This is a genomic window from Halorubrum sp. AD140, assembly GCF_034497445.1.
Classification (GTDB): Archaea; Halobacteriota; Halobacteria; order Halobacteriales; family Haloferacaceae; genus Halorubrum.
The window spans coordinates 1-54,604 of the sequence record NZ_JAXRUU010000002.1 but is presented as its reverse complement, the minus strand read 5'-3'; the positions used below and the strand labels follow the sequence as shown (position 1 = coordinate 54,604).

The 54,604-nt window shown below is 70.9% G+C and carries 59 protein-coding genes (1 of these 59 cut by a window edge); 26 read left to right on the top strand and 33 right to left on the bottom strand.

Annotation, left to right across the window (positions count from 1 at the left end):
* The 4 genes from U4E84_RS01015 to U4E84_RS01000 all read right to left on the bottom strand — a co-directional run.
* A protein-coding gene (locus U4E84_RS01015; protein WP_322530230.1) for a DUF2270 domain-containing protein crosses the window boundary here: on the bottom strand, positions 1-377 show its 5' portion. The gene continues 307 nt to the left of window position 1, outside the view; only the first 377 of its 684 coding nucleotides appear in the window; it begins with the start codon at positions 375-377; its stop codon lies off the left edge, out of view.
* Positions 378-451: 74 nt separating this feature from the next.
* On the bottom strand, positions 452-1,441 hold the full coding sequence (locus tag U4E84_RS01010) for a hypothetical protein (RefSeq protein ID WP_322530229.1): 990 nt from the start codon (positions 1,439-1,441) through the stop codon (positions 452-454).
* A gap of 205 nt (positions 1,442-1,646) precedes the next feature.
* A complete protein-coding gene (locus U4E84_RS01005; protein WP_322530228.1) occupies positions 1,647-1,859 on the bottom strand; it encodes a dodecin family protein in 213 nt (70 codons plus the stop codon).
* A gap of 239 nt (positions 1,860-2,098) precedes the next feature.
* Positions 2,099-2,398 carry a rubredoxin-like domain-containing protein gene (locus U4E84_RS01000; RefSeq protein ID WP_322530227.1) on the bottom strand — a complete coding sequence of 100 codons (300 nt, stop codon included), beginning with the start codon at positions 2,396-2,398 and terminating at the stop codon, positions 2,099-2,101.
* Positions 2,399-2,560: 162 nt separating this feature from the next.
* Between U4E84_RS01000 and U4E84_RS00995 the strand changes: the two genes are divergently transcribed.
* From U4E84_RS00995 to tgtA, 5 genes are all read left to right on the top strand, one after another.
* Positions 2,561-2,803: a PRC-barrel domain containing protein gene (locus U4E84_RS00995; RefSeq protein ID WP_322530226.1), complete on the top strand. Its 243-nt coding sequence runs from the start codon at positions 2,561-2,563 to the stop codon at positions 2,801-2,803.
* A 247-nt stretch (positions 2,804-3,050) separates the two neighbouring features.
* Positions 3,051-4,049: a hypothetical protein gene (locus tag U4E84_RS00990; RefSeq protein WP_322530225.1), complete on the top strand. Its 999-nt coding sequence runs from the start codon at positions 3,051-3,053 to the stop codon at positions 4,047-4,049.
* 73 nt (positions 4,050-4,122) lie between these two features.
* Positions 4,123-4,476 carry a hypothetical protein gene (locus U4E84_RS00985; protein ID WP_322530224.1) on the top strand — a complete coding sequence of 118 codons (354 nt, stop codon included), beginning with the start codon at positions 4,123-4,125 and terminating at the stop codon, positions 4,474-4,476.
* 1,015 nt (positions 4,477-5,491) lie between these two features.
* On the top strand, positions 5,492-6,268 hold the full coding sequence (locus U4E84_RS00980) for a Nif3-like dinuclear metal center hexameric protein (protein ID WP_322530223.1): 777 nt from the start codon (positions 5,492-5,494) through the stop codon (positions 6,266-6,268).
* An 87-nt stretch (positions 6,269-6,355) separates the two neighbouring features.
* Complete coding sequence (tgtA, locus tag U4E84_RS00975; protein WP_322530222.1) at positions 6,356-7,846, top strand: tRNA guanosine(15) transglycosylase TgtA; 1,491 nt, start codon at positions 6,356-6,358, stop codon at positions 7,844-7,846.
* Positions 7,847-7,868: 22 nt separating this feature from the next.
* On the opposite strand, the gene U4E84_RS00970 is transcribed toward tgtA, so the two are convergent.
* Positions 7,869-8,315 carry a pyridoxamine 5'-phosphate oxidase family protein gene (locus U4E84_RS00970; RefSeq protein WP_322530221.1) on the bottom strand — a complete coding sequence of 149 codons (447 nt, stop codon included), beginning with the start codon at positions 8,313-8,315 and terminating at the stop codon, positions 7,869-7,871.
* 117 nt (positions 8,316-8,432) lie between these two features.
* A complete protein-coding gene (locus tag U4E84_RS00965) occupies positions 8,433-9,956 on the bottom strand; it encodes a PQQ-binding-like beta-propeller repeat protein (protein ID WP_322530220.1) in 1,524 nt (507 codons plus the stop codon).
* A gap of 104 nt (positions 9,957-10,060) precedes the next feature.
* Here U4E84_RS00965 and arcS point away from each other — a divergent pair, with 104 nt between their 5' ends.
* From arcS to U4E84_RS00950, 3 genes are all read left to right on the top strand, one after another.
* Positions 10,061-11,863 (top strand): archaeosine synthase subunit alpha, encoded by a 1,803-nt coding sequence (arcS, locus tag U4E84_RS00960; RefSeq protein ID WP_322530219.1) that lies wholly within the window; start codon positions 10,061-10,063, stop codon positions 11,861-11,863.
* Between the two features lie 244 nt (positions 11,864-12,107).
* Positions 12,108-12,803 (top strand): bacterio-opsin activator domain-containing protein, encoded by a 696-nt coding sequence (locus tag U4E84_RS00955; protein ID WP_322530218.1) that lies wholly within the window; start codon positions 12,108-12,110, stop codon positions 12,801-12,803.
* 73 nt (positions 12,804-12,876) lie between these two features.
* Positions 12,877-13,041 carry a hypothetical protein gene (locus U4E84_RS00950; RefSeq protein ID WP_322530217.1) on the top strand — a complete coding sequence of 55 codons (165 nt, stop codon included), beginning with the start codon at positions 12,877-12,879 and terminating at the stop codon, positions 13,039-13,041.
* Positions 13,042-13,131: 90 nt separating this feature from the next.
* On the opposite strand, the gene U4E84_RS00945 is transcribed toward U4E84_RS00950, so the two are convergent.
* The 3 genes from U4E84_RS00945 to U4E84_RS00935 all read right to left on the bottom strand — a co-directional run bounded on the left by U4E84_RS00945 (position 13,132) and on the right by U4E84_RS00935 (position 15,859).
* The gene (locus U4E84_RS00945; RefSeq protein ID WP_322530216.1) at positions 13,132-14,055 is read right to left on the bottom strand and encodes an AEC family transporter; all 924 of its coding nucleotides are present in this window, start codon (positions 14,053-14,055) and stop codon (positions 13,132-13,134) included.
* A gap of 156 nt (positions 14,056-14,211) precedes the next feature.
* Positions 14,212-15,300 carry an isocitrate lyase gene (aceA, locus tag U4E84_RS00940; protein ID WP_322530215.1) on the bottom strand — a complete coding sequence of 363 codons (1,089 nt, stop codon included), beginning with the start codon at positions 15,298-15,300 and terminating at the stop codon, positions 14,212-14,214.
* Between the two features lie 214 nt (positions 15,301-15,514).
* Positions 15,515-15,859, bottom strand: a complete 345-nt coding sequence (locus tag U4E84_RS00935; protein WP_322530276.1) for a hypothetical protein — start codon at positions 15,857-15,859, stop codon at positions 15,515-15,517.
* A gap of 254 nt (positions 15,860-16,113) precedes the next feature.
* On the opposite strand from U4E84_RS00935, the gene thiL reads away from it, so the two are divergent.
* Entirely contained in the window at positions 16,114-17,031 is a 918-nt protein-coding gene (thiL, locus tag U4E84_RS00930) for a thiamine-phosphate kinase (protein ID WP_322530214.1), read from the top strand.
* Positions 17,032-17,086: 55 nt separating this feature from the next.
* On the top strand, positions 17,087-17,644 hold the full coding sequence (locus U4E84_RS00925; protein WP_322530213.1) for a sugar O-acetyltransferase: 558 nt from the start codon (positions 17,087-17,089) through the stop codon (positions 17,642-17,644).
* Positions 17,645-17,662: 18 nt separating this feature from the next.
* On the opposite strand, the gene prs is transcribed toward U4E84_RS00925, so the two are convergent.
* Positions 17,663-18,517, bottom strand: coding sequence for a ribose-phosphate diphosphokinase (gene prs, locus U4E84_RS00920; protein WP_322530212.1), 855 nt, complete (start codon positions 18,515-18,517; stop codon positions 17,663-17,665).
* Between the two features lie 149 nt (positions 18,518-18,666).
* On the opposite strand from prs, the gene U4E84_RS00915 reads away from it, so the two are divergent.
* Positions 18,667-19,317: an HVO_0476 family zinc finger protein gene (locus tag U4E84_RS00915; RefSeq protein WP_322530211.1), complete on the top strand. Its 651-nt coding sequence runs from the start codon at positions 18,667-18,669 to the stop codon at positions 19,315-19,317.
* 141 nt (positions 19,318-19,458) lie between these two features.
* Here U4E84_RS00915 and fer read toward each other — a convergent pair whose 3' ends face one another.
* Positions 19,459-19,848: a ferredoxin Fer gene (gene fer, locus U4E84_RS00910; RefSeq protein WP_322530210.1), complete on the bottom strand. Its 390-nt coding sequence runs from the start codon at positions 19,846-19,848 to the stop codon at positions 19,459-19,461.
* A 191-nt stretch (positions 19,849-20,039) separates the two neighbouring features.
* On the opposite strand from fer, the gene U4E84_RS00905 reads away from it, so the two are divergent.
* Both U4E84_RS00905 and U4E84_RS00900 read left to right on the top strand, forming a co-directional pair.
* Complete coding sequence (locus U4E84_RS00905) at positions 20,040-20,909, top strand: CheF family chemotaxis protein (protein ID WP_322530209.1); 870 nt, start codon at positions 20,040-20,042, stop codon at positions 20,907-20,909.
* A gap of 113 nt (positions 20,910-21,022) precedes the next feature.
* Complete coding sequence (locus U4E84_RS00900; protein ID WP_322530208.1) at positions 21,023-21,910, top strand: hypothetical protein; 888 nt, start codon at positions 21,023-21,025, stop codon at positions 21,908-21,910.
* Positions 21,911-21,929: 19 nt separating this feature from the next.
* On the opposite strand, the gene U4E84_RS00895 is transcribed toward U4E84_RS00900, so the two are convergent.
* The 11 genes from U4E84_RS00895 to U4E84_RS00845 all read right to left on the bottom strand — a co-directional run bounded on the left by U4E84_RS00895 (position 21,930) and on the right by U4E84_RS00845 (position 31,617).
* Positions 21,930-22,469 carry a hypothetical protein gene (locus tag U4E84_RS00895; RefSeq protein WP_322530207.1) on the bottom strand — a complete coding sequence of 180 codons (540 nt, stop codon included), beginning with the start codon at positions 22,467-22,469 and terminating at the stop codon, positions 21,930-21,932.
* Positions 22,466-23,374, bottom strand: coding sequence for an MOSC N-terminal beta barrel domain-containing protein (locus tag U4E84_RS00890; RefSeq protein ID WP_322530206.1), 909 nt, complete (start codon positions 23,372-23,374; stop codon positions 22,466-22,468). Before U4E84_RS00890 ends, U4E84_RS00895 begins: the two co-directional genes overlap by 4 nt.
* Before the next feature lie 54 nt (positions 23,375-23,428).
* Complete coding sequence (psmA, locus tag U4E84_RS00885) at positions 23,429-24,295, bottom strand: archaeal proteasome endopeptidase complex subunit alpha (RefSeq protein WP_322530205.1); 867 nt, start codon at positions 24,293-24,295, stop codon at positions 23,429-23,431.
* A 179-nt stretch (positions 24,296-24,474) separates the two neighbouring features.
* Positions 24,475-25,065, bottom strand: a complete 591-nt coding sequence (locus tag U4E84_RS00880) for a dihydrofolate reductase (protein ID WP_322530204.1) — start codon at positions 25,063-25,065, stop codon at positions 24,475-24,477.
* The gene (gene thyA / locus U4E84_RS00875) at positions 25,065-26,093 is read right to left on the bottom strand and encodes a thymidylate synthase (RefSeq protein WP_322530203.1); all 1,029 of its coding nucleotides are present in this window, start codon (positions 26,091-26,093) and stop codon (positions 25,065-25,067) included. Before thyA ends, U4E84_RS00880 begins: the two co-directional genes overlap by 1 nt.
* A gap of 518 nt (positions 26,094-26,611) precedes the next feature.
* Complete coding sequence (locus U4E84_RS00870) at positions 26,612-27,010, bottom strand: hypothetical protein (RefSeq protein ID WP_322530202.1); 399 nt, start codon at positions 27,008-27,010, stop codon at positions 26,612-26,614.
* A gap of 34 nt (positions 27,011-27,044) precedes the next feature.
* The gene (locus U4E84_RS00865; RefSeq protein ID WP_322530201.1) at positions 27,045-28,214 is read right to left on the bottom strand and encodes a hypothetical protein; all 1,170 of its coding nucleotides are present in this window, start codon (positions 28,212-28,214) and stop codon (positions 27,045-27,047) included.
* On the bottom strand, positions 28,215-28,637 hold the full coding sequence (gene hisI / locus U4E84_RS00860; RefSeq protein WP_322530200.1) for a phosphoribosyl-AMP cyclohydrolase: 423 nt from the start codon (positions 28,635-28,637) through the stop codon (positions 28,215-28,217).
* Between the two features lie 66 nt (positions 28,638-28,703).
* A complete protein-coding gene (locus U4E84_RS00855; RefSeq protein ID WP_322530199.1) occupies positions 28,704-29,153 on the bottom strand; it encodes a GNAT family N-acetyltransferase in 450 nt (149 codons plus the stop codon).
* Entirely contained in the window at positions 29,150-30,550 is a 1,401-nt protein-coding gene (locus U4E84_RS00850) for a DUF92 domain-containing protein (protein ID WP_322530198.1), read from the bottom strand. The genes U4E84_RS00855 and U4E84_RS00850 overlap by 4 nt, the downstream gene beginning before the upstream one ends.
* A 287-nt stretch (positions 30,551-30,837) precedes the next feature.
* Positions 30,838-31,617 (bottom strand): HAD-IIA family hydrolase, encoded by a 780-nt coding sequence (locus U4E84_RS00845; protein WP_322530275.1) that lies wholly within the window; start codon positions 31,615-31,617, stop codon positions 30,838-30,840.
* Between the two features lie 142 nt (positions 31,618-31,759).
* Here U4E84_RS00845 and U4E84_RS00840 point away from each other — a divergent pair, with 142 nt between their 5' ends.
* Together U4E84_RS00840 and U4E84_RS00835 are read left to right on the top strand one after the other, a co-directional pair.
* A complete protein-coding gene (locus U4E84_RS00840) occupies positions 31,760-32,533 on the top strand; it encodes a GTP cyclohydrolase IIa (protein ID WP_322530197.1) in 774 nt (257 codons plus the stop codon).
* A 77-nt stretch (positions 32,534-32,610) separates the two neighbouring features.
* Positions 32,611-32,847: a hypothetical protein gene (locus U4E84_RS00835; protein ID WP_322530196.1), complete on the top strand. Its 237-nt coding sequence runs from the start codon at positions 32,611-32,613 to the stop codon at positions 32,845-32,847.
* 132 nt (positions 32,848-32,979) lie between these two features.
* Here the strand turns inward: U4E84_RS00835 and U4E84_RS00830 are convergent, their stop codons facing one another.
* The 3 genes from U4E84_RS00830 to U4E84_RS00820 form a co-directional block, all read right to left on the bottom strand.
* Entirely contained in the window at positions 32,980-33,186 is a 207-nt protein-coding gene (locus tag U4E84_RS00830) for a hypothetical protein (protein ID WP_322530195.1), read from the bottom strand.
* Between the two features lie 65 nt (positions 33,187-33,251).
* Positions 33,252-33,830 (bottom strand): PadR family transcriptional regulator, encoded by a 579-nt coding sequence (locus U4E84_RS00825; RefSeq protein WP_322530194.1) that lies wholly within the window; start codon positions 33,828-33,830, stop codon positions 33,252-33,254.
* Between the two features lie 73 nt (positions 33,831-33,903).
* Positions 33,904-35,100 (bottom strand): lycopene cyclase domain-containing protein, encoded by a 1,197-nt coding sequence (locus U4E84_RS00820; protein WP_322530193.1) that lies wholly within the window; start codon positions 35,098-35,100, stop codon positions 33,904-33,906.
* A gap of 188 nt (positions 35,101-35,288) precedes the next feature.
* Between U4E84_RS00820 and U4E84_RS00815 the strand changes: the two genes are divergently transcribed.
* The 4 genes from U4E84_RS00815 (at position 35,289) to U4E84_RS00800 (ending at position 39,799) form a co-directional block, all read left to right on the top strand.
* A complete protein-coding gene (locus U4E84_RS00815; protein WP_322530192.1) occupies positions 35,289-36,878 on the top strand; it encodes a heme-binding protein in 1,590 nt (529 codons plus the stop codon).
* 91 nt (positions 36,879-36,969) lie between these two features.
* A complete protein-coding gene (locus U4E84_RS00810; protein WP_322530191.1) occupies positions 36,970-37,434 on the top strand; it encodes a universal stress protein in 465 nt (154 codons plus the stop codon).
* Between the two features lie 76 nt (positions 37,435-37,510).
* Positions 37,511-38,770: a phosphohydrolase gene (locus U4E84_RS00805; RefSeq protein ID WP_322530190.1), complete on the top strand. Its 1,260-nt coding sequence runs from the start codon at positions 37,511-37,513 to the stop codon at positions 38,768-38,770.
* A 66-nt stretch (positions 38,771-38,836) separates the two neighbouring features.
* Complete coding sequence (locus U4E84_RS00800; protein WP_322530189.1) at positions 38,837-39,799, top strand: PfkB family carbohydrate kinase; 963 nt, start codon at positions 38,837-38,839, stop codon at positions 39,797-39,799.
* Between the two features lie 42 nt (positions 39,800-39,841).
* Here the strand turns inward: U4E84_RS00800 and U4E84_RS00795 are convergent, their stop codons facing one another.
* Positions 39,842-40,828, bottom strand: a complete 987-nt coding sequence (locus U4E84_RS00795) for a GTPase (RefSeq protein WP_322530188.1) — start codon at positions 40,826-40,828, stop codon at positions 39,842-39,844.
* A gap of 195 nt (positions 40,829-41,023) precedes the next feature.
* Between U4E84_RS00795 and U4E84_RS00790 the strand changes: the two genes are divergently transcribed.
* The 5 genes from U4E84_RS00790 to U4E84_RS00770 all read left to right on the top strand — a co-directional run bounded on the left by U4E84_RS00790 (position 41,024) and on the right by U4E84_RS00770 (position 45,423).
* Positions 41,024-42,484, top strand: a complete 1,461-nt coding sequence (locus U4E84_RS00790) for a Na+/H+ antiporter NhaC family protein (protein WP_322530187.1) — start codon at positions 41,024-41,026, stop codon at positions 42,482-42,484.
* A gap of 90 nt (positions 42,485-42,574) precedes the next feature.
* The gene (locus U4E84_RS00785) at positions 42,575-43,057 is read left to right on the top strand and encodes a DUF2240 family protein (protein WP_322530186.1); all 483 of its coding nucleotides are present in this window, start codon (positions 42,575-42,577) and stop codon (positions 43,055-43,057) included.
* A complete protein-coding gene (locus U4E84_RS00780) occupies positions 43,057-43,521 on the top strand; it encodes a hypothetical protein (RefSeq protein ID WP_322530185.1) in 465 nt (154 codons plus the stop codon). The genes U4E84_RS00785 and U4E84_RS00780 overlap by 1 nt, the downstream gene beginning before the upstream one ends.
* 172 nt (positions 43,522-43,693) lie before the next feature.
* A complete protein-coding gene (locus U4E84_RS00775; protein ID WP_322530184.1) occupies positions 43,694-43,957 on the top strand; it encodes a hypothetical protein in 264 nt (87 codons plus the stop codon).
* A 173-nt stretch (positions 43,958-44,130) separates the two neighbouring features.
* Entirely contained in the window at positions 44,131-45,423 is a 1,293-nt protein-coding gene (locus U4E84_RS00770; protein ID WP_322530183.1) for a DNA double-strand break repair nuclease NurA, read from the top strand.
* Between the two features lie 27 nt (positions 45,424-45,450).
* On the opposite strand, the gene U4E84_RS00765 is transcribed toward U4E84_RS00770, so the two are convergent.
* The 6 genes from U4E84_RS00765 to trxA form a co-directional block, all read right to left on the bottom strand.
* Positions 45,451-46,176: a type II CAAX endopeptidase family protein gene (locus U4E84_RS00765; RefSeq protein WP_322530182.1), complete on the bottom strand. Its 726-nt coding sequence runs from the start codon at positions 46,174-46,176 to the stop codon at positions 45,451-45,453.
* Positions 46,177-46,264: 88 nt separating this feature from the next.
* The gene (locus U4E84_RS00760) at positions 46,265-47,557 is read right to left on the bottom strand and encodes a glucose-6-phosphate isomerase (protein ID WP_322530181.1); all 1,293 of its coding nucleotides are present in this window, start codon (positions 47,555-47,557) and stop codon (positions 46,265-46,267) included.
* A gap of 49 nt (positions 47,558-47,606) precedes the next feature.
* Positions 47,607-48,704 (bottom strand): DoxX family protein, encoded by a 1,098-nt coding sequence (locus tag U4E84_RS00755; protein ID WP_322530180.1) that lies wholly within the window; start codon positions 48,702-48,704, stop codon positions 47,607-47,609.
* Positions 48,705-48,893: 189 nt separating this feature from the next.
* Positions 48,894-49,454 (bottom strand): class I SAM-dependent methyltransferase, encoded by a 561-nt coding sequence (locus U4E84_RS00750; RefSeq protein WP_322530179.1) that lies wholly within the window; start codon positions 49,452-49,454, stop codon positions 48,894-48,896.
* A gap of 50 nt (positions 49,455-49,504) precedes the next feature.
* The gene (locus U4E84_RS00745) at positions 49,505-50,641 is read right to left on the bottom strand and encodes an aminotransferase class V-fold PLP-dependent enzyme (protein WP_322530178.1); all 1,137 of its coding nucleotides are present in this window, start codon (positions 50,639-50,641) and stop codon (positions 49,505-49,507) included.
* Positions 50,642-50,983 (bottom strand): thioredoxin, encoded by a 342-nt coding sequence (gene trxA, locus U4E84_RS00740; protein WP_322530177.1) that lies wholly within the window; start codon positions 50,981-50,983, stop codon positions 50,642-50,644.
* A gap of 166 nt (positions 50,984-51,149) precedes the next feature.
* Here trxA and U4E84_RS00735 point away from each other — a divergent pair, with 166 nt between their 5' ends.
* Entirely contained in the window at positions 51,150-52,442 is a 1,293-nt protein-coding gene (locus U4E84_RS00735; protein WP_322530176.1) for an AGE family epimerase/isomerase, read from the top strand.
* Positions 52,443-52,455: 13 nt separating this feature from the next.
* Here the strand turns inward: U4E84_RS00735 and U4E84_RS00730 are convergent, their stop codons facing one another.
* Complete coding sequence (locus U4E84_RS00730; RefSeq protein ID WP_322530175.1) at positions 52,456-53,094, bottom strand: metal-dependent hydrolase; 639 nt, start codon at positions 53,092-53,094, stop codon at positions 52,456-52,458.
* Positions 53,095-53,198: 104 nt separating this feature from the next.
* Between U4E84_RS00730 and U4E84_RS00725 the strand changes: the two genes are divergently transcribed.
* Positions 53,199-54,293 carry an alanine--glyoxylate aminotransferase family protein gene (locus tag U4E84_RS00725; protein WP_322530174.1) on the top strand — a complete coding sequence of 365 codons (1,095 nt, stop codon included), beginning with the start codon at positions 53,199-53,201 and terminating at the stop codon, positions 54,291-54,293.
* Positions 54,294-54,604: the final 311 nt, after the last annotated feature.

Here is a 54,604-nt window from a genome sequence, read left to right as displayed (position 1 = left end):
AACTCGAGCGCCCAGTCGTCGTGATCGGCGCGGTTCTCCGGGTCGATGGAGGCGGCGAACACGTTCCGCTCGAGCAGGCGGACGCGGGCGCGCCACACGTCGTACCGCTGGTACCGGCGCGTCTCGACGAGATGGAACGTCATCACGGTAATCATCCCGACCAACAGGAGATAGTGCGGATTGTCGGGACTGGAGAACACCCAGGTCAGGACCGCCGCGATGATCGTCACCGTCCAGTTCGTCGTCTTGTCGAGCCGGCCGCGCCAGGTGGTCACCCGGTCCATCTCCCCCCGGTACAGCGCGGTGAGGCCGGATGACACGTCACCGACCGATTCCTCACTGGGTCTATCGCCGTCGTCAACACGTTCAACCGCCATATCCGATCATCCGTGCGCGCGTAGATGAGCGTTCGGGTACGGCGAACTGCGGGCCGCTCCCGTCGACACCGACCTCAGTTACCCTCTGACGGAATGAACGGGCCGACGGAGACGGTCTGCCGAGCGACGGTCGCAGCTCGGAGGATGTACGCGACGAACAGGGCCAGCGGGGCGATGATGACTCCGATCCCGACGCTGACGACCGCGGGTAGCACCGCCGCCGGAAGCGTGACGGAGTTCGTCCGATAGACGAGCGTCAGGACTATCGCGCCCATCAAGGCGGTCATCCCCGAGTAGACCAGCAGCCGCGAGAGCGTCGCGAGATCCCGCTGGATGGCGATCGTCTTGTAGAACTGCCGGACGACGGCGAGGGAGTCGAAGAGGTCCTCCAACGCTTGGAAGTCCGCCAGCGCCTCCTCGGGGAGTGACTCCGCGTACTCGTTCCGAAGGTGTCTGACAGCGGTCATATTTTGCGCGTACTCCGTTCCCAAAATGACGCCGAGTACGTCGTTCACTCTCGCGTTCGCTTCGAGCTGCGCGTCGATGCTCTCCCCGTAGGCGGCGATGTCGCGCAGTGCGCTCGTGAGCGCTGTCGGTGGGTTCCAGTCTGTGCCGTCGCCGGCCGTCACCAGTTCGGCGGCGCGGTCGCTCAGCGTCGTTGCGAGCAGCGAGAGGAACTCCGCCGGGTCGTTGGGGGTCGAGTGGACCTCCGCGATCTCCGCGACGGTCCGCCGCAGGTCCCGCGATCCGTTGAGCCTGTCTGTCAGCACGTTGATCGACCCGAACACGCGCGAGAGGACGAGCTGATTGATCGAGAGCGCGACCGTGAGGAGCGTGATGATCCCGGAGATGAGTCCGCTGCTGAACATCCTCGCCACGAAGCCCTCCGGCCCAACCGCCATGACGCCGGCGAAGACGAGCGTCCCCACGACGGTCACGACCACGACGACGATGCCGCTCGCGACGGCCCTTCGGTCTCCGTTGACGAGCACCCACCTCGCCACGCGTTCCCGCCTTGTCTCGTCGTCGTGTACGGCACTCGCCGTTCGAGGCTCGGAGGTCATACGGTACGCACGGCCAGAACCTGCATAAATACCCGTGTGCTACCGTGGTCCGTGCGTCGGAAGCTCGCTGTCGGGGTCGCGGGTGTCCGCGCTCTGACTGGCGACGAACGGAGAGCGGAGCGCTACGCGGGGATTCGAACGGCTGCGAGGCGATGTGAGGACCGAGTCCACGAGGGCTGGCGGCCTGCGGAGTCGGCCTTCCGGACTATTGGTTTTCGCCCCGAACCGGGAACGCCACTTCGACGGTCGCCTTGTACTCGGTGATCGATCCGTCTTCGACTTTCGCCGTGTGGTCCTGAATTTCGACGCCCGTGATGTTATCGACGGTCCTGCTCGCCTCACGAACCGCCTCGTGAGCCGCGTCCTCCCACGATTCGGATGAGGTGCCCAGCACTTTGATGATCTTGACTGCGGTCATGTGTTCGTGTCCACCCACGCGACCTCCCCTATTAATTATAAATCTGTTACTGCGCATCGAGGGGGCTTACCGCGAATAAGACGCCGGTACTGTCGGTCGCGTCGGCCCGAGACGGCCGCTCGGGAAGCGAGGGGATCCGATCGACTGGCCAACCGGGCGTCTCGGTGGCCGCGGTAGCGCACAGGCAGACCGGCGCCGCGCGTCGTTCTCAGCTCCGTCCCGTCGCGGGAGGGCCCCGTTCAATCCTCTTCGACGGCGGTGAGTTCTTCCCGCGGAGCGTTACAGTTGGGACACGACTCCGGCAGTCCCTCCTCCAGTTCGCCCATCTCTCCGCATTCGCCGCACCGCCACATCAGGTATCCCTCGCCGAACTCCTTTCCCGGCAGTTCCTCGACCTCGCTCTCGCCGGGCGTCATCAACTCCGCCTCGAACCCGTCGTCGGTGAGACCGCTCACGCGCCCCACCAGTTGCCTGTCGCCGTCGTACACCAGCTCTCCCGGCTCGATCGACGTACTGTGGACTCGGTCTTGATCGTCCATACCCCCTCGTTCGTTCGCACGCGTATTCAATCTAGGGGGCGCCGCGCGTGGCGCCGCCTTCGGCGACCGTGCGGACCGGCTCTGACGGTGGTACTCCGGAATAAACACTCGGCAGGGGCAAGCAGAACTCTTAGACTTGAACGCGGTGTCGATCGGATCGCAATGCAAGACAAGTCGACGTTGACAGCGGACGACGAGGGCAAGAACGTGATAAACTCCGAGGGCGACCAGGTCGGTCGCGTCATCAAGGTGGAGCACGGTTCGGCACACGTCGACCCCGACCCGGGGCTGACCGACACGCTTCGGTCGAAACTGGGCTGGGGCAAAGACGACGAGGACAACTACCTGCTCGACTCCTCTAGCATCGAACGCATCTCCGACGACGAGATCCACCTGAGCAGGTAACGCCGCCCACTGACCATTACTCGTCCCTCTCCTGCCGTTGCGTTTTCGAGCCCGGTACGTTCCACGCGGACGCCGTGGCGGCGCTCTCCTCGCCGACGAGTGGAGCGATGCGTACCTGACGGCGATGAGGCGTGGCCGACCGATCGCGTCCACCCACAGGGTTTTGCTACCGCGGGGCGTCTGTTGAGTCCATGAGTCCCCGATTGCGAGTGCGGTCACCCAGTGCCGTCGATCACCGACCCGTGTCATGAGTATCGTCCAGAGATTGAGGCGGTGGCGAGACTGGTTCCCCGTCCCGAACCGGACCACCGGCTTCGGCCTGAAGCGGTGGATCTTGCTCGACGCGCACCGGCTGGCAGTGACCGGTGCGTTGCTCACGGTGGTGTTCGCGATGTTCATGGCTCTCGCGACGGTGTGGACCTTCGAGATGCAGGCGCTACTGACGGACACCTCAACCGTTCAGACGATCCTCAACACGCTTCTGAGCGGCATGATCCTCCTGGTCTCCATCGTCGTCTCGATCAACTCGATCGTCCTCTCACACGACATCACGTCCATCGAAAATCAGGAGAACCGGATCCAGGCCGCGATAAATTTCCGTCGGGACCTCGGCGCACTGACCGACGTCGAGGAGAACCCGTCCGACCCCTCGTCGTTCCTCCAGGCGATGTCCAGCATCATCCGTGCTCGTGCGGCGGATCTCACGGGCGATTTAGACGGTGTCGAACAGGACGTCGTCGAGGACGTCGAGGAGTACGCGGATACGGTTTCGGACGCCGCTGAACGGCTCGGAGCGGTCGAGGACACCTCCGGCGCGGAGTTCGCCGTCCTGTGGAAGGGGATCGGGTTCGACTACGGGTCGCACATCGAGCGATCTCGGACGCTTATGACGTCCCAAGACGCGTCGTCCGAGCGCTTCGACGAACTCATCGAGGCGTTCGAGCTGTTCGCCATCGGGAAGGAGTACTTCAAAACGCTGTACTATACGAAGGAGGTGTCGAAGCTGTCCCAGACGCTACTGGTCGTCTCGCTCCCGGCCATCCTGTTTAACGCCTCGGCGATCATCGCGATCGACGGCGGGGTTCTCCCGGACGCCACAATCCTCGGTCTCCCGCCGCTACAGACCTTCGTGGCCGTCGCGTTCACGATCTCGATCGCGCCGTACCTCGTGTTGACCGCCTACATGCTCCGGCTGTCGACCGTCGCGCGCCTGACGGCTGCGGGCGGGATCTTCTCGCTGAAGTAGCGGGCGGCGGTGTCGTCGACGGTCCGCCGCGCGCCGGCGAAGTTTTATTCGTGCTGTCGACGAACAAGAACGTATGGTAACGGGATATCTCGGGTCGTTAGTCGCGTTCGTCGTCGCCCTCCTGGTCGGGGGACTCGCAATATACATCAGCGCTCGCGTCATCGCCGACGTCGACGACTACAGTCACGCCGTCGTCACCGCGCTGGTCGGTGCCATCGCGTGGGCACTGACGGCCTGGATCCCGCTCGTCGGCCCCCTCATCGCCCTGATCGTGTGGATCGCCGTCATCAACTGGCGGTATCCGGGTGACTGGGTCAAAGCCGTGCTCATCGGCCTGGTGGCCTGGGTCTCCGCCCTCGTCATCCTCTTCGTCCTGAACACGGTCCTCGGACTGGGGATCGGCGCCTTCGGCATTCCGGGGATCTGACGAACCGAGGACGACACTCCTCCGACCTCTGGGGATCCCTGGAGGGGTCGGGAGGTGGCGGCGACGCGAGTCGGCATCGCCTCTCTCGGGCCTCGGCTGGCCGAGAACGTCCCCGCACCGGCGGGGGTCGTCGGAGACTCGTCGCGGGCGGACGCCCGTCCCCCCGTGTCGGTCGGAACGCGGCCGTGAGACAGGCTGTCTCGGTTCGCTCGGTTGCCTCCCCTTACTCCGGTAAGCACGACGTATCCGTCCCCGTCGACGGTCTCGACCGTTCGGTTGCTGCTCCTTACTCGGGTAAGTACGGCGTATCCGTCTCTGTGTCCGGTCGGTGCTGCCGACCGGCGACCTCCCGTCGCCAGAGCCGCCGTCGCGGTCCGCGAGACGCGACCCTCGTTACAGGCGTACGGTTGTAACGGACAGTCGCGTTCGACGGTACCGGCCATTCGAGAGACCGTTCACCGCTCCACGTCACGCTGATAATGATTCTACCCATACACAACAACAAAAATATACTTCTGCTTTACTATACGTAATCTGGTAAATAACTGTCGGTTCCGGTCGATGGTAACTGAGCAGCACGGTGAGGTCCTCTGGGGGAAACTCGTCTGCGTGATCGCCGATCCGGTACCGCCATCGCGATAGCTGTATTTCCAACACAAATCCGAATAACCGCCTTCTTTATTCGATATCAGAACTATTTCGACAATCATTGCGTCGTATCGACCGTACCGTTCGTTCTACGATACGCTCCGTCCCTCCGCACGCCGCTCTATCGTCCTCTCACTGTCGGCTCGCTGCCGGAGCCGTTTTCGATCTCGACCGCCCTCGCTCGCAGCCTATTTATAGAAATCATAGATATAATTATATTTGATATATTGTGGGGATAGAGCTTCTCAGCCGCTCGGGGAGGACGCGCTGTCGCCGCTCTCTGGACGCTCGCGGTTCGACCGCGGCTCCGGTCGGGTTCGACTCCGAGAACGCCGTCTTTTATTTTCCGTCCGGTTCACCGGTCGGTATGCAGCTCTCCGAGTACGCGCGGCGGCTCGACGAGGAACTCGACGCGGCGGCGTACGCCGACGTCGACGCCAGCGCGAACGGACTCCAGGTCGGGCCGGACGACGTCGAGGTCGAGCGCGTCGCGTTCGCGGTCGACGCCGCGCGGGCGACGATCGACGCCGCGGCCGACGCGGGCGCCGACGTTCTCGTCGTCCATCACGGGATCTCGTGGGGCGGCATCGACCGCGTCACCGGTCGGACGTACGAGCGGGTCGCGGCGCTGATCGAGCGCGACGTCGCCCTGTACGTCTCCCACCTCCCGCTGGACGGCCACATCGACCTCGGCAACGCGGCCGGCGTCGCGGGCGCGGTCGGCCTCGAGGACCGAGAGCCGTTCGGCGAGATCGGGCCGATCACGATCGGGACGATCGGCGAGCTGGCGGAGCCCCGGTCCGCCGCGTCGCTCCGCGAGACGCTCGACGGGTTCGAGGGGCAGCCGGACGGCGAGGCGTCGCCGACGCGCGTGCTCGACTTCGGGCCCGACGAGATCGCGCGGGTCGCGGTCGTCACCGGCTCCGGCGTCGACTGGCTCGAGGAGGCCGTCGAGGCGGGCGCCGACGCGCTGATCACGGGGGAGGGGAAGGGGAAGGCCTACCACGAGGCGCGGGAGGCCGGGCTCACGGTGTTCCTCGCCGGCCACTACGCGACCGAGACGTTCGGCGTTCGGTCGCTGGCGTCGCTGTCGGCGGAGTGGGGCCTGGAGGCCGAGTACGTGAGCCATCCGACCGGGCTCTGAGACGGGACCGATCCGTCGCCCCCGAACGCATCCCTGCCGGCCGCTGCCGAACGCAACTCTTACCGCCCGCGTCCGCACACTCCGGATATGCGCGATCACTTCGAGATCCGGGACCACGACGCCGCCGGGCGGATCGGCCGGCTGGAGGTCCCCCGCGCCGGGGTCACGGTCGAGACGCCGGCGCTGCTACCGGTCGTCAACCCCAACGTCCTCACGGTCGAGCCGTCGCGGCTCCGCGGGGAGTTCGGCGCGGAGATGCTGATCACGAACTCCTACATCATCCGGAGCACGGACCGGATCCGCGACCGCGTGCTGGAGCAGGGGCTCCACGAGTTCCTCGGGTTCGACGGCGCGATCATGACCGACTCCGGCTCCTTCCAGCTCGCCGAGTACGGCGACATCGACGTGACCACCGAGGAGATAATCGAGTTCCAGCGGCGGATCGGCAGCGACGTGGCGACCCCCGTCGACGTGCCGACCCCGCCCGACGCGGACCGCGAGCGCGCCGAGCGCGAGCTGGAGACGACGGAGCGGGCGCTCGCGGATGCGGCGGCCGCGGAGACGGGAGAGATGCTCGTCAACGCGCCCGTGCAGGGGTCGACGTTCCCGGACCTCAGGACGGAAGCCGGGCGACACGCCGCGAACACCGACCTCGACGTGTTCCCCGTCGGAGCGATGGTCCCCCTGCTCAACGCCTACCGCTACGCCGACGTCGTCGAGGCGGTCCGCGCCGCGAAGCGCGGGCTCGCACCGGACGCCCCCGTCCACCTGTTCGGCGCGGGACACCCCATGATGCTCGCGCTGGCGGTCGCCGCCGGCTGCGACCTGTTCGACTCGGCCGCCTACGCGCTGATGGCGCGCGACGGACGCTACCTGACCGTCTCGGGGACCGAACACCTCGAGGAGATGGAGTACTTCCCCTGCTCGTGTCCCGTCTGCGCCGAGCACACGCCCGCGGAGCTCCGGGAGACGGAGGGAGACGGGGAGACCGACGCCGAGCGGCTGCTGGCCGAGCACAACCTCCACGTCACCTTCGAAGAGCTTCGTCGCGTGAAGGCCGCGATCCGGTCCGGGAACCTCCTCGAACTCGTGGACCGCCGCGCCCGCGGCCACCCCGCGATGCTCGACGGGTACCGGGCCCTGCTCGACCGCGCCGACGAGTTAGAGCGCACCGACCCGGTCTCGAAGGACGCGTTCTTCTACACCTCTCACGAGTCGGCTCGGCGACCCGAGGTCCGGCGCCACCACGAGCGGCTCGCCCGGCTGGCGGTCCCGGACCGACTGCTACTCACGGAGTCGAACGCGCCCTCGACCCACGACTACGACGCGGTGTGGCGCGTGAAACCCCCCTTCGGTCCCTTCCCGCGGGCGCTCTCGGAGACGTACCCGCTCACCGCGGAGGTCCCCGAGCGGGTGGACGTGGCCGCGCAGGTCGCCGCCGCCGAGGGGGTCGCGAGCCTCGCCGCGGCGAACCCCGAGACCGAACTGACGCTCGGTCACGACGGGTGGCCCGAGACGGCCCTCGACGCGGTGCCCGACCGCGTCGAGACGGAGGACCTGCGGACGCTCGGGCGGTGAGCCTCGGGGAGGAGCCGAGCAGTCAACGGTCGACCGGCCCCATCCGTTCCGTGTAGTCCCACGTGTGGAGGCGCTCCGGCTCGATCCGGATCCGGACCTCCTCGCGCTCCGGGCGGAGGAGCCGCTCGCCCGTCGGGTTGTCGACACCGCCGAGGTACCGCTCCAGCAGGGCGCGGAGCAGCTCCTTCCCCTCGTCCGGCGACACCGTCGCGCGGCCGCGGCCCCTGACGCCCCTGTACGGCGGGTCGTTCGTCGACACCTCGAAGGAGACGCGGGCGTCGTGTGCGAGGAACGAGACGAGGTCGGCGTCGGCGCTCGTCGCGCAGTGTACCGCGCCGTCCCACGAGAACCACAGCGAGACGATCCACGGGTCGTCCGCGGGAGTGCGACAGCCGATGCGGATCGGGACCCGCGCCTCGCCGAGGAACTCGTCGACGCGGTCGCGGTCCCACGGGCCGGACAGCTCCATAGCGACCGTTGGGACCCCGGGACCGTAACCGTTCGGCCGCGGGCGACGCCGGACCGGGTCCGATCGCGGGCCACCCGGCCCGGAGCGTCCGGAGACCTCGTCCCGGTCGACGCGAGTTCAGACCGGCTCCAGCGCGGTGATCGACCGGAACCCGCCGAGGATAACGCGCTCCTCGGCGACCAGCGGAGCGGTCTCGGGGGCGACGTCCGGGAGGTCGACCTCCCGACGGACCGCGCCGGTCGCCGCGTCGAGTTCGCGCAGGACGCTCCACTCGTTCCGCTCGTTGGCGGTGACAAGCACGCGGTCGCCGACCACCGTCGGACCGGTGAACCAGAAGTGGCCGTCCGTCCGCGGCGATTCGTCGGCCGGCGCGTGGGTCCACAGCTCCTCGCCCGTCTCCGGGTCGAGCGCCGCGATCCGGCCCGGCCGGTCGGATGGATCGTCGTACCGGGCGAACAGCCGGTCCGGACCGATCGCGACCGGATCGAAGTCCGGGGGCGAGATCTCCGTCTCCCGCCCGTAGCGGGACTCAGGGGCCGAACGGGCGGTCCAGCGGCGGCTCCCGTCCCCGACGTCGAGGGCGACGAGGCGGCGATCGAAGGTGGTCACGAGGACCAGTCCGTGACCGATCGCCCGCATCTCACTCACCCGCGGGACCTCGTCGGACCGCCAGCGCTCGTCTCCCGTCTCGGCGTCGAGGGCGACGACGCCGTCGCGCTCGCCCGCGTCCCCGTCCGTCGTTCCGTTTCCGTCGCCGTCCGTCGTTCCGTTTCCATCGCCGTCCGTCGTTCCGTTTCCGTCGCCGGACGCCTCGTCCGCCGTCCCGTCCCCGGACCGGTCCCAGCCGTACAGCGGCACGAACGCCGCGCCGTCCGCGGCACGCGGCGCGAACGCGTGGGCGGGGTACGACCGCGCCCACGACCGCTCGCCGTTGCCGTTTCCGACCGCGACGACGGCCGACGCGTCCGCTTCGTCGACGCGGCGACCGGACCCGATCAACCGCCCCGCGACGGGAACCGACCGCGTTCCGAGTCCCGCCGGCGGTGCGGCCGTCCACGCCTCGCTCCCGTCGACCGCCGAGTGCGCGCGGAGCCGGTCGCCGTCGTGGTAGTACAGCAAGTCGCCGGCGACCGCCGGCGGCGACGCCCCAGTCCGGTCGGCGGTGAACCGGGCGCTCCACGCCTCCTCGCCGGTCGAGAGGTCGATCGCGCGGAGCCGGTGTCGGTCGTCGAGGAACCAGTCGGCGGTGTAGGCCAGCCCGTGCGCGACGACCGGGTCGCTCGCCTCCTGCGGCTTCCGCTCCGTCCACGCCACCGCGAGGTCGCCGTCGGGGAGCGCCGCCGTGGGCGCTCGTCGCGTCGACGCCGGATCGCGACCGACGACCGGCCACGCGGTCTGGTCGACGGCGCGCGTGACGGCGGTCGGGTCGGGGTCCGGATCGGTCCAGGGCGGGCGCCCGACTCCCGTCGCGTAGCCGGCGACCCACCCGACGCCGGTCGTCAGGCCGACCGCGCCCGCGGAGAGCGCCGCGCGTCGAGAGACGGGGAGGCGGCGGTTCCCGTCGTCCGCCTCGGGGTCGCCGTCGTCTCGCTCGTCGCGGTCTGAGTCGTCACCGTCGCTGGGTCCGTCGGCGGAGGGCATCGTCGGGCGGTCCTCGGGGGAACGGCATGAGTCTTGGGTCCCCCGTCGGTCCGGGACGCGCCGCGGAACGCAACACAGTTGACCGTCCCCCGGCGAGGAGGCGTATGACCGACCACTTCGAGGTCCACGAGCGCGACGGCGCCGCCCGTCTCGGGGAGCTCCGGCTCGCCGATCCGGTGACGACGCCCGCGCTCGCGGACCCCTTCCTCGAGGACGCGGGCAGCCTCTGGGCCGGCGACCGCGAGGTTCCCGACGGCGACGAGGCCGCCCTCACGGTCCTCCCGCACCGCTCGTTCCCCGCGGGGACCCGGGAGGAGGTCCGCGAGTCGTTCGCGGTCGACCACCCGGACGTCGAGTTCCCCTCGGCCGCCGTCGTCGACAGCGCCGGGGCGCGCGACGTGGGCGCCGACGCGTACCTGCTCTCTGACGCGTCCGGGTTCGTCGGCCACGGCGAGGCGTTCCGCGATGCGATCCTCTCCGCGAAGGACGCGCTCCCGGCCGACACCGCCCTGTTTCTCTCGGGCGTCGCCACGCCGCTGAACGTCGCCCTCTTGGCGTACGCCGGCGTCGACCTCGTGGACGCGACGCTCGCGCGAACCAAGGGGACGGAAGGGATGTACTGCACCGCCGACGCCGAGCATTTCCTCGAGGACCTCGACGAGCTGCCCTGCGCCTGTCCGGCCTGTGCGACGCCCCGCGCGGAGTTCACCCGCGCCGACTGCGCCGAGCACAACGTGAACGCGCTCCGCGCGGAGCTCCGGCGCGTGCGCGAGCGCATCCGGGCGGGTCGCCTCCGCGACTACATCGAGGGGCAGACGCGCCACGAGCAGTGGCTCACGGCCGCGTTCCGCGAGTTCGACGACCAGTGGGGCTACCTGGAGGAGCGGACGCCGCTGATGCGCGACGCCGAGGTGACCGCGGCGACCGCGGAGACGCTGGACCGCGTCGAGATCCGGCGGTTCGCCGACCGCGTGACGAGCCGGTACCGGAACCGGTTCACGGACCAGCCGCTCGTCCTCGTGCCCTGTTCGGCGACGAAGCCGTACAGCGACTCCCAGAGCCACGGGCAGTTCCACGACGCGGTCCAGTGGCGCGGCCACACCGTCTCGATGACCTCGCCGATCGGCGTGGTCCCTCAGGAGCTGGAGACGACCTACCCGGCTCAGCACTACGACGCGGTCGTCACTGGCGACTGGAGCGAGGACGAGATCGGGTTCGTCGCCGAGGTGCTCCGCCGGTACCTCGTCCGCAACGACTACTCGCGGGTGATCGCGCACGTCCCCGACCACGGCTACCGCGAGATCTGCGAGCGCGTCGAGGACGCTCCGGGGATCGACGTCCCCTTCGAGTACACCTGCGTCGACCACCCGACCACGGACGAGTCGCTCGGCGAGCTGAACGCCGCGTTACGGGGCGAGCCGGCCTACAGCAAGCGCGAGCGCGAGCACAACACCGTCCGAGCGATCGCCGACTACCTGCTCGGCGACGGTGCCGGCGACGACCTGTTCGGCGGTCCGGGCGAGGCCGACGTCCGCACCACCGGGCGCTACCCCAAACTGCAGGTGTGGGGCGACGACCCCGACGCCGGCCGCGAGGGCGAGCCCGGCGAACAGCTGGCGACGATGGTGCCCCAGTACGGCACCCTCTCGTTCACCCTCGCCGGCGCGCGGCGATGGGTCGAGAGCGACGCCCCCACCAAACGGGTCGAGATCGACGCGTTCGTCCCGCACGGCTCCGTGCTCGCGCCCGGCGTCGTCGACGCGGACGACGACATCCGCGTCGGCGACGAGGTCGTCATCGAGGGCTCGAAGGCGTTCGCGGTCGGCCGCGCCGAGATGTCCGGCCCGGAGATGGTCGAGTCCACCCGCGGCGTCGCCAGCGAGGTCCGGCACGTCGACGAGAAGTAGGGGCCGCGGTCGCGGGATCCACACCTAACCGATTAGGGTGTGCGACTAAGCGGTCTCGGGAGCATCGTCCTGTCGTCAGAGGCACACGCCTGACATCCCTGCCATCCCCGACTCCCTGCCGTTCGGCTCTCCGCGATCCTTCGCTCTCCCGTGTGCGACGGCTCCGCCACCGAGCGCCGTGGGGCCGCCTCTCGCGGTGTGGGAGGAGGAAGATTGAAAGCAGTGCCTGTAGATGTGTCACCACATGTCCTCCAAGAACGCCGCTCGGACAGCGGATCGGGTGACGTACGTCGAGTTCTCGCTCTCGAGCCCCGCACACCCGTTCGTCGCGGTGTCCGCGCTGGACGGCGGAGCGGCGCAGTTGGAGACGTTCGTCCCACGGGGAGCGGGGAGCTACGCCGAGTATTTCTCGATCACCGGCGTCGAGCCCGAGGTCGTCCTCGCGCGCGCCCACGACCACCCGTCGGCGGACGCGCGCGTCGTCGACCGGTTCGAGGACGGGGGGTTGTTCGAGTTCGTCGTGGACGGCGGCTGTCCCGCGGTCTTCCTCGGCGAGGCGGGCGCGTTCCCCTGTACCGTCGAAGGCAGGGACGGGAGCGGAACCATCGGGGCGGAGGTGCCGCCGTCCGAGGACGTCGCGACGGTGATCGACGACTTCCTCGAGGCCTACCCCGACGCCGACCTGACGCGCAAACGGGAGCAGTCGTACGGGACGCCGACCTTCGGACCGCGGTACCTCCAGGCGGCGCTCGAACACGACCTGACCGACCGCCAGCGCGAGGTCCTCGAAACGGCCCACGACGTCGGATACTACGACTGGCCGCGGGAGGTCACCGCCGAGGAGCTCGCCGACCGGTTCGACATCTCTCCGGCGACGCTCCACCAGCACCTCCGGGCCGCCGAACAGAAGCTCATCGCCCTGGCGCTCAGACGGGCGTGACGCGTCGGTCCCGCGGGACGGCGAGAGCCGCCGGATCAGTAGCTTCAAAGCCGCGCCGGACCGATCCCCGAACATGACGCTCGAAAAGGACGTGGACTGTCCCTCCTGCGGCGAGACCCAGTCGTTCTACCGGACCGCGGCGATGACCCTTCACCTCGGTGAGAAGACGAAGTGGCGCTGCCCCGAGTGCGGCTACGGCTACGTCGAGATCGACGGCATCGACACGCTGCCGGCCTGAACGACCCTCTCCCGGCCTGAACGACCCTCTCCCGGCCTGAACGATCCTTTCCGACCCGAACGACGGCCGCGACGCTCCCTCGGTTCGCTCTCACGCCGCGATCCGGACCAGCTCGCTCAGGGCGGTCAGAGTCCCCACCGAGACGACGGTCGTGACGAACACGGTGAGCGAGGCGAACTCCGTGTCACCGCCCAGCTCGGCCGCGAACACGTACGTGGACACCGCCGCCGGGGTCCCGACCATGACGACGCCCGCGGTGAGGGTCGCCGGGCCCGCGCCGAGCAGCGCGAACGCGGCCCAGGCGATCGCCGGCATACACGCCAGCTTCAGCGCGACGACGGACGCGATCGCGGGCCCGTCGAGCGCCGACCGATCGGCCGTGAGGCTCGCACCGACGCAGATCAGCGCGAGCGGCAGCGCCAGCGAACCGACGCCGTCGAGGGCGACCGCGGCCGCGGGTGGGACCGGAAGGCCGAGGCCGCCGACCCCGACGCCCGCGGCGAGCGCGACGAGGACCGGATTCGTCGCCAGCGACCGGAGCCGTCCCCCGAGGTCGACGGCCGGGCCGCCGCCGCGCAGCGAGACCAGCACGAGGACCGTCAGCGGCACCTGGATCAGGAGGCCGATCCCGAGCACCAGGCTCGCGATCGCCGTTATCTCGGCGTCGAACGTCGCCGCGACCAGGGGGATACCGAGGTAGCCGAGGTTCGAGTGGTACGACTGGACCACGGCCACCCCGCGTCGCCCGCTCGGCACCCGGTTTCGGTGGACGACCCACGCGAGCAGCGCCGTCCCGAGGTACGCGGTGACGACCGCGACGAGCAGCGCCCACGAGGCCACGTCGCCGAGCGCCCGGTCGTACGTCGCGACGAAGACGAGCGCCGGGAGCGCGAGGTAGTAGGCGACCGCGTTGAGGCGCTCGCGACGGTCCGGGCCGAGGACGCCGACGGCCCGGAGCCCGGTGCCGACCAGCAGCACCGCGAGCAGCGCCAACAGCCTGCCGAGCACCTCCATGTGCCGACGGCGACGCGACCGCGGCTGTTGACCCTTCCGGTCAGGCTCGGGCCGGCGCCGACGCTGCCGGGTCGACGCGGTCGGTACGGAACGCGGGACGGGCGGGAAACAGAACGCGAGACGCCGGAGGGCGGGTCGGCGAACGGCCCGCCGCGATCAGTCGTCGCCGGTCTCGGTGGCCGCGATCGGGTCGCGCTCCTCGTCGGTCGACTCCGACTCGTCGGCCGTGATCGGGTCGCGCTCCTCGTCGGTGAATCCGGCGGACTCCTCCTGCCGGGCCGACGCCTCGGGGTCGAAGCGCGCCTCGATGTCCTGGTACCGCGGGACGAAGGAGAGCTCGTGGTGGCTCTCCGTCTCGTGGCCCAGGTACCGGTCCTCTAAGTCGAACTGGGCCCGTTCGTCGTTCTCGGCGATGTTCGCGAAGTCCTCGTAGGCCGCGTGAGCCCCGGAGTGGAGCCCGTACAGCGTGATGAAGATGTACCGGTAGCCGAGGTCGCCGAGCTCCTCGAAGGTCAGCGGGTCCTCCTGTTCGCTCCACGCGAACGACGAGGAGTAGTTGAAGGCGAGGTCGAGATCCGGGTGCGTCTCGTGTATCGTCTCGGCGTACCGGACCGCGTCCTCGCGGGACGGGTCGGGCATCTCCGGCCAGACGAGGTCGACGCCGGCGTCGGCGTAGATCCGGCCGCGTTCGAGGTGCTCCTCCCAGTCGCCGTTCGCGGAGCCGTACGCGTCGGTCCGCGCGATGATGACGGTGTCCTCGCTCTGTCTGGCGTCGACGGCCGCCTCGAAGCGCGAGCGCGCCTGCTCGCGGGAGACGATCTGCTTGCCCGCGATGTGGCCGCAGCGCTTCGGCGACGTCTGGTCCTCGATGTGGACCGCGGCGACGCCCGCCTTCTCGTACTCGCGGACCGCGCGGCGGACGTTGTGGACGCCGCCGTAGCCGGTGTCGCAGTCGGCGATCACCGGGAGGTTCGTCGCCTCGACCATCCGCTTCGCGTTCTCGACCATCTCGGTCATGGTGACCATCTCCAGGTCGGGGAAGCCGAACTGGCCGAGCACGGTGGAGTAGCCGCTCATGTAGGCGGCGTCGACCCCCGCCATCTCCGCGAGGCGGGCGTCGAGCGCGTGGTAGATCCCGGGCGCGAACGTGTACTCCTGCTCTTCGAACAGCTCGCGGAGCCGCCGGCCGGCCGGGTTGTCGATCTCTCTCGTGAAGACGTCGTCGTCGAGTTCGTTGGGGTGCATGGATGTCACTTCGTGGCTCCGTCGTCGTGGGATCGCTCGGTCGAAGGTCGATCGATCGCGGATCGATCGGTGGTGGGCCGTTCGGCCGCGGACCGCTCGGTCGAGCGTCGGTCCGTCGAGCCTCGGCGTCCCGCGCGGCTGTCGGCCGCGCGCCGCGTGAACGTCGTCGGGTCGGGCCGCGGTCCGGCGCCTGTCCCGGCCATCGGAACGGCGCTCATCGCCGACCTCCGTCGGTCCGCGCGCGACGAGTCGGTCGGAGGTCCGGAACCAGCGGGGCGTCCCGTTCCTCGGCGGTCGGCGGCCTGCTGGGGCGGCGGAACGTTCCGAATCGCTCAGCGCTCCCGTCGTCCGCGGGTCGCGCGGGCGTCTGCGTGCGCGTGGGGGGGACGAGCGGCGCCCCCGCCTCTTCGGTATTCGGCGTGCGGCCGGGAATCGGCGGTCGAGAAGCGTCGGCGGTCCGCTCGCGATCGGTCCGCTCGCGATCGGTCCGGGTCGTCGATCGATCGGTCGTGCGGTTCGTCGTGTCGTCCGTGGGTGTGGTGTCGTCAGGTGTCGTCATCGGGTCGTGTGGGCGGTTGTGGCGGTCGTCTGGTGATCGGTCGGTCGTCGCGTCGTGCTGCCGCGTGTCCGCGTACGGGTACTGACATTGCACTCGGTTCGTCCGGCGGCGCCGTAATAAACATAATGATTGATAATGATAATATTCGTTAATGTGTTTTACCCGTTTAAATGGGTCGTGGTATCACGAAACACGCTCGGACGCGTCGGGCGGACCGATCCCTTCTAACCGTTTCCGGCGCGTTGGTCCCGCCCGTGAACGAGCGCGACGCACTCCGCCGGCTCTCCGCTGCCCTGCCGCACGCGGGCGACGACGCCGCCGTCGTCGGCGACGCCGTCATCACGACGGACATGCTCCACGAGCGCACCGACTTCCCCCCGGGAACGACCCGGTACACCGCCGGGTGGCGCGCCGTCGGCGCGTCGCTCTCCGACGTGGCGGCGATGGGCGCGAGCGCGACCGCCGCGGTCGCCGTCTACGCCGACGCCGACTTCGATCCCGACCAGCTCGACCGGTTCGTCGCCGGCGCGGTCGACGTCTGCGAGGCCGTCGACGCAGAGTACGTCGGCGGCGACCTCGACAGTCACGAGGAGTTCACGACCGCCTCGACCGCGATTGGCGACCTCACCGACGCCGGCCCGGTGACCCGCTCGGGCGCCAGCCCCGGCGACGCGCTCTGCGTGACCGGCGAGTGGGGACGAACGGCGGCCGCGCTCCGCCTGTTCGACCGCGGCGGCGAGGGGTCCGTCGCGCGCGACGACGCACCGGCCGTCGAACGCGCCAACGACCTCTTCAGGTTCACCCCTCGCGTCGCCGACGGGGTCGCCCTCGCCGGCCGGGCCACGGCGATGATGGACTCCTCGGACGGGCTCGCCCGGTCGCTCCACCAGCTCGCTGAGGCGAGCGAGGTCGGGTTCGCGATCGACCGCGACCGGCTCCCGGTCCACCCCGCGGTCGACGACGTCGCCGACGGTCCGACCGACCGGTTCGAGCTGGCGGCGCACTTCGGCGAGGACTTCGAGCTCGTCTGTGCCGTCCCCGACGGCGACCTCGACGCCGCCCGCGAGGCCTGTCCCGGCGGACTCGTGCGCGTCGGGAGCGTCGTCGACGCCGCGGACGGCGTCACCGCCGCTGGCGACCCCCTCCCCGACCGCGGCTACACGCACGGGTAGCTGGCTGCCCGCCCGATCCCTCGATGCTTATTGGCCGGGCCCCCTCGTGGCGACCATGTCGACCGAGACGGAGTGGATGCTGGCGGGCGAGCCGTACGATCCGACCGATCCGACGCTCGTCGCCGACCGCGATCGCGCCCGCGATCTCTCCCGCCGATACAACGCGACGAGCGGGAGAGAGCGCGGGCGTCGCGAGCGGCTCCTCCGCGAGCTCTTCGACGCGATCGGCGAGGACCCGACCGTCCAGCCGCCCGTCCGCTGCGACTACGGGTACAACGTCGCGGTCGGCGACGGCTTCTTCGCGAACTACGGCTGCGTCTTCCTCGACGCGGCCCCCGTCTCGTTCGGCGACCGCTGCCTGCTCGGCCCGGGCGTCCACGTCTACACGTCGACGCACCCGATCGACCCCGCCGAGCGCGCCACCGGCCGCGAGCGCGCCGAGCCGGTGACCGTCGGCGACGACGTCTGGCTCGGCGGCCGCGCGGTGCTCAACCCGGGCGTGACGGTCGGCGACGGCGCGGTGGTCGCCTCGGGTTCCGTCGTCACGAGGGACGTGCCGGCGCGGGCCGTGGTCGGAGGGAACCCGGCGCGGGTGATCCGGGAGATCGAGTGAGAACGGAGGAGGGAGGCCCTACGCCAGCACGTCGGCGAGGACGGAGGCGACGCTGACGACGCTGCAGCCGCGCTCGATGGTGTCGCTTCCGACGATGCGGTCGACGCCGGCGCCGCGGAGCTTCGTCACGGCGTTGGCGACGAGCATGGGGTGGACGCAGGCCGCGAACACCCGCGCCGCGCCGCGGTCGTTCAGGACGGCGACCGACTCGCTCATCGTCGACCCGGTGGCGACGATGTCGTCGACGACGACGACGTCGCGCTCGGAGACCGGGGCGTCCGACGGCGACACCTCGATCGCGCCCGTCTCGCGGTCGCGTCGCTTCTCGAAGTAGTCCGTCTCGCCCGCGCCGTACGCGTCCCGGACCGTCTCGGCGATGCCGATCGCGCCCTCGTCCGGTGCGAGAAACAGCGGTTCGCCGAGGTCGTCGGGCAGCGGCTCCGCGAGGACGCCCGCGGCGTCGACCGTCTCGACGGGGGCGTCGTAGAAGTCGGCGACGGCCGGCTCGTGAGGGTTGACGAGGACGACGCGGTCGGTTCCGGTGGAGACCGCCCGCGCCATCGCCCGCGCCGAGACGGGCTCGCCGTCGCCGAACGACTGGTCCTGCCGGGCGTACCCCATGTACGGGACGACGGTCGTCACGCGCTCGGCGCCGGCCTCGCGGACGGCGTCCTGCAGCTGGAGCAGTTCGACCCACGCCGCGTCCGAGTCGGTCGTCGCGACGACAGTCGCCTCGTCGTCGTCGAAGTCGGGCACCGCCGCGAGCGCCTCGCCGTCCGGGAACCGGTCGTACGTCGGCGTGGCCAGCCGCCGACCCGTCTCATCGGCGAGCGCGGCCGCGAGCAGCTGTGAGCTGGATCCGGGAACGATCATGGCCGTTCGTTCCCCAGACACCGATAAACCAGTTTCCTTACTCGGGCGGAGACGAGACCTCGAACCGGGTGCCCGCGCCCCACGCGAGCGTGTGACGCACCGCGGCCACAGGGGCGGATATTTACGCGAGCGGCGGATACGACGCCGTAATGACCGAAACAGGAGACCGAGTCGGTCTCCCCTGCCCGTCGTGTTCCCCGGGCGAGGAGACCGTCCACGAAGTGTTACGCCCCGGCGGGCAGGCGACCGTCCGCTGTACCGACTGCGACCACACGTACAAGACCGAGATCCCGGAGGAGGAGACCGTGGAGCTGAAGATCGTCGTCTCGCAGGACGGCGAGTCGTTCACGACCCGCATGGACGTGCCAGCGGACACCTACGTCGCGGCCGGCGAGGAGTTCGTCGTCGACTCCCCCGACGCGCTCATGCAGGTCCGGGTGACGGGGATCGAGGTCGGCCCCGAACGGCGCGTCGAGGAGGCCGACATCGAGGCGGTCGAGACGCTGTGGACCCGCGCGGTCGACAACGTCTCCGTGCCGGTGACCCTCCACCCCAAGGACGGCAACGCCGACGAGACGCGCTCGATCCGGGTGAACGTCCCCGGCGACTACGAGTTCACCGTCGGCGAGACCGTCGAGTTCGGCGACGAGGAGTTCGTCGTCGAGGGCGTCCAGATCCGCGAGGACGCCCCCGAGTACCGACACGAGAAGCTGGACCACGACGGCGACTTCGCGTACGCCAAGGACTGCAAACGGGTGTACGCCCGCGACGAGAGCCTGACGGCGTGGTCGGCCTGGTAGGCGACGTCCCGACGTGACCGGCGCGGTGTGACCGACGCGGTCGCTCACCGGCGGATCGCGTCCGAAAAAACGGTGGCACCGATGGGGGTAACCCACATCGAACACCGTCTGTGAGTTCGACCGCGGCGTGGTCGTGGTGGTTTAGATGACGCGGTTCTGCAGGTAGTCGAGGTGTTTCGCGTTGTAGACGATCTTGACCTCGTCGGTCGCCGGGCTGCCGATGCAGGTGAGACGGACGTTCTTCTCTTCGACCTCCTCGTCGGAGAGGATCTGCTGCATGTCCATCTCGATGTCGCCCTCCTTCACGATGGACGCGCAGTTCGCACAGGCGCCGGCGCGACACGAGAAGGGCCAGTCGTAGCCCTGGGCCTCGGCGGATTCGAGGATGTACTCGCCCTGGTTCACTTCGAGGGTACCGTAGTCCTCGGCGTCGAGGTCGGCGTCGGCGGCCGCCTCGAAGAGGTCGTCGTCGTCCATCGACCAGCCGTGGTCGTCGAGCACTTCGTAGTTGAGGTATTCTACTGTGGGCATCACTCGCCGGTTTGATGCCCACCTCATTAGGCTTTGCTGTTCCTCCCCTCTCGCGAGCGCCAAACCGGTCGAGCGGACGCCGGTCGCTCACCGAACGGGTTCGACCGCCCTGCGCGGCGCCTGACAGCTGGGTATCACGACTGATACGCCGCGGGTAACAGTAAATAGCGAACGGTCGCAAGCCGCGAGCGATGGAGGAGTCCGTCGTCGCCGACTTCGTCGGTCGCGTCCACGCCCCGGACGTCGGTAGCGACGAGCCCGTGACGGGACGCGTTCTCCTGAGTCAGCGGCGGCTGGTGCTTGCGACGGACGACGCGACGGTAACCGTCCCGCTCTCGTCCGTGTTCGACGTGGTCGTCGGAACGGTCCCAGGAGACCTGCGGTCCTTCTTCAGCGACAGCGTCACCGTCGCGTACGAGCGAGACGGAGCGCGGCGGTCGGCGCTCGTCGAGGGAGAGCCGAACGACATGGACCGGTTCACACGCCTCCTGTTCTCCGCCCTGTTGCGCGGGGTGACGGTCACCGTCCGTCATCCGGCGAAGGTGGGCGGGCGCGTCACCGACGCGTCGGACCGCACGGCGTCCGTCGCGCTCTCGCCCGGCGCGATCGGGTTCGTCGACTGTCCGGAGCCGTTCCGGGTCGACCTCTCGACCGTCATCGACTACGAGCGGACGAACCGGACGATCGGGGGGACGAAGCGCCCCGCGCTCGTGTTCCGGCACACCTCCGACGCCCGCACCGTCACCTCCATCGCGACGGTCCCGAACGAGCGCACACTGAACGTCCTCGGGCGGTACATCAAGCTGGAGTACGCCGACGTGAGAGCGGATCTCGAGTCGTTCGACCCGACCGAAGAGCAGCTGGAGATCCTCGTGTCGATCTACTCGGCCGGCGGCGAGGCGGACGTCGCCGACGTGGTCACGGGCGACGTCACGCAGACCTCGATGGTCCTCGAGACGCTCCGCGACGCGGAGCTCCTCGTCGACGGCGAGTCGGGCGCGGCGCTCACGCGGAAGGGACGGATGATCGTCACCTCGTATCTGGAGTCGGTCAACACGTGAGGCGCTCGGTGGCCGAGATGGACCGTGAACCCGGTGATCGACCCGCGCCCAGCGAGCGCTCTGAGCCGCCTCTCAGGGGAAGCTTCATACTGATGCGCACGTAGGTGAATCACATGCCAGACGACCGCCACGGGTGTTCGACGCGGCTGGACGCCGCGGTCCGCGAACGGGGGCTCGACGCCCCGACGGGCGACCGTCCGGACGCGCCGTCCGCCAACGCGGGGCCGCGGGTCGCGCGCGTGCCCGAGCCGCACGTCCACGACACCTTCTCGGTGGACGGGATCGACACGAAGCGACGCGAGGGGCTGTTGGAGGCCGTCCTGCTCGACCACGACGGCGTCAGCGCGGCCTCGGCGACCGAGCGAAACGGAACCGTCGGCGTCCACCACGACCCGGACCTGACCCGAGACGACCTCCGGGAGCTGCTGGAGTCGTGCGGGCTCGTGGTCGCGCGCGGCGACGCGGCGTTCGAGGTCCGGCGCGCCTCGCAGTTCGCCTCCGCCCGCGTCGCCGTCGCGGTGCTGTTCGGGCTGATGGTCGCGACCCCGTACATCGCCGTGCTCTACCCCACCCGCATCGAGTGGCTGTTCTACGACCCGGTCACGGTCGCGTACCTCCAGTCGATCCTCGACTCGAACGTGGCGACCCACTTCTTCGTCAACCTCGGCGCGCTCTCGGGCATCGCGTTCCTCGTCGCCTGCGGGCCGATCATCAAGCGCGCGCTCGCCGCGGCGGCGGCGGGGCGGGTCACGACCGAGAGCGTCTTCGTGGCGAGCGTCGTCGCCCTCTTCGGCTACAGCACGCTCGCGGCGTTCACCGCCTTCGAGGGCGGCGTCCACTACGACCTCGTCGCGTACGCGGTCGTCGTCGTCACCCTCTGGAACCACTTCGGCGTCGGGGAGACGACGCCCGAGACCGCGGGCGTCCGGGACCCGACCGCCGACGCGCCCGCCGCCGCCGACGAGGAGGAGCCGGTCGCGCTGACCGACGGCGGGCGCTGAGCCGGCCGGAACCGTCGGTTCACCCGACGACCGAGAGCCACCGCTCCGCGACGCGGGGGAACGACAGCGAAAGCAGGACCGCGACGCCGGCCGCCCACGTCAGTCCGAGGACGATACCGAGCGCACCGTCCGGGACGACGGTCGCGACCGACCGTTCCACTCCGAGTCCGCCGAAGATCGCCAGCGCCAGTCCGCCGTTGAAGTAGGGAATCCGCGCGAGCAGCAGCGACGGCGAGAGCGTCACCCACCCCGGCGTGGCGGTCGCGAGCGGCCGGACGAATCCGCCCCGCACGAGCGTCGCGGTGACCACGGCGGCGATCCACGCGACGAGCCCCGTCGCCTTCGCGTCGAACCAGCCGCTCGGCGGATGTTCCATGGCGAGCAGTAACACGGGCAGCGAGACGACCGAGATCTCCGCGAACAGCCGCGTGGTGTCGTGGAGAAACACCCCGAGACGGCTCTTTTCGACGCGCGTGAGCTCCCCGTATCCGTACCAGGTCCGCCGCTCGCCGGAGCGGGCGGCGGCGCCCTCTCGGCCGGGCGTCCGGCGGCGGCTCACGGCGCTCCCCCCACGACGGTCTCGCCGCCTGGGCCGTCGTCGAGGTCGACGACCTCCCCGATCGTCACCTCGTCGCCGACGGCGACGGTCGCTCCCCACTCCGTCTCGGGAACGAGCGTGTTCACCATCAGCCGGAAGTCGTGGTCGAACCGGTCGCTCTCGGTCCACGCGGGGAGCGTCTCTCGGCGCTTTCGGACGAACGTCTCGCGGAACCCGTCGGTCTCGACGCCCGTGTCCGGGTCACGGGAGGGGACGACGCAGCGCTGGCAGGGGTTGACGCCCAGGAGGGTCGCGCCGTCCGCAGCGAAGGCGACGGCCTCCCCGTGGTCGGCGAACAGCCGGTCCTCCCAGAACGCGGGGCAGTCGTCGAGCACCACGTTCGGGCGGAGCCGCCGCCGCATCTCCGTTGCGTCCGCGACCGCGTCGAACCACCCGGCGACGGTCTCCAGGGTCGCCCGCGAGACCACCGTCGGCCCCGGGGCGGCCCGGTCGTCGGGGAGCCCGCCGTCGGGCTCGCGAACCAGGTCGACGTCGTAGCCGAGGTATTCGCCGACCCAGGCTTCTAGCGCCTCCGCGTCGTCCGGGAGCGCGAACGTCCGCTCGTCCGCGACGATCCCCGTCTCGGAGCGCGCCGGCCGCGAGAGGGTCACCGCGGTCGGCGTCGCGTCGGCGGGGCCCGCGAGGTCGTAGCTCGCGCGGAGCCCGTGGACCGCCGGCTCGCGCTTCCCGTTGACGTATCCGCCGCTCCCGCCGACCGAGGCCTCGTGTGGGTCGACGCCGGCCTCGACGAGCGCGTACGTCCGGTCCCCCAGTAGCGCGCCTCGGGGGCCGATCTCGGCGCGCTCGACGGCGACGCCGTCGAGCGACTTCACCGGGTACGCGACGAGTTCCGCGATGCGTGCCATGCGTCGCGTTCGACGGGCCCGAACAAAAGCGATCGGCCGGACCTGCGAGCCGCGCTACTCCTCGTCGTCGGCGTCCGCGTCGTCGCCGGCGTCTGCCTCTGCGTCGTCGTCGTCGGCCTCGTCGGCACCGTCGGCGTCCGCGGCCTCACCTGCGCCGTCGGCGTCTTCGGCGTCGGTCTCGTCGCTGTCGTCAGCGCCGTCGCCTATCCCGGCCGCCTCGAACGCCGCGGCGACCTCGTCGGTCGGGACCGTGCGGTAGCCGTCGGCCTCGGTGATCGTCGCGACCGCGACGTCGTCGGGTTCGAGCTCGTCGTCGTGGACGGCGAGGGCGGCGACGCCGAGCTCGATGCCGTCGGGCAGCGAGAGGTCGTCGGTCCACTCCTCCTCCAGGTGGGCCTGAATCTCCTGACGCCCGCCGCCGATGACGGTCGCCTTCCACTCGTTCGGGGTGCCCGAGGGATCGGCGGCGAACAGGCGCGGCTCGCCGTCCTCGACGCCGCCGATGAGCAGCGCGGCGCCGTACGGTCGGGTGCCGCCGCGCTGGGTGTTCTCCTGGATGTGGTCGGTGACGAACTTCGTCAGCGCCTCGACGCCGACGGGCTCGCCGTACCGCAGCCGGTTCCCCTGTGACTGTCGTCGCGCGAGGTCGATGAGCTGGCGGGCGTCGGCGACGTGCCCCGCGCTCGCGGTGCCGACGTGGTCGTCGAGCTTGTGGAGCTTCTCGATGCTCTCGGACTCCATCAGCGTCGAGGTGGCGCGGGACATCGCGACGAACGCGACGCCCTCCGCGGTGCGAATCCCGACGCTCGGCGCCCCGCGAGAGACCGCCTCGCGGGCGTACTCGACCTGATAGATGCGGCCGTCGGGCGAGAACAGCGACGTGCCGCGGTCGTACGCCTGCTGGTCGTTATTGCCCATCATCGTCGGTCACCCGCCCTCGCGGCGTCGCTTCGGTTCATTACCCGTCCTTACGCTGGACGGTTGAAAAACCCTCCTCAACCGGTACGCCCGGAGCGGGACCGGACGCCCGCTCCCCCGCTGGCGGCAGTCCGCTCTCGGCTGTCGTCGACGCCGACTCGCCCTCAGTCGCCGACTCGCCCTCAGTCGTCGACCCGCTCGTAGGTGACGAACGCGAGACCGCCGTCGCCCTCGGTCTCGGCGTCCGCGACGACCTCGCGGTCGACCTCCCGCCACTCGTCGGCGTTCCACTCCGGAAAGCGCGTGTCGCCGTCGGGACGCCCGGTCACCTCCGTCAACACCATTCGGTCGGCGCGGTCGAGGAACTGCTCGTAGACGGTCGCGCCGCCGATCACGTAGGCCTCGCCGACGCCGCGGTCGAGGGCGTCGGCGGCGGCGAGCACAACCGCCCCGTTGACGTCGTTCGCGGCGACGGCCCCCTCGGGGAGGTCGAGGTCGCGCGTCGTCAGGACGACGCTGGTGCGGTCGGGGAGCGGACCGCCGATCCGCGCGACGATGCTCTCGTAGGTCGCACGGCCGACGATCACCGGGTGACCGACGGTGAGTCGCTTGAAGTGCGCCAGGTCCGCCGGGTGGTGCCAGGGCATCCCGCCGTCGTCGCCGATGACGCCGTTCTCCGCGACCGCGGCGACGACGACGAGGTCGACGTCGGGACCCCCCGAACCGCCCACGCCACCGTCAGTGCCGTGGCCGTCGGACGCGTCTCCGGCCATCACTCCGCGACCGCGAACGAGAGCCCGTCCGCGGAGTCGTAGCCGACGAGCTCGACGTCCTCGTCGGTCAGTTCGTCGAGAGGGACGTCGGCGATCTCGATCTTCGGCCGCTCGCGCGGCTCCCGCGAGAGCTGTTCGAGCAGGCCGGGAACGTGGTCATACCCCTCCTCGCCGTCGGTCTCGTCCGGCGCGGTCCGCTCCACCCAGCTCTTCACGTCGAGGTAGTCGGCCTTGCTCTCGACGTTCGCGAGCCGGTCCTGGACGTACGGGAGGTTGTTCGCGTACCACTTGCCGCGCTCGCCGCGGCCGCAGTAGACGTGCGCGTCGACGACGGTGTGGCCGAACTTCCCCACCTCGAACCCCGCACGCTGAGCGAGCGCGTTCGCGAGCAGCGCGTACGCGGCGACGTTGAACGGGACGCCGAGCGCGATGTCACCCGAGCGCTGCGTGAGGTGGAGGTTCAGCCGACCGTCCTGGACGTTCACGACGAACGAGTAGTGACACGGCGGGAGCGTCGAGGTGGCGGCGTTGGCCGGGTGCCACGCGTTCACGACCATCCGGCGCGAACGGGGGTTCTCATCGAGGGTGTCGAGCACGTACCGGATCTGATCGAACGTCCGGCGCTCGGTCCCGTCGGGTCCCTCCTCGACGGTCACCCAGCGGTGGGCGTCGTTCGGCCACGTCTCGCCCGGGAGCGCGGCGTCGGATTCGGGCACCGGATACCGTCGCCAGAACCGGCCGTACGCGGTGTCGAGCCGACCGGTCTCGTCGGCCCACGCGTCCCAGATCTTCGTCTCCTCGCGGAGGTTCTTGACGTGCTCCTCGCCCGAGAGGTACCACAGCACCTCGTGGATGAGCGAGTTCCAGCGGTAGCCGTCCATCTTCTTCGTGGTGAGGAGGGGGAACCCCTCCGCGAGGTCGACGGTGTACTGCCCGCTGAACGACGCGATGGTGTCGACGCCGGTCCGGTTCGGCTTGTACGTGCCCGTCGACAGGGTGTCGTCGACGAGATCGAGGTACTGTTGCATGGTTGGTTGCGTCGCCCCCGTCCGACGAGCACGCGAGGCGACTGTCTATCGGATCAGATAGGCGGGGGGAAACTAAGTGTGTCGCGACCGAATTTCGGGGAGGCGTCTACACGCCCCTCGACTCGAACCTCGTTTTATACCCAACCGACGCCGTGGCGCGCCCCGGAGAGCGGCCGAAGGCCGCGAGCCGCCGGTGCGAGGGAGTCGGGCGGCCGGAGCGAAGCGGAGGCCGGCCGACGAGGCTGGGGAGGCGTGAGGTGCGGTTGCGGTGCTGTGCGGGGTGGGACTCAAAGGGGCAGCCATGAGGACGAAGCACGACGACGCAAGCACCACAGACCGCGAACGGAGTAAGCGGTCGAGGAGCGCAGCGAGTCGCGCGAGTCCTCGCGGCTGGGGCTTTGGAGGTGTTCTCCGCCGGACCAGTACCAATTGTTTATAAACGGACGGCTGCGACTTCGGAGAACTTCACCTCGTCGTCGACAATTCGTAAACGGCCGACACCAACATCGCAATCCGTTTTATATCGCCGTCACCCACGCTCGGTAGTCCTCGTCGAGCGCGTACACCTCGCGGAACGCGCGCTCGATGAACCCCGCCACGCGGTTCGCGTCGGAGCGCGCGGTGACGACGGCGTTCGTCCCCTCGGCCTCCTCCGGGCTGACCAGTTCGTCGATGCGGAACTCGGGGAACTCTCCCAACAACTCCTTCAGCCGCTCCAGCTCCTCGTCGGTGCAGTCCAAGATCAGCTCCGTGCCGGCGAGCTGGACCCACGGCGGCACCTCCCCGCCGTCGGTCGCGTCGCTGTCGGGGTCGACGTCGACGGTCATCACGTCGCTCGACCGGGCGCGGTGGGCGGCCGCCGCGTCCGCGAACAGCTTCAACCGCTCCGCCTCCGTCGCGGCGTCGAATCGGGTCATACCGTCAGTGGACGCCGCGTCGGGTTAAAACGGGTCACTCTCGCTCCGTCTCCGCAAGCACGTCCTCGAGGAGGTCGAGCGTGCGCTCGGCCTCGCGCACCCGGTCGTCGACCGCGCCGGTCTGCAGGAGCTCCAGCTCCGACTCGTCGAGCGCGTCGCGCACCTCGGCCGCGCGCCGGAGCCGCTCGTACTCGTCGCCGCGCGCGAGGTCGCGGACGGCGCGCAGCGTCGCGACCGTCTCGTCGTCCGCGACCCGCGCGACCAGCGGGATCAGCTCGTCGATCTCGTAGGCGAGCGCGTCGCCGCCGGCCGGCGGCCAGTCGAGCGCCAGCGGCGCGCCGTCGAGCCGCTCGATGTACGTGCGGTGGACCGCGACCGCGGTGCGGAGCGCCCCGGGGTCGTCGACGTAGTGCTCCAGCTTCGAGTTCGAGTAGTCCGCGTACTCCAGCAGGGTCGGGAGGGGCTCCTCGCCCGTCTCGTGCTCCGCGACGTACTCGGCCAGGTCCGTTGGCGGCACGTCGACGTCGACGAACGGCGTCGCGTCCGCGCGGTCGAGGAAGGCGAAGACCTCGCGGGCCGACGCGGACTTGTAGAACTCGTCGAACGACTCGCGGACCGCCTCGTTGTACGTCTCGACCGGCTCGCGGAGGCGGTCGACGTCGGCGTCGAGGTCCGCGTCGGCCATCGCCGCGACCTCGCGAAGCTCGTCGAGCCGCGCGACGAGCGCCTTCCGGGCCTCCCGGGCGCCCTTGCGCGCCGCCCGGTAGTCGTCGACCGCCTCGTCGCGGGCGGCGAGCAGGTCGACGTACTCCGCGACGGGGTCGAGCGCGTCGCGCGCGGCCTCGAAGTCGCGCTCGGAGAGCCGCTTCTTGTCGACCGCTTCGTCGGCGGCCGCGAACGCGTCGGCCGCGAGCGCGTCGTCGTCGACGCTGACGGCGTCGTCGAACGCCCCGCGGAACTGAACGTACGAGCCGAAGTCGCCGGTGCCGACCGCGTCCTCCTCGTACTGGTCGAGGACGCGGTGCGCCCGCCGGTACGCGTCGACGGCGGCCTCGATCCGGTCGCGGCCGAGGTCGTCGATCCGGGCCTCGATCCGCCGGAGCTCGTCGTACCGCTCGCGGAGCGTCGCGGCCGCCTCGCCCGCCTCCGCGACCGGGCCGGCGTCCCGTTCCGCGGCGCCGCGCTCCGTCCCCGAGCCGCCCATTCAGTACACCTCGTCCGGATCGAAGGCGCGCTCCCCGACGCGCTCGCCGTCGACCGTCCGGTGGAAGCACGACCGGTGTCCCGTGTGACACGCCCCCACGTTCTGCTCGACGAGGTACAGGAGCGCGTCGGCGTCGCAGTCGACCCGGATCTCGCGGACCGCTTGAGTGTGCCCGGAGGAGCCGCCCTTGTGCCACAGCTCGTCTCGCGACCGGGAGTAGTAGTGCGCCTCGCCCGTCTCGCGGGTGCGCTCGAGCGCCGCCGGCGAGACGTACGCGAGCATCAGCACCTCCCTCGAGTCGGCGTCCTGGGCGACCGCGGGGACGAGCCCGTCCTCGCCGAAGTCGACGTCGATCGGCTCGGCCGCGTCGCCGCCCGCTTCGGCGTCCTCGCCCGCTCCCGGCTCCGCGTCGGCGTCGGTCATGTCTGGCCCGAGGCGGGGGGCTCGAATAGTCCTTTTGTCTGTTCCCGTTTCGAGACGAGCGGGTCGCTACTCCCGGCGCAACACGAGCGCGTCGCCGTCGGCGTACGCCTCCGGTCGACGGTCGACCACCTCGAACCCGAGCCCGTCGTACAGCGCGAGCGCGGCGTCGTTGTCGGGGTGCGCCTGCAGCGTGACGGGGCCGTCGGCGTCCGCGATCACGGCCGCGAGGAGCCCCCGAGCGCGCCCCTCCCGACGGTGCTCCGGGTCGACGACGAGTTCGGCGAGGTGGACGCCGGCACGGCTCGGGGCGTCGACCGGCAGCAGGTAGCCGACGGCCCGGCCGTCCGCGACGCTCACGAACGCCGACCCGACCGCGAGCCCGTACTCCAGCAGGTCCGGGTTCGGCTGCCGGAGGTGGCGCTGTAGCTCGCGGATCCGGTCGGCGTCCGCCGGTCGAGCGGCCCGGACGCGCGGGTCGGGCGCGTTGGCCCCGTCGACGCCCGTCGATCGGGTCACAACGGCGCTCCCCCGAGCGCGGCGGCGACCGCGACCGCCGCGCCCGCCAGCGTCGCGAGGAAGTTCACGGCCTGGTTGCCGACGCGGTCGCCCTCCACCAGCGCGCCGAGGAGGCTGTCGACGGTCATGCCGGCGACGCCCGCGAGCACGACGATCCCGCCGCCGGCGACCGGATCGCCGACGGGCATTCCGACCGCGACGAGGGCGCCGACGAGGAGCGCGCCCGCGAGCCCCGCGATCTCGCCCTGCCAAGTGATCGCGCCGTCGGTGCCGGGCTCGACCCGCCGGAGGGTCGTGACGAGCCGCGGGTCGTCGTACAGGCCGCCGATCTCCGAGGAGAGGGTGTCGGCCATCGCGGTCGCGGTCGCGCCCGCGAACGCGAACGCGAACGGGGCGGCGGGGACGTCGACGTGGGCGGTCGCCGCGTAGCCGAGGAGCGCGACGAGCGCGACCGCGGAGTTCGCCAGCACGTTGCCGGTGCCGCGGGCGCCCTCGTTCTCCTGGGCGACGCCGCGGTCGGCCTTCTCGTCGAACCGGTACTTCGAGGCGAGGCCGCCGACGGCGTAGAAGGACATCAGCGTGAGGAACCACCCGACGCCGCCGAGCACGACCGCGAGCAGCGCGGAGAGCACCCCGGTCAGCATGCCGGGGACCGAGGCGGTGCCGAGCGCGAAGGAGACGTACCCGAGCGCGGCGGTCACGCCGAGCCCGAACGCGACGAGTGGGACGGTGACCGCGGGGTCGAGCGCGACGAACCCCCAGACCGCGAACGCGACGAGGATGACCGTGATGTGCGCGTCGCGGGAGAACACCAGCGACCGCACGAGCGCGGCGGTCAGCGCGGCCACGAACGCGAGGAAGACGAGGTCGGGGAGGGCGGTCGCCAGCGACGACGCCGCTCCCGCGAGGTCGACGCTCGGGGCGGGGACGGTCCCGTCGATCGAGAAGCCGCCGGTTACGCCGAGGGCCTCGGTCTGGAGCCGCACCGCGACCTGCCCGGCGAGGGCCGCGAGGGCCCCGGCGGCGACGTAGCCGGCGACGAGCGGGAACTCCTCGGTCGAGCGGCCGGCGACGGCCTCGCGACCCAGTCGCCCGCCCCCCACGGCGAGCGCCGCGGCGGCGAACGCCTCGTAGGGAAGCGGGGCGCGTGGGAGGGAGGCGAACAGCGCGAGGCCCGCGGCGGCGACCGAGAAGGCGACGAGCCCGTAGAGCCGTTCCTCCTCTCGGTCGCCCGGCAGCGCGAGCGTCTCGAACCACTCGCCGTCGCGGATCCCGAAGAAGGCGAGGCCGGCGACGGCGAGGAAGGGAACGACGGCGGCGTCGCCGAGCGTCGGCGCGAGGGCTGCGAGCGCGGCCACGGCGGCGAAGGTACTCGCGCGTCGGAGCCTCCGTATCACACACCCGGCTACCCGGGACGAACACTTAACGGTCCCGACACCGGCCCGCGGCCGGACGCGTCGCCGTCTGACGCTCGGCTCAGTGTCGGTACTCGTTGAACTGCACCGCGTGTCCCTCGATCACCCGCACGGGACGGTCCGGGTCATCCTCGTCGCCGGTCGCCTCCTCGTGCGTGTCAACGCCAGTCATACGAGTCCGGAAGCGGTCGATTTTGATAAGTGTTTCCCACGGACCGAACGTGGCGAGCGGTAGGCGCGTCGAGAAGCGACGGCGACTCGGGCGCGGCTCAGCCGACGACGCGGTCGATGTCGCCGAGGTCGTCAAGCACGTAGTCGGGGGTGACGCCGGCGGCGGCGAGCCGGTCGTCGTCGGTCACGCCGGACCGGACGAGGACCGTCGTCATCCCCGCGCGCTCGCCGAGCGCGATGTCCGTGTTCAGTCGGTCGCCGACGACGAGGCACCTCTCGGGAGGGTAGGGGAGTCGCTCGCGCACCATCTCGATCGCGGTGTCCGACGGTTTGCCGAGGACGACGTCGGGCTCGCGCTCGGCGACGCCGGCGACCGCGTTGATCACCGCGCCGGAGCCGGGCACGTCGCGCTCGGGGGCCGGGATGACCACGTCGGGGTCGGTGCCGATGAAGGGGACGCCGCGCTCCAGCGTCCACAGCGCGGTACAGAGGTCCCCGTAGTCGAACTCGCGATCGATCGAAGCGACGAGGGCGTCCGCGGCGTCGACGTCGTCGGTCGTCGCGAGGTCCGCAGCCGCGAACTGGTCGAACAGCCCGGGGGAGCCGATACACAGCAGCTCGTCGTCGGCGTGGTGCGCTCGGAGGTACCGCGTCGTCACCGTCCCGGCGGTGAACACGCCGTCGACGTGGACGTCGTACCCCGCCGCGCCGAGCCGGTCGACGTACGCGGACGGCGGCTTCGTCGGGTTGTTCGAGACGAACAGCGTCTCGATCCCGAGCTCGCGGAGCCGGCGGTAGCCGGCCGGCGCGCCCGGGATCGGTTCGTTGCCTCGCACGACCGTGCCGTCCACGTCGAGGACGGCGCCCCTGAACTCCATGTCGCCCGTCCGGACGCCACGGCCGTAGTGGTTGCGGGGCCGGCGCTCGTCGGTCGGCACGGGGGTGGCACAGATCCGATACCGGTTCCAGCTTCGGGATAACGGAAGGGTAAAGCGGCGCGACTCCCAACCAAGAGCCACTGTGACGACGACCCAGGTGACCCTCGTCCAGATCGACAACTACGGGCCGTGGACCGTGACGCCGAAGCCGCGCCGAGAGATGGACCTCCAGACGCTCCAGTCGCGGCTCTTCGCCGACGTCGCCCAGTTCGTGGGCCACCGCGACGCGTACGTCTTCTTCACGCGCTTCGACAACATGATCGCGGTGACGAACGGCGTGGACGGCGCGGCCCACGCGTCCCTCCAGGAGTCGATCGGGAACCGGTACCCGGTGAGCGTCAGCCTCGGCACCGCGGTCGCCGAGCGACCGGTCGACGCGCTGGAGGCCGCGAACCGCCGACTCCAGGTCGAGGGGAGCGCGCAGGACGAACAGCGGACCGAGGTGCTCGCCGGCGAGTACCTGACGGAGACGACCCCGTCGGACCTGCAGGTCGCTCACTTCGACGTCGTCGACGCCACCGGGAAGTACACCGACCGGCTCAACGAGTTCGACACGTTCATCAACATCGAGCAGGCGTACGCGTCGATCATGCGGTACCTCCGGGAGTCGCACGGCGCGCTCTCCTTCTTCGTCGGCGGCGACAACATCATCTCGGTCTGTCCGGACCTCCCCGAGCGGGCGTTCGCCGAGGCGGTCGCGCACGTGAGAGACGACGTCGACGTGGAGCTACAGGTCGGCGTCGGCCGCGGCGCCACGGCCCACGAGGCGGGCTTCGCCGCCAAACACGCGCTGGAGGACTGCCGACACGCGGGAACGAGCGTCGAGCTGTTCGGCGCGCCCGCCGCCGGCGACTGAGTCGCTCCGCCGGAGTTTTCAGATCTGATAACATCGGGTCCACGTTTTTATACACCGGAGTGAAACTCCCCGCCAACATGTCCGAAGAAATAGTGTTCGTCTGCACGGCGGACGGCTGCGACGAGGGCCCCTGGGAGGGAGCCCACGACGCCATGGCACACTGCGCCGAACACCCCGACCACGGCTACACCGGGCGCCCGCGAGACGAGGTCGCCGCCGACACGGTCATCCCCGCGACGGCGACGCGAAAGCGTGACAACCGGAACCTCCAGCACAAGGGACACCCGAAGGGCGCGCTCGCGAAGAACGACTGACCCTGGCCGACCCGTCGCGCCCGGCTCCCGCGGTCGGTCCCGACTGCCGGTCGTCCGAACGAGTGACCGGGAGCGGCGGTAGCTCGAGCGGGCCGCGGCTTTCCGCGGTTCCCGCCTTTCTGCGCCCTCCCTTCACGCGTCGTCGAGGAGCCCGAGGTCCTCGGCGACGAGGTCCGCGAGCCGGTCTTTCAACACCGGATCGACCTCCGCGACCTCCTCGCCGTCGTGTTTCCCGTCGTTGTGTCTGGCGAGCGCGTCCGCCACGTCGGAGAGCGGGACGCTGGTCTCCGTGTCACACTCGGTACACACGATCGGCACGGACGGATCGTCGGCGGACATGTTTCGGATAGTCGTCGGTCCTCGATATAGGCCTTCGGGCACGAAGGTCCGGCAGTCCGTACCGATCACTCCGCGGTTCCGGAGGACGGCGGCTCGCTGTCCTCCGAGTCGTCCGCGTCGTCGCCCTCGCTTGCCTCCCCCGACTCCGTCGCGTAGAACTCCTCGGGCGTGGCGTCGATCCGCTCGAACTCGTCGAAGTCGCGCTCGTGGTGGCGGATCGTCTGCTCGACGATCCACGCGCTGTAGCGCTCGGAGTACTCCCAGTCGCCGTCGGCGTCGTCGACGGCGAACCGGTCGTCGGTGGCGAGCGCGGCGTACAGGTGGTAGAAGCCGAGCACCACGTCGCCGAACTCCTTCGCTTCCCCGCCGACCTCGCGGCGCTTCTCCTCGAGCTCCTCTCGGCCGGCGTCGGTGAGCGCGAAGTACTTCCGGTCGGGCTCGTCCGCGCGCTCGACGCGCTCCGCGACGCCCTCCTCCTCGAACTTGTAGAGGATCGGGTACAGCGAGCCGTACGAGGGCTCCCAGTGGCCGCCGCTGATCTCGGTGATCTCGCCCAACAGCTCGTACCCGTACCGGGGCCGCTCGTCGAGCAGCTCCAACACGAGATACGAGATCAGTCCCTTCGGCGGCCCGCTCTTCCGCATTGTTCCTACGTCTCTGAGTCATCGTGAAAGCGTTTCGGTCGGCCGTCGATCGGCGGTCGAACCGCGGGCCCGTTCACGCCCGAGCGTCGCTCCGAGACGCGTCGTCCGACTCGGCCGAGAGCGCCCGTATGGTCTCGTGAACGCCGAGGACGAGCGCCGGCACGACGACCATGAAGAGGTGCTCTTCGATCGGGATCCCGAACAGGTCGTACCCGGTGCGCATCGCGATCTCGAAGACGCCGACCTCCAGCGTGTACCAGTCCCAGAGGTACGCGATCGGATACAGGGCGGCGATCGTCCGGGCCGCCTGCCGGAGCGCGCCGGCGTAGCGGAGCAGGGCGAACGCCAGCGCGCCGAAGGCGACCTCGGTGGCGAGGTACGTGTACGGCCCGAGGGCGGTGACGTCCGGAAGCGGGGTGCCGGACAGCGGCCGGAACCACACGGCGACGATCAGGAGGGCCAGGAAGACGTAGGCGCCGCGGATCAGGAGCATCGTCGCGATCGTCGGGTTGGCCCGTCTGGCCACCAGCGCCACCGAGCCGAACGCGAGCGCCGCCGCCGGCGCCGAGGGGGGAAACAGGCCGCCGACCGTCCCCCAGAGGACGCCGACGAGCCCGGTCATCAGGAGGGAGAACGCCAGCGTCCGGGCCCGCGGTCGGCCGAGCAGCACCGAGACGGTCCGTTTGTCGATCGACTTGTCGTACGCGTAGTCCTGTTCGTCGTCGATGATCTTCACGCCGGCGAGCGTCACGAGGAAGACGAGCGCGAACCCGAGTATCGCCGCGGTCACCTCGGTCGTCTGGACGTAGAACCCGCCGAGCAGCGCGAGCGCGATGCCGGTCGGGTACCCCAGCGTCGTGGTGAGCGGGTTCGTGTCGAGCTGCGGCGCGTGGAGGTACCCGATGAACCAGGTCGGGAGGGTGACGAGCGCGGCGCCCGGGCCGACGAGCGCGCCGAGCGCGAGCGTACAGACGGCGAAGCCGACGCCGGCGGCGAGGAGGGAGAGGCGACAGCCGCGGACCGTCATCGGGTGGTCGTCGTCCTCGCCGCGCCGGTAGAAGTCGACGTAGCCGTCCTTCACGTGTGCCGTGTACACCGCGAAGAAGATCGCGCTCATGTGGACCGCGCCGGCCGAGAGCGCGAACTCGCCGGCGACGGCCGCACCGAACCACGAGGCCGCGAGCGGCGGCAACATGAACACCGGGTGGACCTGCGAGAGCGCCGCCCGCAGGTCGGCCCGTAGTCCGCGTTCGTGCCGAGCGATGGCCATACGTTACCAACGCCCTCACCACGATTAATCCTGTTGGGAGTTCCACAGGTCTCGCCGCTCGGCCCGTCGAGAGAACTCCGGTCGGGACGCGCGCCGACGACTCCGGTCGGGACGCGCGCCGACGACTCCGGTCGGGACGCGCGCCGACGACTCGCAAACCCCTAAGTCCCGGCGCTCCAAGCCGACGTATGGTCGAGGCACCACAGACCGAGGAGGGGTGGTTCGCGCTGCACGACTTCCGGTCGATCGACTGGGACGCGTGGCGCGGCGCCACCGCGCGGGAGCGACGCCGAGCGATCGAGGAGGGCGAGGACTTCCTGAAACATCGCGAGCTGGTCACCGACGCCGACGGGGGGGACTCGGGACTGTTCTCCGTGCTCGGACACAAGGCGGACCTGCTGTTCGTCCACTTCCGGCCCACGCTCGACGACCTCTCGTCGATCGAGCGCCGGTTCGAGGACACCGCGCTCGCGGGCGTCACCGAGCGGACGACCTCGTACGTCTCGGTCACCGAGGTCTCCGGCTACGTCTCCGACGAGTACTTCGAGGACCCCGACTCGGTCGACGCCGGCCTCCGCCGCTACATCGAGGGGAAGCTGACGCCGGAGATCCCGGACGACGAGTACGTCTGTTTCTACCCGATGAGCAAGCGCCGCGGCGAGGAGTACAACTGGTACGACCTCTCCTTTGAGGACCGCGCCGACCTCATGGCCGGCCACGGCGAGGTCGGCAAGCGGTACGCCGGGAAGATCAAGCAGGTGATCGCCTCCTCTGTCGGCTTCGACAGCCACGAGTGGGGCGTCACGCTGTTCGGCTCGGACCCGACCGACATCAAGGACATCGTCTACGAGATGCGGTTCGACCCCGCCTCCTCGCGCTACGGGGAGTTCGGCGAGTTCTACGTCGGACGACGGTTCCCGCCCGCCGACCTCGGCGCGTACCTCGCGGGCGAGACGGTTCCGACGGGCGACGCGGACGACGGGGGTCACGGGGAGGGACACGGGCACGCTCGCGGCGAGGGCGGTCACCACGGCGACGACGCCCACGGGAGCCGCGGGGAGGGACACGAGCACGCCGGCGCCGGCGGCGGCTCCGCGCACGGCGACCATCCGCACGGCGAGGGGTCGGAGGGCGGCGAGGGCGACCATCCGCACGGCGAGGGGTCGGAGGGCGGCGAGGGCGACGGCGCCTCCGAGGAGGACATCCGCGGCGAGCTCGCGGACCTGGACATCTACGCCGGGAAGCCCCACGGCGAGGACGTGTACGCGACCGTGCTGTACAGCGAGGCGGACGTCGACGAGCTGTTCGACGAGGTCGAGGGGCTCCGCGGCAACTTCGACCACTACGGCACCCACGTGAAGACCGCGGTGTACGAGGGCCGGCACACCGACCGCGCGGCCGTCGTCTCCATCTGGGAGACGGGCTCCGCCGCCGAGACCGCGGCCGGCTTCCTCTCGGAGCTGCCGGGTGTCGTCGCCCGCGCCGGCGAGGAGTCCGGCTTCGGCACGATGGGGATGTTCTACACCGTCAAGCCCGACTACCGCGAGGAGTTCGGCGACACCTTCGACGGCGTCGAGGACCTGCTCTCCGAGATGGACGGCCACGTCGAGACCGACCTGATGACCAACGTCGAAGACGACAACGACATGTTCATCGCCAGCCAGTGGGAGGCGAAGGAGGACGCAATGGCGTTCTTCGGCTCCGAGGAGTTCCGCGAGACGGTTCAGTGGGGCCGCGAGGTGCTGGCGGACCGGCCGCGACACGTCTTCCTGGCGTAGGGACCGACCGATCTCGGGACCGAGCGAGGCCGAGACCGGGCCGCGTCGCCGACCGCCGGTTTTTAACTATCACCTCGGCGAACGGAGTCGTATGTTCGACACCATCGTGATCGCGACGGACGGCTCCGACAGCGTGCGTCGGGCCGTCGACGTCGCGGTCGACGTCGCCGCGCGGTTCGACGCGACGGTCCACGCGGTCTACGTCGTCGACAGCGGCGAGGTCGAGTCCACGCCCGACGAGGTCCGCGAGGACCTCCGCGACGCGCTCGACGACCACGGCGAGTCGGCGCTCGAACAGGTGACCGACGCCGCCGCGGAGCGCGACCCCGATCTGGACGTGACGGTCGAGGTGCGCGAGGGGCGACCGGCCGCCGAGATCTCGGGGTACGCGCGCGACGTCGACGCCGACGTCGTCGCGATGGGCACGCGGGGGCGTCACGGCGAGAACCGGTTCCTCATCGGCTCCGTCGCGGAGCGCGTCGTGCGGACCTGTCCGATCCCCGTGCTCACCGTCCGGCAGCTCACCGACGAGGACCCGCGCCGAACGACGATCTGAGCCCGCGCGACGCGGCGTCGCGCGGTCGTCCGGCCGAGAACGGCGGAGTTTTCCCGTTCCCGCCCGGCTCGGCGGTATGGACGACGATCTCATCGACGAGGCGGGGATCCCCCGCTCGCGGTACACGCGGCTGCCCGGCAAGGGCTTCTTCTACCCGGACTCGCTGGACGAGGAGCGCGCCGAGCGGCGGGCGAAGGAGGCGATCGAGGGGAGCGAGGCGGTGGTGATCGCCGACGGCGACGCGGACGGACTCGCCTGCGCGGCGATGATCCGAGAGGCGTACGACGCCGCGCTCGACGTCGCCGACTTCGAGGCGGCCATCGCGGCGCGGCTCGCGGCGGACGAGGGCGACGCTGACGACTCGCCGACGGTCGAGGACGACGCGGACGACCCCACCGCCGACGCCCACGCGCAGTCGCCGGTCGGGCTGGTCGCGGCGGGGCCGTACTCGCTCGACACGTCGCTCGAACGCGTGCTCGCGTACGCCGACGACGACGTCGACCTGTTCGTCTGTGACCTCTGCCCGGACGACTACGAGTGGATCGCGGAGCCGCTGGAGGCGCTCGCGGAGGCGACCGCCTCGATCCGGTGGTTCGACCACCACCAGTGGGACGAGGAGACCGCGGCGGCGGTCCGACGCCTCGGCGTCGACCTCGTCGTCGGCGCGTCGGACGAGGAGTGCACAGCGGACGTGACGCTCCGCTCGCTCGATCACGAGTTCGATGACCGGTGGGCCGAACTGGCGGCCGTGACGCGCGACCACGACCTCTGGATCAAGGAGGACCCGCGCTCGGACGACCTCGCCGACTACTCCTACTGGGCCGGCGCCGAGGAGTACGCGACCGTCGTGGGCGCGTACGGCGCGGACCTCCCCGATACGGTCGCGGCGTTCGTCGCCGACCGGCGCGTCGAGAAGGAGGCCCGGATCGACGACGCCGTCGGCCGCGCGGTGACTCACGAGGTCGGCGACTGGACCGTCGCGGTGACGTACGGCCGGTGCTCGCAGAACGAGGTCGCGGAGACGCTCCGCGGCGAGGGCGCCGACGCCGCGGTGATCGTCAAGCCCGCCGGCTCCGCGTCGATCCGCGGCTCGGAGGGGTTCCGACACGCTCACGAGGTCGCCGGGAAGGTGAACGGCGGCGGCCACCCGCAGGCGGCCGGCTGCAAGCCCGACATCTACGACGACATGCTCGACTACGCGCACCACTGGACGACCGAGGGACAGGCCTGTAAGCGGGTGATCCTCGCGGCGTTCGAGGCAGTCGCCGAGGAGGTCGCCGAGGCGGGTGCGGCGGCGGGCGAGGACTCGGGGGCCGAGTCCGACGCCGACGAGTAGGTCCGCTCCCGAGCGAACGCCCTCGAACCGCACACTTTGATGTCGGCCCGCCGCCCCGTCTCTCGCATGGCGGAAATCCTCGTGGCCGGCGAAACGCTGATCGACCTGCTGCCCGGGGCGGGGGAGACGCTCCACGACGTCGACGGGTTCTCCCACCGGCCGGGAGGCGCCCCGGCCAACGTCGCGGTCGGCCTCTCTCGGCTCGGCGCGGCGCCGGCGTTCTGGACGCGGCTCGGGAACGACCCGTTCGGCGACTTCTTGGCCGAGACGCTCGTCGCGGAGGACGTCCCCGCGACGCGGTTCGAGCGCGTCGACGGCAACACCACCCTCGCGGTCGTCTCGCCGCCCGGCGTCGACGGGCGACGGTTCCGCTTCTACGGCTCCGGGGACGTCACGTTCGGCTTCGATCCGGGGTCGATCCCGACCGACGCGCTCGCGTCGGTCTCGTGGGTCCACCTCGGCGGCGTCGCTCTGACGCACCCGGACGGCCGCGAGGCGATGCGCGAGCTGGCCGCGGCGGCCGGCGAGCGCGGCTGTACGGTGTCGTTCGACGTCAACTACCGCGAGGACCTCGTTCCGGACGGCGAGCGCGATGCCGTCGTCGACGCGGTCCGCGAGATCGTCGCCGACAGCGACGTGGTGTTCGCCAGCGACGAGGACGTGGCGGCCACGGGGATCTCCTCGCACGAGGGGGAGCGGCTGGGACGCGACCTGCTGGAACTCGGCCCGCACACCGCGGTGGTGACGCTCGGCGCCGCGGGTGCGGTCGTCGCCAGTTCGGCCGCGGCGCCGTGGGGCGAGCGGACCGTCCGGCACGGCGGATTCGCGGTCGACGCGGTCGACGCCACCGGCGCCGGCGACGCGTTCACGTCGGGGCTCGTCGCGCGGCTCTCCGCGGACGAGGTCGACCTCGCCGACGCGGTCGCGTTCGCCAACGCGACGGCCGCGCTCTCGGTCCGCGAGCGCGGCGGGATGACGGCGCTCCCCACCGAGGCCGGCGTCGAGGCGTTCCTCGCGGATCGGCGGTGAGCGGCGGCCGGCAGCCGGCGGAGCGACCCCGACGGCCGGGGGCTACTCCTCGCGGTCGCGCGTCGGGAGGTCCGGCTCGAACGCCGCCGCCTCGACGGCCATGTCGAGGACCTCCTCGACGTTCTCGTCCTCGGTGACGCTCATCGTCGCGTCGACGGACTCGGCCCGCACCGCCTCGAAGCGGTCGTGTTTGTTCGCCACCGTGAGGAGCGGGACGTCGTCGCCGAACAGCTCGCGGACCTCCTCGCGCAGCTCCAGCTGAACGTCGAGGGGGTAGCCGCAGTCGCCGGAGGGGTCGAGCACGAACACGACGACGTCGGCGAGGTGTTCGAGGGCGCTGACCGCCTGTCGCTCGATGTCGTTGCGATCCGCTTCCGGGCGGTCGAGCAGCCCGGGCGTGTCGACGATCTGGTACCGGACGTGGTTGCGCTCGAAGTGGCCGATCTGGACGCCGCGAGTCGTGAACGGGTACTCCGCGATCTCGTTGGAGGCGCGGGTGACGCGGTTGACGAACGACGACTTCCCGACGTTCGGGTAGCCGGCGATCACGATGGCGGGCTCGTCGGGCCGAATGTCCGGGAGCACCTTCAGCTGGTCCCGCGAGTCGCCGATGTACCGCAGGTCGTCGCCGATCTGGTCCATCACGTCGGCCATGCGCGCGAACGCCTGTTTCCGGTGTTTGCGCGCGGTGTCGACGTCGGAGTTGCGGATCTTCGTGGTGTACTCGTCGCGGAGGTCCTCGATCTGTCGGCTGGCCCACATCACCTGCGAGAGCGCCTGCCGGAGGCGGTCGACGTCGACGATGGCGTCGGCGAGCTCGTAGTAGAACGGGTCGACGTCGAAGCCGAAGTCCGGCCACGAGACGACGACGTTCTCCAGGTTGTCCGAGAGCACGTTGCCCGCGGTCCGCAGCATCGACTCCTGTGCCTCGTGGCCGCGCTTCGCGCGTCCCGCGCGGGCCGCCCGCGAGAACGCCTTGTCGACGAGTTCCTCCGAGCGGGGTGTCGTCGGGAGGCCCTCAAATATCATGTTGACGGCTCTTGCCCACCGACGCGTATAAGACCGTCCGTTCGGCGAGCGCCGCGACACGGCGGCACACGGGCGGACTCGACGAGGCGCGGCGGGGGCCTCGACCCCCCAGACGCACCGACGACGACGATCGATCGCTATCTTTCTCGCGCATATTTCGAGTCGTATTTATGTCCCAAAGGAATACGATCGGTGATGACACGCTCGTTCACGCCCACGACGTACGAGGACCTCGACCCGGACCGCCGTCCGAGCCTGGCGGCGGCGCTGGTCCCGGTCCTCGCGGTCGTCGCGTTCCTCGGCATCGGCTCGGCCGTCCTCGGCCTCGACCCGCACGCGCCGCTCCTGTGGAGCATCGCCTTCGTCGGCGCCTTCGGCCTCTGGCTCGGCTACGACTGGGAGGAGCTGTTCGACGGTATCGCCAACGGCCTCGCGATGGGGCTGCAGGCCATCCTGATCATCTTCACCATCTACGGGCTCATCGCGACGTGGGTGAGCGCCGGCACGATACCGGGGCTCATGTACCTCGGGCTGGAGATCCTCACGCCCCAGACGTTCCTCCCCGCCGCGGCGGTCGTCGCCGCGGGCGTGGCGTTCGCGATCGGCTCCTCCTGGACCACCGTCGGCACCCTCGGCGTCGCCTTCGTCGGCATCGGCTCTGGGCTCGGCGTCCCCGACCCGATGACGGTCGGCGCCGTCCTCTCCGGGGCGTACGCCGGCGACAAGCAGTCGCCGCTCTCCGACACGACGAACCTCGCGGCCGGCGTGACCAACACCGACCTGTACGCGCACATCCGCCGGATGCGGACCGGCACCCTGGTCGCCTTCGGGGTCGCGGTGCTCGGCTTCCTCGCGCTCGGGCTCCGCGCCAGCGGCGAGATTCCCGCGGGCCGGATCGCGGAGATCCAGGGCGCGCTCGGCGAGACGTACGCGATCACGCTGCTCGCGTTCGTCCCCCTCGCCGTCACCTTCGGGCTGGCGCTGCGCGGGTACGCCGCGCTGCCGACCCTCGTCGCCGGCGTCTTCGCCGGCGTGCTCACGACGATCCTCGTACAGGGCGCCGGCTTCGTCGGCGCCTGGGAGACGTTCATGTACGGCACGGCCCCGGAGTCCGGCTCCGACCTGGTGAACGAACTGCTCGCGACCGGGGGACTCACCGGCTCGGCGTGGACGATCACGGTCGTCGTCGCCGCGCTCTCGCTCGGCGGGATCCTGGAGCGAACCGGCGTGCTGGCGGTGATCGCCCGCGCGTTCACGTCGGCCGCGCGGAGCCCCGGCTCCCTCGTCGCCGGAACGGGCGTCTCGGCGGTCGCGATCAACGCGCTCACCGCGCAGCAGTACATGAGCATCGTGCTGCCGGGCGTCACGCTCCGGAACACCTACGAGGAGTTCGGCCTGGACACCGACCAGCTCTCCCGCGCCGTCGAGGCGGCCGGGACGCCGACCGGCGCGCTGTTCCCGTGGCACGCGGGCGCCGTCTACATGGCGGGCGTCACCGGCGTGCCGACGCTGGAGTACGCGCCGTACTACCTGTTCGCGTTCCTCTCGCCGCTCGTGCTGTTCGCCATGGCCGCGACCGGCTACAGTCTGAACGCGACGCCGACCGACGCGGGCGGCGTCGACCCCGCGGCGACTGTGGCCGCGGACGACGACTGAGAGCGGTCTCCGTCGACGCCCCTCCCTCACTTCTCCGCCGCTCCCCGTGGTCCGGTAGGTTTACCGCCGTCGACCCCCCGCCGTTCGAACATGAGCCTGGAGGTCGCAGTCGCCGTCCCGTTCAAACACCGCGCGAAGGAGCGGCTGGGCGAGGGCGAGTTCGTCGTCGCGCTGTCGCTCGACCGCGACTGGTTCTCGCCGGACCAGGCGAAGCGACTGGTCGACGTCGCGGTCGGCCGCGGGCTGGTCGCCGAGGAGGACGGCGACCTCGTCGCGCGGTTCGACCCCGACGAGGTGGTCGTCCCCGAGGGGTTCACCCCGGACGAGGCGATCCTCCGCGAGCAGTCCACCTTCGAGACCGCCCTCGACGCCATCGTCGCCGCCGGGGTCGAGAAGCAGCGCGCGGTCGCCTCCATCAACGAGCGGCAGCGCGCGCTCGCGGTCACCATCGAGGCGGCCGCGGTCCTCGTCGCGAAGGAGCACGGCGCCGCGGTCGACCACCTCGCGGCCGACGTGCGCGAGGGCCTCGCCGCCGAGGACACGCCCCACGAGGGCGACGCGGGTGACGCCTGATGGTCGACGAGCGCCTGACCGACGGCGTCCGGATCGGTCAGCTGCTCGCCTCGGAGCTCACCGGCGACGGGGGACGGCTCCGCGACCTCGCGCTCTCCGACGCCGACCCCGACGTCGAGCCGACTCCGGACGGCGCGCTCGCGTATCGGATCGTCCGCGCGGGCGACGGCGACCCGGACGACACCGACGTCGCCACCGTCAGCGCGACCGACGCCGAGACGGCCGGCGCCGCCCTCGTCGCCGAGGTGTACGTTCAGCCTAATCGCGTTCGGATCGAGTTCGTCGGCCGCGGTATTGACGACGGGGACGGACTTCCGGAGGCCGCCGCTGACGCGGCCGGCGAGGCGGGGCTTCGCGTCAGGCCGAAGGCGGTCCGACCGCCGAGAACGCTGGTCTTCGTCGAGGACGGCGCGCAGGTGAAGCGCGCGCTGCCGGTGTTCGCGGCCGTCGTCGACGCAAGATAGCGGACCATTGAGGAGCGGTCTCCCCACGAGTTACCGGCGCGTTCGCGTCCGCGAGCGGTAGCTCGCTGGAGCCCTCATCGCCGCGTACGACGCGCATTCTCAATACGGTGAAAACAATTCTAATTTATGTACTACTGCGGAATACGCGGGGTAAGGTGATGATACAACCGTCATGGTGGTGAGATCGATACGCGACGCCGATACGGATCTGCTTAACCAGCTCTCTGGCCTCACGGGACTCGGATGGACCGCGTCGGTACTGGGGTATCTGAGCACCGTGATCGGCTACGGAAACGGTCTGATAAGTCGGCTCGTCGCCGAGCCGCAGTCGCTCCTGTACGTCGGCGGTAGCTTCTTTCTTCTCACGCTCGGGCTCGACCGACTGCACGGCAAGATCGCGACCGAGCGGGACGCCGAGAAAGAAGGGGACGAGTAGCGCTCGCCGCCCGGCGTTCCGAGGTCGCAGGTGGTGTGTGCACGCTCGGCGATCCGCCCGTCAGGGGAACGTCGCCTGCGGGTGGATGGTCGACCCTCCCGGTTCCGTCCGTTCGTAATGTCGCCCCGTTTGAGCCGACGCGTTTTATATCTCTCCGAACCGCGGTTACGCCCGTGACGCTCGATCCGATCCACGTCGAGAACATCGCGCGACTCGCGTACGGCATCGCGAGCGACGTGGACACGACCGACCACGACGACCTCGCGGGGCAGGTGTGGCGCGACTGGCTCCCCGAGCTCCGGCGCGACGGCCGCGTCGTGGTCGAGCCCGTGGCCGCTCACGAGCGCCGGGTGGTCCCTATCGACGACGCGGCGCTCGCCGAGCGCCCGTTCGAGACGGTCCACGGGCTCGACTCCGGCACGATCAACCCCACGACGTTCAAGAACGGGCTCGTCGTCGACGTGGCCCACGCCGCGATGGCGAGCGAGCCGACGGACTTGGCGCTCCACCGCGACCGCACCATCGTCGCGACCGTCCACGCCGGCGACTCGACGGCCGACTTCGACGCCGACTGGTACCGCCGCGACGACGGCCACACCCGCCAGCGCGTGCTCCACGCGCCGCGAGTGAACCGGTACGCGGAGGGCGTCGTCCACGCGCTCGCGCTCTACCTCGCCGAGGGGACCCACGCGCTCGACCACGCCGACCGCGTCGACGACCTGCTCGTCCTCGACGGCCCGATCTACCCCAAGGAGCTGTTCACGTGGAACGACCGCAACCCCGAGCTGGGCGCGCTCGCCCGCGAGGCGAAGCCGCGCGCCGTCGTCGAGAAGTACGTCCGTCTCGTCGAGCGGTTCGTCGAGCGCGACGTGCCGCTCGCCGGCTTCGTGAAGAACCCCGCCAGCGGCGCGGTCGTCCGCGCGCTGGCCCGGAAGGGCGTCGAGCCGCCGTGGCCCGACGACACCGCGCTGTTCACGCGGCTGTTGGAGCGGCGGGCGGACCCGGACCAGTCGGGCGGGGCCGACGGCGGCGAGCCCGCTCCGGGCCGCCGCGGCGACCGCCTCGACGACGCGCTCACGTTCACGACCTGGTTCCACAGCCGCGGGGGCGCCGACGCGACGATGGCCGCCGACGGCGACGCGCTCGGGATCGACCGGGAGCTCGACCCCGAGCTGTACGAGCCCACGTTCACGGTCGTGTACGACCCCCGGACCGACGTGACCTACAAGCTGGAGGCCCCGTACGCGTTCACCCGCGACGCCGAGACCCGCGACCGGCTCACCCGGCAGGTCCTCGCCGACGTGGCGACGACGCGGGGACCGCCGAAGGCCGTCGCGAAGGCCGACGAGCTGGCGCGGATCAACGCCGCGGAGAAGGCCGCCCTCCGGCGGAAGTTCGAGGAGCGGTTCGACAGCGACCGGCAGGCGACGTACGACGACCTGCGGTGGGGGAAGGCGCGGTTCTGAGTCGAGGCGGCGCTCACCGACGGGGGGTCACAGCGCGCCCCACAGGAGCCCCGCGAAGATGATCGCGTTGTACAGCCCGTGTGCGAGCCCCGGGACCAGCACGTTCTCGGTCCGCTCGTAGAGCGCGCCAAGGATCGCGCCGAGGACCACCGTCACCCCCATGTACGCGACCTGTTCGGCGGCGGTGCCCTCGATGTTCCCGTGAAGCGCCCCGAACGCGAGGGCCGCGACGAGGATGGCCGGCGCGGCGTCGAACGAGCGCCGGAGACCGCCCTGAACCACGCCGCGGAGCAACAGCTCTTCCGCGGGCCCGACGACGAAGAGCGAGACGGCGATCATCGCGGCGTAGTAGGTAACCGGGTCGCCGGCGGCGGCCGTCGCCGGGTTCTGTCCGGTCCGGAGTCCGAACTCGCGGAGCGCGAGGAGGAGCCCGATCTGGAGGGCGTAGAGGGCGACCGCGGCGACCCCGATGATCCCGGCCTCCCGGAGCGACGGGAGCGAGACCGAGACGAGGTCCCGCTGGTCGGTGATCACGAGGTAGCCGACCACGGCCGGGAGGAACCCGGCGAAGGTGGCGACGGTCTGGAGGAGTGCGAACGCGTTCGTCTCGGGCGCGACGACGCCGACGCCGACCGCGGCCGAGGTGGCCAGCTGGGCGATCAGACTGGCGACGAGGAGCGAGAGGACGAGCGCGAAGGCGGCGCTCGCGACGTGGACCAGTCGATCGACCGGGACCGGGAGGTCGTCCGTCATCGGCGACGATTGGACGCGCGGCGTGTTAGGCGCTCCGAAAGCCGACGAGGCGGGCCGGCGTCGGGAGACGCGGACCGGGCGACCGAACTCAGGACCCGTCGACGCGGAGCTCGCGCTTGTCGGCCACGGCGTCAGCCTCCGCGAAGTCGCCGCCGCCGAGCAGTCCCCTGGCGGCCTTCTTCCCCCACTCGACCGCGGGCTGGGTGAACGTCGAGACGCTCGCCAGCTCGCCGTACAGGACGCAGGCGGCCTCCATCGCGTACAGCAGCTCGCCGAGGTTCCGCTCGTCGACGCGGTCGATCTCCACGCGCACGTTGGGGACGCCCGCGGCCGCGAGGCTCGCCTCGGTCGCCTCGAACTCGGCGTCGAGCAGGTCCGCGAGCGACGAGCCGCCCAGGTACGCGAGCCCGTCCAGGTCGGTCTCGGGGATCGGCGTCGCCGAGCGCTCTGTCGGGCGGATCAGCGAGACGAGCTTGTCCGGCGGCCCGGCGCGGTACAGCTGGAGCTGCGAGTGTTGGTCGGTCGCGCCGAGCGCCCGCGCGGGGGTCTGTCCGAGCCCGTCCTTCCCGAGGCTCTCGGCCCACAGCTGGGCGAACCACTCCGCGAACGTCTCCAGCGACTCCGCGTACGGCATCACGGCGTTCGTGAGCGCGCCGCGTTCGGCGAGCGCGTACGTCGCCGCGCCGTAGGCGTACGCGGGCGACTCGAACAGCGACCCCGACAGGCCCGCCATCCCGTCGCGCCCGCCAGCCAGCACGGCCTCGACGTCGTGTCCCTGCAGCGCCGGGACCGCGAGCCCGACCGTCGATAGCGCGGAGAAGCGCCCCGGGACGCCGTCGGGAACGTCGAGCGCGGGGAGGTCGTGGGCGTCCGCGAGCGCGCGGAGGTTCCCCTCCTCGCCGGTCGTGACGAGGGTGCGCTCGGTCCAGTCGACGCCCGCCGACTCCATCGCCTCGCGGACGACGAGGAAGTTCGCGAGCGTCTCCGCGGTCGTCCCGGACTTCGAGACGACGTTGACGACGGTGTCGGCGAGCGGGAGGTCGGCGAGGAGCGCGTCGACCGCGTCGGGGTCGACGTTGTCGAGGAAGTACGCGTCGACGTCGCTCTCGAGGGCGTTCGCGAGCGTCGCGGCGCCGAGCGCGCTCCCGCCGATTCCCACGGTGAGGACTGCCTCCGGGCGGTCGAAGCGGTCGGTCGCCGCCCGGATCGCGTCCGAGTCGGTCGTCTCCGGGAGGGTCAGCGCGGCGTAGCCGAACTCGTCGGCGGCCATGCCGTCGGCTATCCGGTCGTGCGCGACCGCGACCCGGTCGTCGAGTCGCTCCAGCGTCTCGTGCGTGAGTCCCGGTGTCGTCTCCAGTGCGTTGCCGAGGTCGACGTTCATACCTCTCCACGCGGGCGAGTGTGGCTTAAAACCGGCCGTCCTCCGGCCCTCAGTCGGCCGGAATCACGGACTCGTCGTCGAGCGCGGGTCGCCCGACCCACCGGTCGAACGCGAGCGGACCGGAGCCGAGCGTGAACACGGCGGAGGCCATGCCGAAGAGCGCCACGTGAGCGAGGACGGGATCGTCCGGGAGCCCGAACAGCGTCGTCGTGAACAACACGAACGAGAGCGCGGCCGCGCCACGGGTGAAGAAGCCGACGATCAGCGCGAGCCCGACCGCAATCTCCGTGACCCCGGCGCCGACGACCCACAGCCCGGGGTCGACGGGGACGACCGACGTCAGGTCGTACTTCTCGACGACGAGCAGCGCCCGGCCGGGGTCCGCGAGCTTCTCGATCAGTCCGAGGTAGACGAACGTGACCCCCATCCCGACCCGGAGGACCGTGGGGACGTACCGGCTCAGCGGGACCGTCGTCTCGTCGAGGAACGCCTTCAGGTGGTGGACCGGGTCGATCCGGCCGTAGTACGACCCCGGCGTGCTCGCGACCTCCAACAGCATGTCGTCGGCGCTCGGTCGGCCGCCGCCAAGGAGGACGAGCGCGACCAACGCCGGGACGTACTCCATCGCGATGACGACGCCCGGATCGACGGCGAGGAACACCCACGCGTACGTCACCAGGCCGACCGTCGAGACGATACGCGTCGCGAGCCCGAACAGGACGAAGAAGCCGAGCCCGATGAAGAGGACCCGGAGGAGCGGACTCGCGCTGGGGTCGAACGAGAGCGTCGGCGCGAACAGGTACCCCTGGAAGCCGGCGCCGACGAGCGGGAGCCCGACCGCGAGCCGCAGCATCCACGGGACGAGGTCGGCGTAGCCGGCGAGCGTCTCGCGGAGGACGACCACGTCGAGGATCGTCGGCCGGACCCACAGGTACGCGGCGAGCCCGGCGACCGCGAGCAGCCCGCTCCCGGCGAACACCGCCGCGTTGAACGGGTCGGAGAGGACCTCGACGGTGAACGCCACCGCGTCGAGCGGGTCGCCCGAGTCCTCGGTGACGTAGTCGACGTGGGCCGACACGGGTCGGGCGACGAGCGTCGCGAGCAGCGCGACCGCGGCGACGGCGACCGATCGGGAGCGAACGGACATACCCCGTCTAGGGACCGAACACACCTAACGCTGTTTCCTCACGAACGTTTGAGAGTGACTCTGAGGCGGCCGATTTCGCGAGACGGGCGCCGTCGCCTCCGGCGCCCGGCCGGTCAGTTCGACCCCCTCCGGCGCCCCCCGGTCAGTTCGACCCCCTCCGGCGCCCGCTCGTCCGGTCCCGCCGCCCGCCTACGGCGCGCGGGCGACGACGGCGAACGTCTCCGTTCGCGTGGAGTCGGAGACGACCTCGAACCCCTCGCGTTCCAGCGCGGAGACGGCGTCTGCGGCGGCGAACCGCTCGTCCACCGGCGGGCCGTCCGCGCCGTCGCCGTCGGCGGTCCAGTCGAAGGTGACGAGGGCCCCGCCGGACCGGATCACGCGCGCGAGCTCCGCGACCGCCGCGTCGCTCGCGAACTCGTGGTACGTCATCGTCGAGAACGCGCCGTCGAGCTCGTCGTCGGCGAACGGGAGGTCCGACACGTCGCTCGCGACGAGCTCGACGTTTTCGGGGACGCCCTTCTCCCGGTAGCGGTCGTGCATTTCGGTCTGTACGTCGACGCCGTAGACGCGCTCGACGTGCGGGGCGACGTCGTCGGTGTAGAAGCCGGTGCCGCTGCCGAGGTCGGCGACGACGCCGGCGTCGGCCGCGACGAGCGGTCCGATCAGTTCTTCGGCGGACACCCAGCGGTAGCGGACCTCGGGGCGCTCCAGCCGGTCCGCCCGCTCGACGTCGAACGTGTGGAAACCCATGTTCGGTCTTGTGCGCCAATCACCAAAACGCGTCCGGTCGGATCCGCCACTCACCACTCCGCGGCGAGCGCGTCGACGAGCCGGTCGACCTCGAACTCGGTGGAGACGGCGTGGACCGAGGCGCGGACCGCGTCCGGGTGCGGCAGCGACCGCACGACGATCCCCTCGTCGGCGAGGCGATCGACGGTCGCCTCGGGGTCGTCGACGTCGACCGTGACGAGTCCGCTCTCGAACTCGCGGGGGCTGCGGAGCCGGTCGGCGGGGATGCCCTCCTTGAGGCGGTCGGTGAGCGTCTCGATCCGGGACTCGATCGCGTCGAGACCCACCGCTTCGATCGCGTCGAGCGCCTCGACGAGGCCGACGTGGGCGGCGGCGGTCGCCGTGCCGACCTCGAAGCGCAGCGCGCCACGTTTGAACTCGATATCGTGAGCGTTGGCGTCCTCGACGCTGCGATAGCCGACGGCGCGGGGCGCCAGCTCGGCGGCGGCCTCGCGGTCGACGTAGAGGAACCCGGCCCCCCACGGCCCGAGGGTCCACTTGTGGCCGGCCGCGGCGACCGCGTCCGCGCCCCAGGCGGAGACGTCCATCCGGACCTGTCCGGGCGACTGGACCGCGTCGACGAGGGTGAACGCGCCGGCCTCGTTCGCGACAGACACGAGGTCCGCGACCGGTAGCCGCGTCCCGTGGGTCCACGTGATGGCGCTGAAGCAGACGAGCCGCGCGTCGGCGACCGCGTCGGCGTACGCCTCGCGGTCGACGCGGCCGCCCTCGGTCTCCAGGACGCGGACCTCGACGCCCTCCCGCTCGAGCCGCTTCCAGGGGAGGATCCCGGCGGGGTGCTCCAGGTCGGTCCGGACGACGACGTCGCCCGGGTCCCAGTCGACCGCGCCGGCGATCCGGGTAATGCCGTCGGTCGTGCTCTCGGTGAGGGCGATCTCGTCAGACTCGGCGCCGACGAACCGGGCGATTCGCTCGCGGACCGCCTCGTACGTCCCGAAGGCGTGGCCGTACGGGTCGGTCGTAGACGAGCCGTACTCGTGGTCGGCGATGAACTCGGCCGCGGCCTCGACGACGTACGTCGGGCTCGGCCCGTGCGCGCCGAAGTTGAAGTACGCCGCCTCCCCCAGCGCCGGCACGTCCGCGCGCAGCTCTCGGGGCGTCATCGAGTCGACGTCGCGGTCGGCCATTCAGGCGGTGTGCGCCGCGATCGCGTCGGTCAGGGCGTCCTCGCTCTGCGCGCCGACCACGCGGTCGGCGAGTTCGCCGCCGGCGAACACGAGCAGCGTCGGGATGCTCTGAACGCCGTACTCGGCCGCGAGCGCCTGGTGGACGTCGACGTCGACTTTCAGCACCGCGGCGTCCGTGTTCGCGGCGACCGCCTCCACGGCGGGCTCCATCATCTGGCACGGGCCGCACCAGTCGGCGTAGAAGTCGACGAGGACCACGTCGTGCTCGGCGACGAAGTCGTCGAACTCGTCGGCGTCGGACAGCTGGATCGGCTCCGCGGGAACGGATTCGGGTGAACTCATACCTCACGCTACGTTCCCGGCGCTCATAATAGTTTTGGGCAAAATACACAATACCGTGTGGACGAGTGTCACTGCCGCTCCGAACCACTCGGGCGTACGCGCCCGCCGACGGAACCGCCGCCCTCGCCGACAGTCATTAGGCGGTGAGGGGCCCTGGGGCAAACGAATGACCGACGCGACAACTGCGACCGCCCGCCGTCGGGCGCGGTCGCACCGAGCGCGCCTGCTCGCGACGCTGCGGGTCCAGTACCCGGACGCGCTCGCGGACCGGGGATACCGCCTCCTCCACCCCGAGACGGGGGACCACTACACCGACGAGCGGCGGCACCTGGTCGCCACCTGTCGATCCATCGCCAACTTCGCGCTCGGCGCGCTCGCCGACGGCCCGGACTGGTGTCTCCCCGCGGCCGAGCACGGCCTGGCGTTCCTGCGCGAGGCCCACCGGGCCGACGACGGCGGCTACCGCCTCGTCGTCGACGCCGACGGCGCGCCGGTCGACCGCACCCGGTCGGCGTACGGGCACGCGTTCGTGCTGTTGGCGTACGCTCGGGCCACGGACGCCGGGATCGAGGGCGCCCGCGAGGACCTGGCGGCGACCCACGCGCTGATCGAGGAGCGGCTCCGCGACGACGCCGGGTTGCTCCGGAGCGACTGCGACGAGCGCTGGAACGAACTGGAGCCATACCGGGGTCAGAACGCGAACATGCACGCCTGCGAGGCGTACCTCGCCGCGTACGAGGCCACGGGCGAAGGGACGTACCTCGACCGGGCGAGCCACCTCGCCGAGGCGATCGCGGTCGACCTGGCGACCGAGACCGACGGTCTCCTCTGGGAGCACTACACCCCCAAGTGGGACCACGACTTCGCGTACAACGCCGACGAGCCCCGCCACCAGTTTCGGCCGCCGGGGTACCAGCCGGGCCACCACGTCGAGTGGGCGAAGCTCCTCGCGCTCCTCGACCGGTACGACGAGGCGGGACCGGCCGGCGCGGGCGAGGCGGACGGCGCCCCCGGCCGCGAGGGCGACGGTTCCGCCGCCGGCTGGTACGACCGCGGGCTCGAGCTGTTCGACGCCGCGGTCGACCGCGGCTGGGCGGAGAACGGGTTCGTGTACACGCACGCTGCCGACGGATCGGTCCTCGTCCCCGACCGCTACGGCTGGGCGCTGGCGGAGGCGATCGGCGCGAGCGCGGCGCTCGCGGAGCGGGCGACGGCGCGCGGCGACGCGGACGCGGCCGCGCGGCTGCGTCGCTGGCACCGGCGGCTCCTCGTCCGGACGGACCTGTTCCGCGGGCCGGCCGGCGTCTGGTACGAGAAGCGCCTCTCCCCGGACGCCGACGGCGACCTCGTCGCGCCGGAGCCGCCCGGCGTCGAGCCCGACTACCACCCGGCCGGCGCGTTCTTCGAGGGCTGGCGCTCGGCGCGGTCGGAGGCGGAGACACGCGAGGAACGGGACTGATCGGAGCGGCCGGCTACTCGCAGGTCTCGGCCTCGGCGTACCGCTCCGGCGTGTCGGTGTACCGCTCCGGCAGGTACGGCGTCAGCGCCGCCGGCACAAGGGGGATCACGAGGGCCGCGAGCTCCGCGAGGTGTCGGCGGAGAGCCGTGTACACTACGGCGACGAGCAGCGTCCCGACCACCAGCAGTCGGAGCCGCCCGCCGAGCAGGTAGAGGAGCGGGAGCGACAGCCCGACCGAGAGCGCGAGGTCCTCGGCGGCGCCGTCGTACCTGACGCCGGGCCGCGGCGCGACCCATCGCTTCCGGTAGTGATCGTACACCGCGCGGTCGGAGTTCCCCTCCCACGGCCGCAGCTCCAGGCCGCCGCCGTACATGTCCGAGGCGCTGTGGAGCGCCGCCCCGAGGAGGAACAGCGCCGCAGCGACGGTGACTGCGGACGGGGCCGCCAGGGCGACGACGAGGGCGACGCCGGCGGACGCGGAGTAGTACACCGGGTAGTGGAGGGCCTTCCGGTGGCCGGTGTACATGTCGAGGTCGGGAAAGAGACCGCCGAGGAAACCCGCGACGAACCCGACGGTCGCCAGCTCCGGCGCCACGCGCACGAGGGGCGCGGCGAGCAGCATCCCGGCCAGCACGTGGGTCGGCAGCATCATCGTGACGGGACGAAAGCGACAGAACGGTATTAACGTGTCGGCGGACGGAGACTCCTCGCGGTCGGCCGACAGGATTGTTACCCCGACGCTCCGAGGTACCGATCATGCTCATGACGCCGGGGCCGACCGCGGTCCCCGAACCCGTTCGCGACGCGATGAGCCGCGAGCTGATCAACCCCGACGTGGACCCGGAGTTTCAGCGGATCTACGGCCGGCTCACCGACCGGCTGGCGGCGGTGTACGGGGTCGAGTCGGGCGAGTCGGAGGGGCGGTCAGACGGTTCGCCCCGCGACGTCGTCGTCCCCGGCGGCGAGGGAATCCTCGGGCTGGAGGCCGCGATCGCCTCGCTCGTCGAGCCCGGAACCGAGGTTCTCTGCCTGTCGAACGGGCTCTACGGCGACGGCTTCGCCGACTTCGTCGAGTCGTACGGCGGCGAGGCGACGCTCGTTTCGACCGACTACGACGCGCCGCTCCCGCTCGCGGAGCTGGAGTCGGTCCTCGCGGCCGGCGACCACGACTTCGAGCTCGCGACGATGGTCCACTGCGAGACGCCCACGGGGACGCTCAACGACCTCGAGCCCGCGCTGGACCTGCTGGAAGAGACGGACGGGGAGACCCTCACCGTCGTCGACGCGGTCTCCTCGCTCGGCGGCGTCCCGGTTCCGACCGAGCGGATCGACGTGTGTCTGGGGGCCTCCCAGAAGTGCTTCAGCGCGCCGCCGGGGCTCACCACGGCCGCGATCAGCGAGCGCGCGTGGGACGCGATGGAGGAGAGAGGCCCGCACTCGCTGTACACGAACTTCCTCCCGTGGCGAGACATCTCGGGGGGCTTCCCGTACACCCACCTCACGACCGAGGTCGTCGCGCTCGACACGGCGCTCGGGCTGTTGCTGGAGGAGGGGCTCGACGCGGTCCGAGAGCGACACCGGGCCGCTGCGGAGCGGTGTCGCGAGCGCGGCGCGGAGTTGGGGCTGGAGCCCTACCCGGACCCCGAGCGCAGTTCGCCGACCGTGACCGCGTTTCACACTCCCGGGCGGGCCGAGGAACTGCAGCGCCGACTCCGCGAGGAGCGCGACGTGCTCGTCGCGACGGGACTGGGGGCGCTGTCGAACGATATCCTGCGCGTCGGCCACATGGGACATAACGCGCGGGTCGAGCGCGTGGAAGAGACGGTGGACGCGCTGGAAGCCGTGTTGTGAATCGCGGATGAATCTGTGGCGGGTGGTCCCGTTGCACTCTTCGGTGACGGGTGATTCTGACCCGCTGAGCTGACTGTAGAGGGCACGTCTCTCGTCTTTCGCTCGCTCGTTCACCGCCGGACAAAGAATATTACCGCTTGACACGCACGCCGTTGTATGTCCCCGACTCGTCGGCAGTTCCTCCTCGCAAGCACGGGCGGGTTCACCGCGATCGCCGGGTGTGCGGCGCTCTCGGATCCGGAGCAGTCCCTGCTGATTTCGGTCCACAATCATACCGAGTCACGTCACGAGGGAGCCCTTCTCATCGAGGA

Bases quoted from the DNA above. Each gene is read 5' to 3' on its own strand.
- U4E84_RS01010 (WP_322530229.1), bottom strand. From the start codon at position 1,441: ATGACCTCCGAGCCTCGAACGGCGAGTGCCGTACACGACGACGAGACA.
- U4E84_RS01005 (WP_322530228.1), bottom strand. From the start codon at position 1,859: ATGACCGCAGTCAAGATCATCAAAGTGCTGGGCACCTCATCCGAATCG.
- U4E84_RS01000 (WP_322530227.1), bottom strand. From the start codon at position 2,398: ATGGACGATCAAGACCGAGTCCACAGTACGTCGATCGAGCCGGGAGAG.
- U4E84_RS00995 (WP_322530226.1), top strand. From the start codon at position 2,561: ATGCAAGACAAGTCGACGTTGACAGCGGACGACGAGGGCAAGAACGTG.
- U4E84_RS00990 (WP_322530225.1), top strand. From the start codon at position 3,051: ATGAGTATCGTCCAGAGATTGAGGCGGTGGCGAGACTGGTTCCCCGTC.
- U4E84_RS00985 (WP_322530224.1), top strand. From the start codon at position 4,123: ATGGTAACGGGATATCTCGGGTCGTTAGTCGCGTTCGTCGTCGCCCTC.
- U4E84_RS00980 (WP_322530223.1), top strand. From the start codon at position 5,492: ATGCAGCTCTCCGAGTACGCGCGGCGGCTCGACGAGGAACTCGACGCG.
- tgtA (WP_322530222.1), top strand. From the start codon at position 6,356: ATGCGCGATCACTTCGAGATCCGGGACCACGACGCCGCCGGGCGGATC.
- U4E84_RS00970 (WP_322530221.1), bottom strand. From the start codon at position 8,315: ATGGAGCTGTCCGGCCCGTGGGACCGCGACCGCGTCGACGAGTTCCTC.
- U4E84_RS00965 (WP_322530220.1), bottom strand. From the start codon at position 9,956: ATGCCCTCCGCCGACGGACCCAGCGACGGTGACGACTCAGACCGCGAC.
- arcS (WP_322530219.1), top strand. From the start codon at position 10,061: ATGACCGACCACTTCGAGGTCCACGAGCGCGACGGCGCCGCCCGTCTC.
- U4E84_RS00955 (WP_322530218.1), top strand. From the start codon at position 12,108: ATGTCCTCCAAGAACGCCGCTCGGACAGCGGATCGGGTGACGTACGTC.
- U4E84_RS00950 (WP_322530217.1), top strand. From the start codon at position 12,877: ATGACGCTCGAAAAGGACGTGGACTGTCCCTCCTGCGGCGAGACCCAG.
- U4E84_RS00945 (WP_322530216.1), bottom strand. From the start codon at position 14,055: ATGGAGGTGCTCGGCAGGCTGTTGGCGCTGCTCGCGGTGCTGCTGGTC.
- aceA (WP_322530215.1), bottom strand. From the start codon at position 15,300: ATGCACCCCAACGAACTCGACGACGACGTCTTCACGAGAGAGATCGAC.
- U4E84_RS00935 (WP_322530276.1), bottom strand. From the start codon at position 15,859: ATGACGACACCTGACGACACCACACCCACGGACGACACGACGAACCGC.
- U4E84_RS00925 (WP_322530213.1), top strand. From the start codon at position 17,087: ATGTCGACCGAGACGGAGTGGATGCTGGCGGGCGAGCCGTACGATCCG.
- prs (WP_322530212.1), bottom strand. From the start codon at position 18,517: ATGATCGTTCCCGGATCCAGCTCACAGCTGCTCGCGGCCGCGCTCGCC.
- U4E84_RS00915 (WP_322530211.1), top strand. From the start codon at position 18,667: ATGACCGAAACAGGAGACCGAGTCGGTCTCCCCTGCCCGTCGTGTTCC.
- fer (WP_322530210.1), bottom strand. From the start codon at position 19,848: ATGCCCACAGTAGAATACCTCAACTACGAAGTGCTCGACGACCACGGC.
- U4E84_RS00905 (WP_322530209.1), top strand. From the start codon at position 20,040: ATGGAGGAGTCCGTCGTCGCCGACTTCGTCGGTCGCGTCCACGCCCCG.
- U4E84_RS00900 (WP_322530208.1), top strand. From the start codon at position 21,023: ATGCCAGACGACCGCCACGGGTGTTCGACGCGGCTGGACGCCGCGGTC.
- U4E84_RS00890 (WP_322530206.1), bottom strand. From the start codon at position 23,374: ATGGCACGCATCGCGGAACTCGTCGCGTACCCGGTGAAGTCGCTCGAC.
- psmA (WP_322530205.1), bottom strand. From the start codon at position 24,295: ATGATGGGCAATAACGACCAGCAGGCGTACGACCGCGGCACGTCGCTG.
- U4E84_RS00880 (WP_322530204.1), bottom strand. From the start codon at position 25,065: ATGGCCGGAGACGCGTCCGACGGCCACGGCACTGACGGTGGCGTGGGC.
- thyA (WP_322530203.1), bottom strand. From the start codon at position 26,093: ATGCAACAGTACCTCGATCTCGTCGACGACACCCTGTCGACGGGCACG.
- U4E84_RS00870 (WP_322530202.1), bottom strand. From the start codon at position 27,010: ATGACCCGATTCGACGCCGCGACGGAGGCGGAGCGGTTGAAGCTGTTC.
- U4E84_RS00865 (WP_322530201.1), bottom strand. From the start codon at position 28,214: ATGGGCGGCTCGGGGACGGAGCGCGGCGCCGCGGAACGGGACGCCGGC.
- hisI (WP_322530200.1), bottom strand. From the start codon at position 28,637: ATGACCGACGCCGACGCGGAGCCGGGAGCGGGCGAGGACGCCGAAGCG.
- U4E84_RS00845 (WP_322530275.1), bottom strand. From the start codon at position 31,617: ATGGAGTTCAGGGGCGCCGTCCTCGACGTGGACGGCACGGTCGTGCGA.
- U4E84_RS00835 (WP_322530196.1), top strand. From the start codon at position 32,611: ATGTCCGAAGAAATAGTGTTCGTCTGCACGGCGGACGGCTGCGACGAG.
- U4E84_RS00830 (WP_322530195.1), bottom strand. From the start codon at position 33,186: ATGTCCGCCGACGATCCGTCCGTGCCGATCGTGTGTACCGAGTGTGAC.
- U4E84_RS00825 (WP_322530194.1), bottom strand. From the start codon at position 33,830: ATGCGGAAGAGCGGGCCGCCGAAGGGACTGATCTCGTATCTCGTGTTG.
- U4E84_RS00820 (WP_322530193.1), bottom strand. From the start codon at position 35,100: ATGGCCATCGCTCGGCACGAACGCGGACTACGGGCCGACCTGCGGGCG.
- U4E84_RS00815 (WP_322530192.1), top strand. From the start codon at position 35,289: ATGGTCGAGGCACCACAGACCGAGGAGGGGTGGTTCGCGCTGCACGAC.
- U4E84_RS00810 (WP_322530191.1), top strand. From the start codon at position 36,970: ATGTTCGACACCATCGTGATCGCGACGGACGGCTCCGACAGCGTGCGT.
- U4E84_RS00805 (WP_322530190.1), top strand. From the start codon at position 37,511: ATGGACGACGATCTCATCGACGAGGCGGGGATCCCCCGCTCGCGGTAC.
- U4E84_RS00800 (WP_322530189.1), top strand. From the start codon at position 38,837: ATGGCGGAAATCCTCGTGGCCGGCGAAACGCTGATCGACCTGCTGCCC.
- U4E84_RS00795 (WP_322530188.1), bottom strand. From the start codon at position 40,828: ATGATATTTGAGGGCCTCCCGACGACACCCCGCTCGGAGGAACTCGTC.
- U4E84_RS00790 (WP_322530187.1), top strand. From the start codon at position 41,024: ATGACACGCTCGTTCACGCCCACGACGTACGAGGACCTCGACCCGGAC.
- U4E84_RS00785 (WP_322530186.1), top strand. From the start codon at position 42,575: ATGAGCCTGGAGGTCGCAGTCGCCGTCCCGTTCAAACACCGCGCGAAG.
- U4E84_RS00780 (WP_322530185.1), top strand. From the start codon at position 43,057: ATGGTCGACGAGCGCCTGACCGACGGCGTCCGGATCGGTCAGCTGCTC.
- U4E84_RS00775 (WP_322530184.1), top strand. From the start codon at position 43,694: ATGGTGGTGAGATCGATACGCGACGCCGATACGGATCTGCTTAACCAG.
- U4E84_RS00765 (WP_322530182.1), bottom strand. From the start codon at position 46,176: ATGACGGACGACCTCCCGGTCCCGGTCGATCGACTGGTCCACGTCGCG.
- U4E84_RS00760 (WP_322530181.1), bottom strand. From the start codon at position 47,557: ATGAACGTCGACCTCGGCAACGCACTGGAGACGACACCGGGACTCACG.
- U4E84_RS00755 (WP_322530180.1), bottom strand. From the start codon at position 48,704: ATGTCCGTTCGCTCCCGATCGGTCGCCGTCGCCGCGGTCGCGCTGCTC.
- U4E84_RS00750 (WP_322530179.1), bottom strand. From the start codon at position 49,454: ATGGGTTTCCACACGTTCGACGTCGAGCGGGCGGACCGGCTGGAGCGC.
- U4E84_RS00745 (WP_322530178.1), bottom strand. From the start codon at position 50,641: ATGGCCGACCGCGACGTCGACTCGATGACGCCCCGAGAGCTGCGCGCG.
- trxA (WP_322530177.1), bottom strand. From the start codon at position 50,983: ATGAGTTCACCCGAATCCGTTCCCGCGGAGCCGATCCAGCTGTCCGAC.
- U4E84_RS00735 (WP_322530176.1), top strand. From the start codon at position 51,150: ATGACCGACGCGACAACTGCGACCGCCCGCCGTCGGGCGCGGTCGCAC.
- U4E84_RS00730 (WP_322530175.1), bottom strand. From the start codon at position 53,094: ATGATGCTGCCGACCCACGTGCTGGCCGGGATGCTGCTCGCCGCGCCC.
- U4E84_RS00725 (WP_322530174.1), top strand. From the start codon at position 53,199: ATGCTCATGACGCCGGGGCCGACCGCGGTCCCCGAACCCGTTCGCGAC.